Annotated in this window: 48 protein-coding genes, 1 tRNA gene and 1 rRNA gene (1 of these 50 running past the window's edge); 19 read left to right on the top strand and 31 right to left on the bottom strand. The window is 70.7% G+C overall.

The annotated features are described in order from the left end of the window. From Q8A52_RS33725 to miaA, 4 genes are all read right to left on the bottom strand, one after another. Positions 1–1,186 carry the 5' portion of a RelA/SpoT family protein gene (locus Q8A52_RS33725; protein WP_316758395.1) on the bottom strand. The gene continues 1,097 nt to the left of window position 1, outside the view, so only the first 1,186 of its 2,283 coding nucleotides appear in the window; it begins with the start codon at positions 1,184–1,186; the stop codon falls past the left edge of the window. Positions 1,187–1,469: 283 nt separating this feature from the next. Continuing rightward, complete coding sequence (gene dapF, locus Q8A52_RS33720; RefSeq protein ID WP_316758394.1) at positions 1,470–2,339, bottom strand: diaminopimelate epimerase; 870 nt, start codon at positions 2,337–2,339, stop codon at positions 1,470–1,472. Between the two features lie 323 nt (positions 2,340–2,662). Continuing rightward, positions 2,663–3,175 carry a hypothetical protein gene (locus Q8A52_RS33715; RefSeq protein ID WP_316758602.1) on the bottom strand — a complete coding sequence of 171 codons (513 nt, stop codon included), beginning with the start codon at positions 3,173–3,175 and terminating at the stop codon, positions 2,663–2,665. A gap of 108 nt (positions 3,176–3,283) precedes the next feature. Continuing rightward, positions 3,284–4,222 carry a tRNA (adenosine(37)-N6)-dimethylallyltransferase MiaA gene (gene miaA, locus Q8A52_RS33710; protein ID WP_316758391.1) on the bottom strand — a complete coding sequence of 313 codons (939 nt, stop codon included), beginning with the start codon at positions 4,220–4,222 and terminating at the stop codon, positions 3,284–3,286. A gap of 182 nt (positions 4,223–4,404) precedes the next feature. Between miaA and Q8A52_RS33705 the strand changes: the two genes are divergently transcribed. Together Q8A52_RS33705 and Q8A52_RS33700 are read left to right on the top strand one after the other, a co-directional pair. Beyond that, complete coding sequence (locus tag Q8A52_RS33705) at positions 4,405–4,704, top strand: hypothetical protein (RefSeq protein ID WP_316758389.1); 300 nt, start codon at positions 4,405–4,407, stop codon at positions 4,702–4,704. Between the two features lie 23 nt (positions 4,705–4,727). Further along, positions 4,728–5,006, top strand: coding sequence for an antitoxin (locus tag Q8A52_RS33700; RefSeq protein ID WP_316758387.1), 279 nt, complete (start codon positions 4,728–4,730; stop codon positions 5,004–5,006). A gap of 74 nt (positions 5,007–5,080) precedes the next feature. Here the strand turns inward: Q8A52_RS33700 and Q8A52_RS33695 are convergent, their stop codons facing one another. From Q8A52_RS33695 to miaB, 3 genes are read right to left on the bottom strand one after another with little or no spacing between them, the layout of a single operon-like run. Beyond that, entirely contained in the window at positions 5,081–5,794 is a 714-nt protein-coding gene (locus Q8A52_RS33695) for a class III extradiol dioxygenase subunit B-like domain-containing protein (RefSeq protein WP_316758386.1), read from the bottom strand. Between the two features lie 58 nt (positions 5,795–5,852). After that, complete coding sequence (locus Q8A52_RS33690; RefSeq protein WP_316758383.1) at positions 5,853–6,017, bottom strand: hypothetical protein; 165 nt, start codon at positions 6,015–6,017, stop codon at positions 5,853–5,855. Further along, on the bottom strand, positions 6,002–7,516 hold the full coding sequence (miaB, locus tag Q8A52_RS33685; protein ID WP_316758381.1) for a tRNA (N6-isopentenyl adenosine(37)-C2)-methylthiotransferase MiaB: 1,515 nt from the start codon (positions 7,514–7,516) through the stop codon (positions 6,002–6,004). Before miaB ends, Q8A52_RS33690 begins: the two co-directional genes overlap by 16 nt. Positions 7,517–7,793: 277 nt before the next feature. Between miaB and Q8A52_RS33680 the strand changes: the two genes are divergently transcribed. Both Q8A52_RS33680 and Q8A52_RS33675 read left to right on the top strand, forming a co-directional pair. Next, positions 7,794–8,144 carry an ArsR/SmtB family transcription factor gene (locus tag Q8A52_RS33680; protein WP_316758379.1) on the top strand — a complete coding sequence of 117 codons (351 nt, stop codon included), beginning with the start codon at positions 7,794–7,796 and terminating at the stop codon, positions 8,142–8,144. Positions 8,145–8,393: 249 nt separating this feature from the next. After that, positions 8,394–9,785: a hypothetical protein gene (locus tag Q8A52_RS33675; RefSeq protein WP_316758377.1), complete on the top strand. Its 1,392-nt coding sequence runs from the start codon at positions 8,394–8,396 to the stop codon at positions 9,783–9,785. A 6-nt stretch (positions 9,786–9,791) separates the two neighbouring features. Here Q8A52_RS33675 and Q8A52_RS33670 read toward each other — a convergent pair whose 3' ends face one another. After that, positions 9,792–10,199, bottom strand: coding sequence for a pyrophosphohydrolase domain-containing protein (locus Q8A52_RS33670; RefSeq protein WP_316758375.1), 408 nt, complete (start codon positions 10,197–10,199; stop codon positions 9,792–9,794). Between the two features lie 87 nt (positions 10,200–10,286). On the opposite strand from Q8A52_RS33670, the gene Q8A52_RS33665 reads away from it, so the two are divergent. Further along, positions 10,287–11,285: a TAXI family TRAP transporter solute-binding subunit gene (locus Q8A52_RS33665; RefSeq protein WP_316758373.1), complete on the top strand. Its 999-nt coding sequence runs from the start codon at positions 10,287–10,289 to the stop codon at positions 11,283–11,285. Here Q8A52_RS33665 and Q8A52_RS33660 read toward each other — a convergent pair. Together Q8A52_RS33660 and Q8A52_RS33655 are read right to left on the bottom strand one after the other, a co-directional pair. After that, positions 11,264–12,715: a sensor histidine kinase gene (locus Q8A52_RS33660; RefSeq protein ID WP_316758371.1), complete on the bottom strand. Its 1,452-nt coding sequence runs from the start codon at positions 12,713–12,715 to the stop codon at positions 11,264–11,266. The two genes, Q8A52_RS33665 and Q8A52_RS33660, sit on opposite strands and share 22 nt — an antisense overlap. A 9-nt stretch (positions 12,716–12,724) precedes the next feature. Then, positions 12,725–13,411, bottom strand: a complete 687-nt coding sequence (locus Q8A52_RS33655; RefSeq protein ID WP_316758369.1) for a response regulator transcription factor — start codon at positions 13,409–13,411, stop codon at positions 12,725–12,727. A 297-nt stretch (positions 13,412–13,708) separates the two neighbouring features. Between Q8A52_RS33655 and Q8A52_RS33650 the strand changes: the two genes are divergently transcribed. From Q8A52_RS33650 to Q8A52_RS33620, 8 genes are all read left to right on the top strand, one after another. Next, positions 13,709–14,485 (top strand): amino acid ABC transporter ATP-binding protein, encoded by a 777-nt coding sequence (locus tag Q8A52_RS33650; protein WP_316758367.1) that lies wholly within the window; start codon positions 13,709–13,711, stop codon positions 14,483–14,485. An 84-nt stretch (positions 14,486–14,569) separates the two neighbouring features. After that, positions 14,570–15,409, top strand: coding sequence for a glutamate ABC transporter substrate-binding protein (locus Q8A52_RS33645; RefSeq protein ID WP_316758365.1), 840 nt, complete (start codon positions 14,570–14,572; stop codon positions 15,407–15,409). A gap of 111 nt (positions 15,410–15,520) precedes the next feature. Next, a complete protein-coding gene (locus Q8A52_RS33640; RefSeq protein WP_316758363.1) occupies positions 15,521–16,186 on the top strand; it encodes an amino acid ABC transporter permease in 666 nt (221 codons plus the stop codon). After that, positions 16,183–17,091: an amino acid ABC transporter permease gene (locus Q8A52_RS33635; RefSeq protein WP_316758361.1), complete on the top strand. Its 909-nt coding sequence runs from the start codon at positions 16,183–16,185 to the stop codon at positions 17,089–17,091. Before Q8A52_RS33640 ends, Q8A52_RS33635 begins: the two co-directional genes overlap by 4 nt. 174 nt (positions 17,092–17,265) lie before the next feature. Next, the gene (locus Q8A52_RS33630) at positions 17,266–18,903 is read left to right on the top strand and encodes an FAD-dependent monooxygenase (RefSeq protein WP_316758359.1); all 1,638 of its coding nucleotides are present in this window, start codon (positions 17,266–17,268) and stop codon (positions 18,901–18,903) included. A gap of 51 nt (positions 18,904–18,954) precedes the next feature. Then, on the top strand, positions 18,955–19,068 hold the full coding sequence (locus Q8A52_RS49220) for a putative leader peptide (RefSeq protein WP_361618595.1): 114 nt from the start codon (positions 18,955–18,957) through the stop codon (positions 19,066–19,068). A 100-nt stretch (positions 19,069–19,168) separates the two neighbouring features. Then, positions 19,169–19,714, top strand: coding sequence for a cupin domain-containing protein (locus tag Q8A52_RS33625; protein WP_316758358.1), 546 nt, complete (start codon positions 19,169–19,171; stop codon positions 19,712–19,714). Beyond that, positions 19,711–20,112 (top strand): rhodanese-like domain-containing protein, encoded by a 402-nt coding sequence (locus tag Q8A52_RS33620; RefSeq protein WP_316758356.1) that lies wholly within the window; start codon positions 19,711–19,713, stop codon positions 20,110–20,112. Before Q8A52_RS33625 ends, Q8A52_RS33620 begins: the two co-directional genes overlap by 4 nt. A gap of 157 nt (positions 20,113–20,269) precedes the next feature. Here the strand turns inward: Q8A52_RS33620 and Q8A52_RS33615 are convergent, their stop codons facing one another. The 4 genes from Q8A52_RS33615 to recA form a co-directional block, all read right to left on the bottom strand. Beyond that, on the bottom strand, positions 20,270–22,798 hold the full coding sequence (locus tag Q8A52_RS33615; RefSeq protein WP_316758355.1) for an ABC transporter permease: 2,529 nt from the start codon (positions 22,796–22,798) through the stop codon (positions 20,270–20,272). After that, complete coding sequence (locus tag Q8A52_RS33610; protein WP_316758353.1) at positions 22,795–23,409, bottom strand: ArsR/SmtB family transcription factor; 615 nt, start codon at positions 23,407–23,409, stop codon at positions 22,795–22,797. The genes Q8A52_RS33615 and Q8A52_RS33610 overlap by 4 nt, the downstream gene beginning before the upstream one ends. Before the next feature lie 299 nt (positions 23,410–23,708). After that, positions 23,709–24,569, bottom strand: coding sequence for a recombination regulator RecX (recX, locus tag Q8A52_RS33605; protein ID WP_316758351.1), 861 nt, complete (start codon positions 24,567–24,569; stop codon positions 23,709–23,711). A gap of 3 nt (positions 24,570–24,572) precedes the next feature. Next, complete coding sequence (gene recA / locus Q8A52_RS33600) at positions 24,573–25,697, bottom strand: recombinase RecA (RefSeq protein ID WP_316758349.1); 1,125 nt, start codon at positions 25,695–25,697, stop codon at positions 24,573–24,575. A gap of 345 nt (positions 25,698–26,042) precedes the next feature. On the opposite strand from recA, the gene Q8A52_RS33595 reads away from it, so the two are divergent. After that, positions 26,043–26,804 (top strand): hypothetical protein, encoded by a 762-nt coding sequence (locus Q8A52_RS33595; protein ID WP_408649299.1) that lies wholly within the window; start codon positions 26,043–26,045, stop codon positions 26,802–26,804. Between the two features lie 9 nt (positions 26,805–26,813). On the opposite strand, the gene Q8A52_RS33590 is transcribed toward Q8A52_RS33595, so the two are convergent. After that, positions 26,814–28,082, bottom strand: coding sequence for an AI-2E family transporter (locus Q8A52_RS33590; protein ID WP_316758347.1), 1,269 nt, complete (start codon positions 28,080–28,082; stop codon positions 26,814–26,816). A gap of 60 nt (positions 28,083–28,142) precedes the next feature. Beyond that, a complete protein-coding gene (locus Q8A52_RS33585; protein WP_316758345.1) occupies positions 28,143–28,337 on the bottom strand; it encodes a DUF3046 domain-containing protein in 195 nt (64 codons plus the stop codon). A gap of 80 nt (positions 28,338–28,417) precedes the next feature. Between Q8A52_RS33585 and Q8A52_RS33580 the strand changes: the two genes are divergently transcribed. Next, entirely contained in the window at positions 28,418–29,362 is a 945-nt protein-coding gene (locus Q8A52_RS33580; RefSeq protein WP_316758343.1) for a hypothetical protein, read from the top strand. A gap of 12 nt (positions 29,363–29,374) precedes the next feature. Here Q8A52_RS33580 and Q8A52_RS33575 read toward each other — a convergent pair whose 3' ends face one another. The 3 genes from Q8A52_RS33575 to Q8A52_RS33565 are packed head-to-tail and all read right to left on the bottom strand — an operon-like array spanning position 29,375 to position 31,355. Beyond that, positions 29,375–29,683 (bottom strand): AzlD domain-containing protein, encoded by a 309-nt coding sequence (locus Q8A52_RS33575; RefSeq protein ID WP_316758341.1) that lies wholly within the window; start codon positions 29,681–29,683, stop codon positions 29,375–29,377. Further along, positions 29,680–30,492, bottom strand: coding sequence for an AzlC family ABC transporter permease (locus Q8A52_RS33570; protein ID WP_316758339.1), 813 nt, complete (start codon positions 30,490–30,492; stop codon positions 29,680–29,682). The genes Q8A52_RS33575 and Q8A52_RS33570 overlap by 4 nt, the downstream gene beginning before the upstream one ends. Beyond that, positions 30,393–31,355 carry an AraC family transcriptional regulator gene (locus Q8A52_RS33565; protein ID WP_316758337.1) on the bottom strand — a complete coding sequence of 321 codons (963 nt, stop codon included), beginning with the start codon at positions 31,353–31,355 and terminating at the stop codon, positions 30,393–30,395. The genes Q8A52_RS33570 and Q8A52_RS33565 overlap by 100 nt, the downstream gene beginning before the upstream one ends. 120 nt (positions 31,356–31,475) lie before the next feature. Between Q8A52_RS33565 and Q8A52_RS33560 the strand changes: the two genes are divergently transcribed. From Q8A52_RS33560 to Q8A52_RS33550, 3 genes are read left to right on the top strand one after another with little or no spacing between them, the layout of a single operon-like run. Continuing rightward, on the top strand, positions 31,476–36,404 hold the full coding sequence (locus Q8A52_RS33560; protein WP_316758335.1) for an ATP-dependent helicase: 4,929 nt from the start codon (positions 31,476–31,478) through the stop codon (positions 36,402–36,404). 44 nt (positions 36,405–36,448) lie between these two features. Next, positions 36,449–37,291 carry an Fpg/Nei family DNA glycosylase gene (locus Q8A52_RS33555; protein ID WP_316758333.1) on the top strand — a complete coding sequence of 281 codons (843 nt, stop codon included), beginning with the start codon at positions 36,449–36,451 and terminating at the stop codon, positions 37,289–37,291. A gap of 32 nt (positions 37,292–37,323) precedes the next feature. Beyond that, positions 37,324–38,088 (top strand): SDR family NAD(P)-dependent oxidoreductase, encoded by a 765-nt coding sequence (locus Q8A52_RS33550; protein ID WP_316758331.1) that lies wholly within the window; start codon positions 37,324–37,326, stop codon positions 38,086–38,088. Between the two features lie 362 nt (positions 38,089–38,450). Here Q8A52_RS33550 and Q8A52_RS33540 read toward each other — a convergent pair whose 3' ends face one another. The 9 genes from Q8A52_RS33540 to Q8A52_RS33500 all read right to left on the bottom strand — a co-directional run bounded on the left by Q8A52_RS33540 (position 38,451) and on the right by Q8A52_RS33500 (position 52,859). Then, a complete protein-coding gene (locus Q8A52_RS33540; protein WP_316758327.1) occupies positions 38,451–38,921 on the bottom strand; it encodes a Dps family protein in 471 nt (156 codons plus the stop codon). A 200-nt stretch (positions 38,922–39,121) separates the two neighbouring features. After that, positions 39,122–39,496: a helix-turn-helix domain-containing protein gene (locus Q8A52_RS33535; protein ID WP_053666341.1), complete on the bottom strand. Its 375-nt coding sequence runs from the start codon at positions 39,494–39,496 to the stop codon at positions 39,122–39,124. Between the two features lie 109 nt (positions 39,497–39,605). Further along, on the bottom strand, positions 39,606–40,151 hold the full coding sequence (locus tag Q8A52_RS33530; RefSeq protein ID WP_316758321.1) for a CinA family protein: 546 nt from the start codon (positions 40,149–40,151) through the stop codon (positions 39,606–39,608). Further along, positions 40,148–40,921, bottom strand: coding sequence for a CDP-diacylglycerol--glycerol-3-phosphate 3-phosphatidyltransferase (gene pgsA, locus Q8A52_RS33525; RefSeq protein ID WP_316758319.1), 774 nt, complete (start codon positions 40,919–40,921; stop codon positions 40,148–40,150). Before pgsA ends, Q8A52_RS33530 begins: the two co-directional genes overlap by 4 nt. After that, positions 40,918–42,393 (bottom strand): 30S ribosomal protein S12 methylthiotransferase RimO, encoded by a 1,476-nt coding sequence (rimO, locus tag Q8A52_RS33520; RefSeq protein ID WP_316758317.1) that lies wholly within the window; start codon positions 42,391–42,393, stop codon positions 40,918–40,920. The genes pgsA and rimO overlap by 4 nt, the downstream gene beginning before the upstream one ends. A 92-nt stretch (positions 42,394–42,485) precedes the next feature. Then, positions 42,486–43,325, bottom strand: a complete 840-nt coding sequence (locus Q8A52_RS33515; RefSeq protein WP_316758315.1) for a helix-turn-helix domain-containing protein — start codon at positions 43,323–43,325, stop codon at positions 42,486–42,488. Positions 43,326–43,602: 277 nt separating this feature from the next. Continuing rightward, on the bottom strand, positions 43,603–46,320 hold the full coding sequence (locus tag Q8A52_RS33510; RefSeq protein ID WP_316758313.1) for a DNA translocase FtsK: 2,718 nt from the start codon (positions 46,318–46,320) through the stop codon (positions 43,603–43,605). Positions 46,321–46,444: 124 nt separating this feature from the next. Further along, positions 46,445–47,128, bottom strand: a complete 684-nt coding sequence (locus tag Q8A52_RS33505; RefSeq protein ID WP_316758311.1) for a response regulator — start codon at positions 47,126–47,128, stop codon at positions 46,445–46,447. Between the two features lie 274 nt (positions 47,129–47,402). After that, entirely contained in the window at positions 47,403–52,859 is a 5,457-nt protein-coding gene (locus Q8A52_RS33500; RefSeq protein ID WP_316758309.1) for a HAMP domain-containing protein, read from the bottom strand. Between the two features lie 394 nt (positions 52,860–53,253). Here Q8A52_RS33500 and Q8A52_RS33495 point away from each other — a divergent pair, with 394 nt between their 5' ends. Then, positions 53,254–56,010 carry a SpoIIE family protein phosphatase gene (locus Q8A52_RS33495; protein WP_316758307.1) on the top strand — a complete coding sequence of 919 codons (2,757 nt, stop codon included), beginning with the start codon at positions 53,254–53,256 and terminating at the stop codon, positions 56,008–56,010. Positions 56,011–56,073: 63 nt separating this feature from the next. On the opposite strand, the gene Q8A52_RS33490 is transcribed toward Q8A52_RS33495, so the two are convergent. The 3 genes from Q8A52_RS33490 to rrf form a co-directional block, all read right to left on the bottom strand. Continuing rightward, positions 56,074–56,146 (bottom strand) — tRNA-Thr (locus tag Q8A52_RS33490). A gap of 85 nt (positions 56,147–56,231) precedes the next feature. Then, positions 56,232–56,894, bottom strand: coding sequence for a DegT/DnrJ/EryC1/StrS family aminotransferase (locus Q8A52_RS33485; RefSeq protein WP_316758598.1), 663 nt, complete (start codon positions 56,892–56,894; stop codon positions 56,232–56,234). Between the two features lie 114 nt (positions 56,895–57,008). Then, positions 57,009–57,125: ribosomal RNA gene (rrf, locus tag Q8A52_RS33480) — 5S ribosomal RNA — on the bottom strand. Positions 57,126–57,131: the final 6 nt, after the last annotated feature.

The following is a 57,131-nucleotide window of genomic DNA, read 5'->3' as shown; positions in this document are numbered from 1 at the left end:
CGTCGCTCGCGGACTGCTCCTCCGAAGGAGGAGCGTAGGGATTGCCGAGCGCGACGACCCCGGCCTCGGCAGCCTTGTGCATCTGGTGGGTGCGGATGAGGACTTCGGCGACCTGGCCGTCCGGGTGGGCCACCGCGGTGTGCAGCGACTGGTACAGGTTGAACTTCGGTACCGCGATGAAGTCCTTGAACTCCGAGACGACGGGCGTCATACAGGTGTGCAGCTCGCCCAGGACGCCGTAGCAGTCCGCGTCCTCGCCCACCAGGACCAGCAGTCGGCCGAAGTCGGCTCCGCGCAGTTGTCCGCGTTTGCGGGCCACCCGGTGGACGGAGACGAAGTGGCGCGGGCGGATGAGGACTTCGGCCTGGATGTCGGAGTCGCGCAGGACCGTGCGCACCTCGTCGGCGATCACCGCGAGCGGGTCGTCGCGGCGTGCCGCGTTGTCGGCGATCAGGCGGCGGGTGTGTTCGTACTCCTCGGGGTGGAGGATCGCGAAGACGAGGTCCTCCAGTTCGGTCTTCAGGGCCTGGACGCCGAGGCGTTCGGCGAGCGGGATGAGGACGTCGCGGGTCACCTTGGCGATGCGGGCCTGTTTCTCGGGGCGCATGACGCCGAGGGTGCGCATGTTGTGCAGCCGGTCGGCGAGTTTGATCGACATCACACGGACGTCGCTCCCGGTGGCGACGAGCATCTTGCGGAAGGTCTCGGGCTCCGCCGCGGCTCCGTAGTCGACCTTTTCCAGCTTGGTGACGCCGTCGACGAGATAACGCACTTCCTCGCCGAACTGCTCCCGCACCTGATCCAGCGTCACGTCGGTGTCCTCGACCGTGTCGTGGAGCAGAGAGGCCGTCAAGGTGGTGGTCTCGGCACCGAGTTCGGCCAGGATCAGGGTCACCGCGAGCGGGTGGGTGATGTACGGCTCGCCGCTCTTGCGCATCTGGCCACGGTGCGAGGACTCGGCCAGGACGTAGGCCCGGCGCAGCGGTTCGAGGTCGGCATCGGGGTAGTGGGCGCGGTGGGCCTCGGCGACATGGCCGATGGCGTCCGGCAACCGGTCGCGGCCGGCCGGGCCGAGCAGCGCGACGCGGCCGAGTCGACGCAGGTCGATCCGGGGGCGGGCCTTCCTGCGGGCCGCTGTAGGGGCTACAGGGCCTGGGGTCGCAGGGTTCGTGGCCTCCGCACTCATGGGCACCTCCGGCTTGTGGACCGGCGGACGGGGCCCCAGGGCATACGCGGCTCAGGGATGGCGACGTTCCCCCGTCCGTGCCGGTGCTTGATGCTACCGAGCCCATCACGCCCGACTGACCGGCTCTCGCCGAGCGTGAAACGGATCACCCATTCGAGCGACGATTCGGAGGTTTACGGTTTTGCGCCACCTGCCTCACGCACTGACGTTGTTTCGCGCCGCCCCGGGCGCCGGTATCCACGGATCCGTGCGCCCAGGGCTGTGGGAGCTGCGTTTCTCGCGGTCAGCGGACCACGTTTTCCAGCCACTCGGCGTCGATCTCGCCCTCGGCGACGATCACCGCCGGGCCGGTCATCTCGATCTCGCCGTCGGGTCGCTCGGTGATGACCAGTCGTCCGCCGGGCACGTCCACGGTGTACGTCGCCGGGCTTCCGGTGGTGGTCGGGTCGGCGCCGTCCCGGCGTGCGGCGGCCACGGCGACGGCGCACGCGCCCGTGCCGCAGGAGCGGGTCTCGCCGGAGCCGCGCTCGTGCACGCGCATCGCGACATGGCGAGGGCCGCGGTCCACCACGAACTCGATGTTGACCCCGTCGGGGTAGGCGGCGGCCGGGCTGAAGGGCGGCGGGTCGAACAGCCGGCCGGCGTGCGCGAGGTCGTCGACGAAGGCGACCGCGTGCGGGTTGCCCATGTTCACGTTGCGCGCGGGCCAGCTGCGCTCGCCGACGCTCACCATGACATCCCCTTCGGGGAGGCGCGCTCTGCCCATGCCGACGGTGACGTCACCGTCCTTGGCGACGTGGACGGTCTTCACTCCCCCGCGCGTGGCGATCGCGAGGTCCCCTTCGGCCACATGTCCGGCGTGCTGGAGGTAGCGCGCGAACACACGGACACCGTTGCCGCACATCTCCGCGATCGAGCCGTCGCTGTTGCGGTAGTCCATGAACCACTCGGCCTCGGCCGCCATGTCCCCGGCCTCCGGGTGCGCCGCGGAGCGCACGACGTGCAGCACGCCGTCACCGCCGAGGCCGGCGCGGCGGTCACACAGGGCGGCCACGGCGGCCGGGGTCAGGTCGATGACATTCTCGGGGTCCGGAACGATCACGAAGTCGTTCTCGGTGCCGTGCCCCTTGAGGAAGGCGATCCGCGTGCTCATTCCTCGATCGTACGGGGTCGGTACGACAGCCGTACGGGATGTACGGGGCGGGTACGACGATCCGCCCGCGGGCGGCGACGGGCTAGGTCCTGTCGTCAAATCCCCTCGTCCGGCCGAAGGGCGGACCTTGCGGCGTCATGGGGGTCCGCCTGCTCGAGCGAAGCCGAGAGCTTGGGGGAGCGTGCTCTCGGCGGGTCGGGCCTCGGCCCTCGTACTGGATGTACTTGGGTCGGGGCCCGGCGCGGCGAGTGGGGGCTCCTGCTCGAAGGGCTTGAGGGAGCGTGCATGGCGTCGCCGGGCAGACGGGGATTTGACGACAGGGCCTAGCGCAGCCGGGCCACGCGCCACACGGCGAGGACCGCGATCAGGGCCACCAGCAGTACGTAGCCGATGACGACCCGCCAGTCCGGGCGGCGGCCCGAGCCCCGCGGGGGAAGGCCGGGGAAGGTGTAGCCCACGCGGCGGGCGGCCATCATGCCCCAGCCCGCGGCGCAGCAGCAGATCAGCAGGCCCAGCATGGCGATCACCGCGCCGCTGTCGCCGAAGTCGAAGGCGAGCGGGAAGGCGAACATCAGGGAGCCGACCGCGGCCAGGCCCACGATGGGCGCGAGCTGCCAGATGCGCAGCCGGCGCTGGGGGCGCAGCTCGACCTCGACCTCCGGCCCGCCGACGAACATCTCCTCGGGCTCGGGACCGTCGTCGGTCACACCGCCCGCGGTCTCGTCGGGCCCGTCGGAACTCAGACGGCCCTCGCCGGGTTCCGGTTCTACGCTGCCGACGCCGACGTGCTCGGTGTCTTGTGCCGCCTGTGCGGTGTCGCGAGGGCCGGCCTCCATCGCCACGCGCCCTCCCAACTAGGACTCCACTTGGTCGATCGAAGCTCGATGATGGCACGGCACCGGAGGCCTCGATGACCGGCGGCGCATCCCGATGCCATCACGTGATCAGGCTGTGACCGGTCGTTCGACCAACGCCAGTGCGAGGTGCGGAAGTTCCGTGAGATCCGTCTCGGCCCCACTCAACCACTGCACGCGGGGATCGCGCCTGAACCACGAATCCTGACGGCGCGCGAAGCGCTTGGTGGCGCGCACGGTCTCGGCCCGCGCCTCCTCCTCGCCGCACTCCCCGGAGAGTGCGGCGAGCACTTGCTGGTAGCCGAGGGCGCGCGACGCCGTACGCCCCTCGCGCAAGCCCTGCGCCTCCAGTGCGCGCACCTCCTCCACGAGACCCGCGTCCCACATCCGGTCGACCCGGCGCGTGATGCGCTCGTCGAGCTCGGGACGGGCCACGTCGACCCCGATCTGGACGGTGTCGTAGACGGAGTCGTGACCAGGAAGATTGGCGGTGAAGGGCTGACCGGTGATCTCGATCACCTCGAGGGCCCGGACGATACGGCGGCCGTTACTGGGCAGGATCGCCCGCCCGGCCTCGGGGTCGGCGGCGGCGAGGCGCGCGTGCAGTGCCCCGGAGCCGCGCAGCGCGAGCTCCGCCTCCAGTCGTGCCCTGACCTCGGGGTCGGTGCCGGGGAACTCCAGGTTGTCGACGGCTCCGCGGACGTACAGGCCGGAGCCGCCGACGAGGATCGGCCAGCGTCCCCGGGCGAGCAGATCGTCGATCCTGGCGCGGGCCAGCTTCTGGTACTCGGCGACGGAGGCAGTGACGGTCACGTCCCAGATGTCCAGCAGGTGGTGCGGGACACCCCCGCGTTCCTCGGGCGTCAGCTTGGCGGTGCCGATGTCCATCCCGCGGTAGAGCTGCATGGAGTCGGCGTTGACGACCTCCCCGCCGAGCTCCTGGGCCAGGAAGACGCCCAGATCGGACTTTCCGGCCGCGGTGGGACCGACGACGGCGATGACGCGGGGGGCGGAGGGTGCGCTGCTCACCGCACCAGTCTCGCAAACCTCGCGACCACGTCTCGAACGGGTTACGTGACGCACCGGGTTCGGCCTCGTTGCCCGTTGCGAGGTTCCCGCCGCCGGTTTCGAGGGGCGGTGACCCGGGCGACGCAAACGGACGCTCCGGGTGACGCGGGATTTCGCCCGCACGAGTAACGTATGGAGTGGATATGGGCGTTTTTGCACGACTTCTTGGGAAGTCGAAGGCGACGCAGGAGACCTCGGCCGCCGAGGCGCGAACCGGCGCGGAGCCGGCCGGGGCCGAGGCGGAAGAAGTGGCGCAGGAGACGACGGAGGACGCGGCGAAGGGATCGTCGGAGGCGAAGGGGGCGGCAGGAGACCGCGACGAGGGGACGGCGGCCGAGGCCGACGCCGCCAAGGGTGCCGCCGCCGAGAGCGCCGAGATTCCCAAGCAGCAGTCGGCCGAGAAGGCCGCCGACAACGACGCCGGTGAGGGCGCCCGTACATAGCCGACCCGCGAGGAAGGTGGACCATGCATCTCTTGGACACCCTGAAGGCCAAGCTCGCCCCGGCCAAGGAGAAGGTGTCGGACCTCGCACACCATCACGAGGACAAGATCGACAAACTCGAGCACGGTCTCGACAAGGTCGCGAAGGCCGTCGACGAGAAGACCAAGGGCAAGTACAGCGACAAGATCCATACGGGCACCGACAAGGCCAAGGGCGCGATGGACCGCTTCGTGCACAAGAGTGGCGCCGAGCCGGGCGAGGGCGCGGCGACACCGCCCGAGGCGCCGCCTCCGGCTTCTTGAACGGCGGGTGGATCGGCGGACGGCCGAGGAGCACAGGGGCTCCCGGCCGTCCGCCGTTTCCAGGACGGACGTACTCAGGACCAGGCGGCGACCAGGTACCCCACCCCGTAGGGCGCGTCCTCGTAGAGCAGCGCGCCGGTGAGGTACGCGCCCTCGGCCGCGCCCGCGAGGATCTGCCAGGGGGCTCTGCCGGAGACCTTCAGCTCATACGCCAGCTCGACGTCCAGGGCCTTCAGTGCCGCCACGTCCGCCGCGCCCAGTGCGCGTGCGACCTGCGCGTCGAAGGGAGCCGCCCGCTCGTCGAGGTAGCCCGGCGCCTTGGGTGTGCGGCAGGCGCTGGCGTCGCCCATCACCAGCAGTGCCACCCGGTCGGCCTGGGATCCGATAGCCCTTCCGACTTCGGTGCACCGCTCGGGCGTGAGCGACTCCTCCACGCCGAGCCCCTCGATCGGAGCGTCCGCCCAGCCGGTCCGCTCCAACAGCCATGCGGCGACGGCGAGCGACGGCGGCAGTTCCCTCTCGGACTCCGCGGCCCGCCCCGGGCCGAGCCGTACGTCGAGGTCGACGCCGAAGCCGCGGAAGGAGCCCCGGGCGCCCTGCGGATGAGGACCGCTTCCGCTCTCCGCTGCGGGCCCGACCACCACCAGCCGGTCGGGACGCGCGGCGGCGAGCACCCCGAGCGCGTCCGTGCACGCAACGCGTGCGGCGTCCAGCTCGGATGCGGCGCCGGAGGCGACCCGGGGCACGAGGAGCGGCGGACAGGGGCAGACTGCGGCGGCGACAAGCATGATCGGCAGCGTAACGCCGTACGGCGGTCGTGACGTCCGGACCGCCGTACGGCGGACGTCATTCCCCGTCGAGCACGTCCGCCGGATCGATCACCGTGGCGTCGAGCACGTCCGCCGGATCGATCACCGTCGCGTCGGGCATGCCCACCGGATTGATCACCAGCGCGCCGAGCGCGCCGGCAGCCGCCTGTCGGTCACCGCCGTGCGTCAGTCGCAGCCGCAACCGCTCGTCGCCACCGGCAGCGGCGCCGGGGCGCCGATCTGCGGCAGGCCGAGCATCACGCCGGCCGGCTTCGCCGCCTCCGCCGCGGTGCGCTTCGCCCAGGCGTCACCCGCGCGCGTGGGGCGCACATCGAGGACGGCGCCCTCGGCGAGGAGGTGGTGCGGGGCGGCGTAGGTGATCTCGACGGTGACCACGTCGCCGGGGCGTACGTCCTGCTCCGGCTTGGTGAAGTGGACCAGGCGGTTGTCGGGGGCGCGGCCGGAGAGGCGGTGGGTGGCGCCGTCCTTGCGGCCCTCGCCCTCGGCGACCATCAGTTCCAGGGTGCGGCCGACCTGCTTCTTGTTCTCCTCCCAGGAGATCTCCTCCTGGAGGGCGACGAGACGCTCGTAGCGCGCCTGCACGACCTCCTTGGGGATCTGGTTCTCCATGGTGGCGGCCGGAGTGCCGGGCCGCTTGGAGTACTGGAAGGTGAAGGCCTGCGCGAACCGCGCCTCGCGGACGACGTGGAGGGTCTGCTCGAAGTCCTCCTCGGTCTCGCCCGGGAAGCCCACGATGATGTCGGTGGTGATCGCGGCGTGCGGGATGGCGGCGCGGACCTTCTCGATGATCCCGAGGTAACGGTCCTGCCGGTACGACCGGCGCATCGCCTTCAGGACGGTGTCCGAGCCGGACTGGAGCGGCATATGGAGCTGCGGCATCACGTTCGGCGTCTCGGCCATGGCCGCGATCACGTCGTCGGTGAAGTCGCGGGGGTGCGGGGAGGTGAAGCGGACGCGCTCCAGGCCCTCGACGGTGCCGCAGGCGCGCAGCAGCTTGCTGAAGGCCTCGCGGTCACCGATGTCGGAGCCGTACGCGTTGACGTTCTGCCCGAGCAGCGTGATCTCGGAGACGCCCTCGCCGACCAGTGCCTCGACCTCGGCCAGGATGTCGCCGGGGCGGCGGTCCTTCTCCTTGCCGCGCAGGGCCGGGACGATGCAGAAGGTGCAGGTGTTGTTGCAGCCGACGGAGATCGAGACCCAGGCCGCGTACGCGCTCTCGCGCCGCGTCGGCAGCGTGGAGGGGAACGCCTCCAGGGACTCGGCGATCTCGACCTGCGCCTCCTCCTGGACGCGGGCGCGCTCCAGCAGGACCGGCAGTTTGCCGATGTTGTGCGTCCCGAAGACGACGTCCACCCAGGGCGCCCTCTTCACGATCGTGTCGCGGTCCTTCTGCGCCAGACAGCCACCGACCGCGATCTGCATGCCGGGCCGGGACGCCTTCTTCGGCGCGAGGCGACCGAGGTTGCCGTACAGCCGGTTGTCGGCGTTCTCCCGTACGGCGCAGGTGTTGAAGACGACGACGTCGGCGTCCCCGTCCGACCCCTCGGGGGCGCGCACATAACCGGCCTCTTCGAGCAGCCCGGACAATCGCTCGGAATCGTGGACGTTCATCTGGCACCCATAGGTGCGTACTTCGTAGGTCTTCGCGCCCACGGGCCGGCTCCGGTCGATGCTGCTCATGTGACAAGGGTAGGGGGTTCCCGGAGCGCCCCCTCGCGATGGAGCTGCTTAATTGCGAAATTTAGCAATTACCCAGGGTGTGGCATCCCGTGATGGATCCGGCCCTGCTGATCCTGAGCGCCGTCGGCAGCGGCACCGGTTCGGACTCCCGCCGCGGGTTCGGATCCGACCTGGCCCCACGAGAAGATGGCTGCATGTTCCTGACGAGTGGGTGGACACGATGCGCCGAGGTCCGGCCGGCGGTGCCGTGCCGCCATGCCGGGGAGGGGGCGGCACCGTGAGTACGCCGCTGTACCAACTGAAGGCCGAGTTCTTCAAGACGCTCGGCCACCCGGCGCGCATCCGCGTCCTGGAGCTGCTGAGCGAGCGCGAGCACGCGGTCGCCGAAATGCTGCCCGAGGTGGGCATCGAGCCCGCGCATCTGTCCCAGCAGCTGGCGGTGCTGCGGCGCGCCAACCTGGTCAAGACCCGCAAGGAGGGCGCGAACGTGTACTACTCGCTGACGAGTCCGTACGTCGCCGAGCTCCTGCGCGTGGCCCGCACCATCCTGTCCGGCGTCCTGGCCGGACAGGCCGAGCTCCTCGCCGACCTGCAGGCCGCGCAGGGTGAGGAGAAGCCGTCGTCGTAGCGGCGGGACCGTCCGGGAATACGGGTGGGTGATCCGGCCTCCAACGCGGCCTGAAATCGCCGTGGTTCAGGTCACGTTCGGATGTGACCGGATTGTGGACGCCGAGTGTGCGCGGCCATGGCATGCTCATGGCTCGTCACCGAGTTACCGGCCAGTACGACGCATTGCCGCCGTCCGCCGGTACCTCCTTGCCACCCCCCACCTTCAGGAATCACCTTGCGCAGACGCACGAGGCACACGCATGCCCTCATGCCCGCCTTCGCCGTGACCGCCCTCCTGTTCGCCGTCGGGTGCTCCTCGTCCTCGCCGCAGGCCGAGCAGCACGCCGCCGGCCGGAGCCGGCAGACCCAGGGCCCGGACGGCACCGCCACAACCGCCGCGGACCACTCGCTCAGCGTCGCCGCCGCTCCCGCCGCCACCCCGGCCGCGGCCGCGGGCCCGGCCGGCTCGGGCAGGGCGGCACACAAGACCACACTCACCGTCAGCTCGTACGACAGCAAGACCCGACGGGCCGTCATCTCCCAGGGGAAGAAGCCGAGTTCTCCCTCCCCTTCGGCCTCCTCCCCCTCCCCGAGCGCCTCCGCCGGCCGGCACGAGGCCGCCGTCGGTGACGTCATCGCCAGCGCCCCGGCACCCGGTGCGCCGCACGGTCTGCTCGCCAAGGTCACCGAGGTGATCGGCGAGACCGACAAGGGCACGGAGGTGCAGACCGAGCCCGCCGCGCTCAACGCCCTGCTCGGCGACGACACGGCCAAGGGCACCGTGCCCGTAGACCCGGCCTCCTTCGACATCGACAAGCTGCTGCCCGACGTCAAGGTCTCCTGGTCCAAGACCGGTGATGTGCACGTCGGTCCCAAGGGCGCCACGGTCCCGCTGGGCAGCCTGCGGCTCGACGTCTCCGCCGAGGTGCCCACGTCCGAAGGCTCCCCGGTGTCGGCAGCCGCGTCGGTGTCCGGCTTCGTGCAGGTCGCTCCGCAGGTCGACTTCAAGTACGGCGGCCAGGGCACCGACACCGCACCCGGCTCCGCCTACCTGGGCGTGTCCGGCGACTGGACCTCGGGCTGGGCCGTCAAGGGCCGCGCCGCCGCCTCCGCCACGCCGCTGCGCATCCCGTTCGCGAAGCTGCACGCCGACCCGGTGCTGCAGGTCGGCCCCGTCCCGGTCGTCGTCAACCTCGACCTGACCTGCTACTTCCAGATCAGCGCCGACGGCAAGGTCACCGTCGATGTGCAGCAGAGCCTCAAGGGCGACTTCAAGGCCGGCGGCACCTTCGGCGCGGGCAAGGGCTGGTCCCCGGTGAGCGCCTCCGACATGACGAGCACACCGGTGCGGACCTCGGTGACCGCCGCCGGGAACGTGAAGACCACGCTCGGCGCGGAGGCCTCGGTCGGTCTCTACGGCACCGTGGGCGTCACCGCCGACCTGGCGCCGTACCTGCGCGGCGAGGCCTCAGGGACGGTGGAGGCCTCGTCGGACACCGCCGGCGCGAAGACCACCGGCAAGTGGGGCCTGTACGGCGGCGTGGACCTGTCCGGCACCCTGCGCCTCCAGCTGTCGATCTTCGGCACGCCCATCCTCCAGCGGAGCATCCCGCTGGGCGCGCTGCACCGTGAGTGGCAGCTCGCGGGCGACTCGATCTGAGCGACCTCAGGCGCCGCCGGGTATCCATCCCTGGCGGCGCAGGACGGCCGTCACGTCCGGCGCCGCGTAGTGCTCGCCCTTGAGGACCTTGCCGTCGGCCCGGCGGGCGACCTGGCCGTCGGGGCCCAGCTTGCTCATGTTGGAGCGGTGCACCTCGGCGATCACCGCGTCCAGGTCGATGCCGTGGACGAGGGCCGTGCCATAGGCGACGTACACGACGTCGGCCAGTTCGTGTGCGAGCCGGTCGAGCGGGCCGGCCACCGCGACCTCGGCGACCTCCGCGGCCTCCTCGGCGAGCAGCTCCCCGCGGTGCGCGGCCAGCTCGGCGGACACCTCCGTCGGCCTGCTGCGGGCGTCCAGGCCGAAGGCGAGGTGAAACTCACGGACGAGGTCGGCGGGCGAGGAGTTGCTCATACGGCGACTCTAGCGGCCGCCACCGACAAGCCCCCGCGGCAAGCCCGGCGCTGGTCAGGACCGCGGGGGGCTGGCAGGATCGCGCGCATGTCCAAGGTGTTCCCCGGTATCGGCAGGCGTCGCGCGCTCCAGGGCGCGGCCGCCGGCTTCGTCGCGTTCGGGCTGCTGCTGTGGTGGCTGCTGCCGCTCGGCGAGGAGCCGCCGAGCGGGACGATCGTCTTCAGCACCGGCACGCCCCGGGGGGTCTACCAGGAATACGGCGAGCGGCTGCGCACCGAGCTCGACAGGGACATGCCGGGGCTGACGGTGAAGCTGCTGAACAGCGCCGGTTCGCAGGAGAACGTGCGGCGGGTGGCGACCGGGAAGGCCGACTTCACCATCGCGGCGGCCGACGCGGTGGAGTCGTACGAGCTCCAGCACCTCAGCGGTGCCGGGCGGCTGCGCGGTGTGGCCCGGCTGTACGACGACTACGTCCAGCTCATCGTGCCGCGCGACTCGCGTGTCAGGTCCATCGCCGACCTGAAGCACAAGCGGGTGGCCATAGGGCTGCCCAACTCGGGGGTGCGGCTGATCGCCGTCCGGCTGCTCAAGGCCGCGGGGATCGATCCCAAGAAGGACATCACGCCGGTGTCCGACGGCATCGACACCGGGCCCGACAGGCTGGAGAAGGGGAAGATCGACGCGTTCTTCTGGTCCGGCGGGCTGCCCACCAACGGGCTGGCCCAGCTCACCAGGACCTTCGACTTCAGGTTCGTCCCGATCGACGGCGACGTGGTGAGCAAGCTCCACTCCGAGGGGGACACCGCCCGCTACTACCGGGCCACCAACATGCCCGAATCGGCGTACCCGTCCGTCCAGCAGGGGTCGACGGTGGCGACGATCGCGGTGTCCAACCTGCTGATGACCCGCAAGGACATGGACCCCCGGCTGACCGAGTGGGTCACCCGAACCGTCATCAAGAGCCGCGACGACATCGGCGCCCACGTCCACTCCGCCCAGCTGGTCGACCTCCGCACGGCCATCTATACCGACCCGCTCACGCTGCATGAGGGGGCACGGCGTTACTACCGGTCGGTAAAGCCGTAACGGGCAGGGTGGACCACCCCCGCCGCCTGAGCCACCGACTCGCTCCTCGGCACCCTCACCGTCACGCTCAGGCCCCGCGGGGCATGGTGCTCGTACTCGATGGAGCCGCCGCCCGCCGCGAGGAGGGCGCGGGTGATGGAGAGGCCGAGGCCGGAGCCCTTCACGTTCTGGTGGCGGCCGCTGCGCCAGAAGCGGTCGCCGACGCGGGCGAGTTCCTCCTCGGTGAGGCCGGGGCCGGTGTCGGTGACCACGACCGTCGAGGACTCGCCGTTGGAGGCGACGGTCACCGTGACGGTGCCGTCCTCCGGGGTGAACTTCACGGCGTTGTCGATCACCGCGTCCAGCGCGCTGGACAGCGTGATCGGGTCGGCCCAGCCGGTGGTCGGCGGACAGTCGCCGGTCAGCCGGACTCCCTTCGCCTCGGCCGTCGGCGACCACGCGGCCAGCCGCTCGGCGGCCAGCTGTCCGACGTCCGTCAGCCGCAGGTCCGCCTCGGCGTGCTCGGCCAGCGCGAGGTCGAGGAGGTCGTCCAGGACCTGCGCGAGCCGCTTGCCCTCGGTGCGGACCGAGGCGATCTCCTCGTTGCCCTCGGGCAGTTCGAGGGCGAGCAGTTCGATGCGCAGCAGCAGCGCCGAGAGCGGGTTGCGCAGCTGGTGCGAGGCGTCGGCGACGAAGGCACGCTGCTGCTCCAGCACGTCCTCGACGTTGTCCGCCATCTCGTTGAACGACCGGGCGAGCCTGCGGAGTTCCGGCGGCCCGCCGGCCACCGCGACCCGGGACTTCAGCCGCCCGGTGGCGATGTCATGGGTGGTGGCGTCGAGGACGCGTACCGGCCTGAGCACCCAGCCGGTCAGCCGGAGCGCGGCCCCAACGGCCAGCAGCATCGCGGCGATCTCACCGGCCCCGATCAGCAGCCAGCCGCGCAGCGTCCGCGACCGCATCTGCCCGGTGGGCGAGTCGGTGAGCACGACCGCCACGACGTCTCCGTCCCGGATCACCGGCGAGGCGACGATGAGGTGGCTGCGCTGCCAGGGCCACACCTGCTCGGGGTCATGGCTGCGCCGGCTGAGCAGCGCCTCGTCGAAGGCGTCCCGCGCCTCCCCGCTCTGGGGCAGGAACCAGTCGTCGGGTGCGTTGGCCATCGCCGCACCGTTGCGGTAGAAGACGCCCGCGCGAATGCCGTAGACCCCGCAGTAGCTGGTGAGTTCGCGGCGCAGCGTCTCCTTGCGGTCGTCCTCGGCCGGGTGCGGGGACCCGGTGCCGTCGGTGACGAACTGGGCGAGCGCCGCGAAGCGCGCCGTGTCGTCGATCCGGTCGACGACCACCTTCTGCTGCTGGGCCGCGGCCACGCTGACGGCGAGCGGAAGGCCCAGTGCGAGCAGCACGGCCGCCATCAGGACGATGAGCAGCGGCAGGAGACGTGTGCGCACCCGTCCCCGCTACGCGGCCGGGGCGACGAGTCGGTAGCCGACGCCGCGTACGGTCTCGATCAGCGCGGGCATGCGCAGCTTGGCCCGCAGGGAGGCGACATGCACCTCCAGCGTGCGTCCCGTGCCCTCCCAGCTGGTGCGCCACACCTCGCTGATGATCTGCTCCCGCCGGAAGACGACTCCGGGGCGCTGGGCGAGCAGCGCGAGAAGGTCGAACTCCTTGCGGGTCAGTTGGACGACCGAACCGTCGACGCTGACCTGACGCGTGGGCAGTTCGATGCACACGGACCCCAGGCGCAGCGCGCTCTCGGTGCCCGGCACGGCGTCCTCATGGGTGGTACGCCGGCTGACGGCGTGGATCCGGGCGAGCAGTTCCCCGGTGTCGTACGGCTTCACCACGTAGTCGTCGGCGCCGAGGTTGAGGCCGTGGATGCGGGAGCGCACGTCGGAGCGGGCGGTAACCATGATCACCGGGGTGCTGGTGCGCTTGCGGATCTTGCCGCAGACCTCGTATCCGTCCTGGTCGGGCAGGCCGAGGTCGAGCAGGACCACGCCGAAGCCGGGGCCCTCGGGGACGAGCGCCTGGAGTGCCTCCTCGCCACTGCGGGCGTGGGTGACATGGAATCCGTGCCGCGCGAGGACCGCAGAAAGCGCCGCGGCTACATGGTTGTCGTCCTCGACGAGCAGCAGTCTCATCCCGGCCCCCTCCGGTTCAGTGGTCGTACGGGTCTGGTTCGTTCTCGGCTTGTAAAAATCGCGTGCCCGCGCGCGGGCACCAAGGAAGTCACGCCGATGGATGATGATGACGTCAAGAGGGTTCCGGTTGCCTGCGGGTTCCGTTACCCGGCCGATACGTGGCCAGACCACAGCTGCTACGACACGTGTCCGATTGCTATCGGATCGTGATGCTCAGATTCCCCTCAGATGTAATGACGCTGGTCATTCGGGGTTACTACATTCCTCCGAAACCGAGGAGGACGGAGCCCGAAAGCGATGACCGAAGTATCGGTGGCCAAGCAAGACACGGCCGCGACCGGCGACCTGGTCGTCCTGCAGAGCGTCAACAAGCACTTCGGCGCGTTGCACGTACTCCAGGACATCGATCTGACGATCGCCCGCGGCGAGGTCGTGGTGGTCATCGGGCCCTCCGGGTCCGGGAAGTCCACCCTGTGCCGCACCATCAACCGCCTGGAGACCATTGACTCGGGCACCATCACGATCGACGGAAAGCCGCTGCCCCAAGAGGGCAAGGAGCTGGCCCGGCTGCGGGCGGACGTCGGGATGGTCTTCCAGTCGTTCAACCTCTTCGCGCACAAGACCGTGCTCGAGAACGTGATGCTGGGCCAGATCAAGGTCCGCAAGACAGACAAGAAGCAGGCCGGGGAGAAGGCCCGGGCCCTGCTCGACCGGGTCGGTGTGGGCACCCAGGCCGACAAGTACCCGGCACAGCTCTCCGGCGGCCAGCAGCAGCGCGTCGCCATCGCGCGCGCCCTGGCCATGGGTCCGAAGGTCATGCTCTTCGACGAGCCGACCTCGGCACTGGACCCCGAAATGATCAACGAGGTCCTCGAGGTCATGCAGCAACTCGCCCGCGACGGGATGACGATGATCGTCGTCACCCATGAGATGGGCTTCGCACGATCGGCTGCAAACCGGGTGGTCTTCATGGCCGACGGCCGGATCGTCGAACAAGCTGCGCCCGACCAGTTCTTCAGCAATCCGCGCAGCGACCGGGCCAAGGACTTCCTCTCGAAGATCCTGCACCACTGACGGCGCGCGTCCGCGCCGCGGACGACCGACCTGTGTCACCTGCCTGACGGCTCCCTTCTCTTCACCAGACAAAGGATGTTCACGATGAAGCTCCGCAAGGTCACCGCCGCCTCGGCCGTCGTACTCGCCCTCACCGTGTCCGCCACCGCGTGCGGCGGCGGCAAGAAGGACGACGGTGGCTCCTCCAGCGGCGGCGGCAAGATCAAGATCGGCATCAAGTACGACCAGCCCGGCCTCGGCCTGAAGGAGCCGGACGGTTCGTTCTCCGGCTTCGACGTCGACGTGGCGACCTACGTGGCCGGCAAGCTCGGCTACAAGCCCAACCAGATCCAGTTCGTCGAGACCAAGAGCGCCGACCGGGAGAACGCCCTCTCCCGTGGCGACGTCAAGTTCATCACGGCCACCTACTCGATCAACGACGAGCGCAAGCAGAAGGTCGACTTCGCCGGCCCCTACCTGCTGGCCCACCAGGACCTGCTGGTCAAGAAGGACTCGGACATCAGCAAGGCCACGGACCTCAACGGCAAGAAGCTGTGCTCCGTGGTCGGCTCCACCTCGGCTCAGAACGTGCACGACACGATCGCCCCGAAGGCCAACCTGAAGGAGTACAGCGGCTACTCGGAGTGCATCGCCGCCCTGCAGAGCGGCGCCGTGGACGCGGTGACCACCGACGACTCGATCCTCGCGGGCTTCGCCGCGCAGGACAAGTACAAGGGCCAGTTCAAGCTCGCCGGGCTCAAGCTCAGCAACGAGAACTACGGCGTCGGCGTGAAGAAGGGCGACACCGCAACCCTCGACAAGATCAACAAGGCGCTGGAGTCGATGGTCAGCGACGGCTCCTGGCAGAAGGCGGTCGAGAAGAACTTCGGCCCGGCCGACTACAAGAACGAGCCCGCGCCGAAGATCGGTCAGATCGTCAAGTAAGGCCGACCCCAGCTCCGCAGGGTTCCCCGGGCGCGCCGTCGCCCGCCGCGATCACGGCGGCGGCGCGCCTTGCCCTCCTCGTACGCCACACACCCGGAAGCGCGGGAGATCGTGTTCGACTTTCTTGAAGGTTACGACGTCCTCGGGGCGTTCTGGATGACGGTGAAACTCGCCGCCCTCTCCGCCCTGGGCTCCCTGGTCTGGGGCACCCTGCTGGCCGGGATGCGGGTCAGCCCGGTCCCGCTGATGCGCGGGTTCGGCACCGCCTATGTCAACATCGTCCGGAACATCCCCCTGACGGTCATCATCCTCTTCACGTCGCTCGGCCTCGCCGACATCTTCGGCGTGACGATGGGCGCCTCCGACTTCAAGGTCCAGGGCTTCAGGCTGGCGGTGCTCGGTCTGATCGCCTACCACGCGGCCTTCGTCTGTGAGGCGCTGCGATCCGGCATCAACACCGTGCCCCTGGGACAGGCCGAGGCGGCCCGCGCGATCGGGCTGACCTTCAGCCAGACGCTCCGGCTGATCGTGCTGCCCCAGGCGTTCCGTGCGGTCATCGGCCCGCTGGCCAACGTCCTGATCGCACTGACCAAGAACACCACCGTGGCGGCCGCGATCGGCGTGGCCGAGGCCGCCTACCTGATGAAGTCGATGATCGAGAACGAGGCCCAGACCCTGGCCATCGGCGCCGTCTTCGCCTTCGGGTTCGTGGTTCTGACCCTTCCCACCGGCCTGATTCTCGGCTGGCTGGGCAAGCGACTGGCGGTGAAGCGATGAGCTCCGTTCTCTACGACACCCCCGGCCCCCGGGCCAAGCGGCGCAACCTCGTCTTCACGGTGCTCTTCGTCGTCCTGCTCGCCCTGCTGCTGTGGTGGGTCTGGCGGACCCTGGACGACAAGGGCCAGCTGAAGTGGACCATGTGGCAGCCGTTCACCACGTCCGAGGCGTGGACGACCTATCTGCTGCCCGGCCTCGGCGACACCCTGAAGGCCGCCGCGCTCTCCATGGTCATCGCGCTGCCCCTGGGTGCGTTCTTCGGCATCGCGCGCATGTCCGACCACCAGTGGGTCCGCATACCGGCCGGCGTCGTGGTCGAGTTCTTCCGCTCGATCCCGGTCCTGCTGCTGATGCTGTTCGCCAACGAGTACTACGCCCGCTTCACGGACGTGACCAGCGACGACCGGCCGCTCTACGCGGTCGTCACCGGCCTGGTCCTCTACAACGCCTCGGTCCTCGCGGAGATCGTCCGGGCCGGCATCAACGCCCTCCCCAAGGGACAGACGGAAGCCGCGAAGGCGATCGGTCTGCGCAAGGGCCAGACCATGACCAGCATCCTGCTCCCGCAGGCGGTCACGGCCATGCTCCCGGCCATCGTCAGCCAGCTCGTGGTCATCGTGAAGGACACCGCGCTGGGCGGTGTGATGATCGGCTACACCGAGCTGCTCAACACCCGCAGCACACTGGCGGCCAACTACGCCAACGTCATCCCCAGCTTCATCGTGGTGGCCGTCATCTTCATCGCGGTGAACTTCGCCCTCACCACCTTCGCAAGCTGGCTGGAGGGCAGGCTGCGCCGCAGCAAGCGGAGCACGGGCGCGGTCCTCCACGCGGAGGACGCGGTGGAACTCAACCCTGCCGAGGTCAGGGGGAGCTTCGGGACCGGTGAGGGCGGCAGTATCTGATGATCTGTCAGGCCTGTTGAGGGACACGGGGCAGTGGCGTGATCGCCACTGCCCCCGTCACTTGACGCAAACCCCGCCAATGGGTTGCATACGTTCTGTGATCGTGCACCCTGCCCCGACTTCTTGTTCACACATGTCCGTCAGAGCACAGCTGCGGGCAGGGGGCGGCCTGCCGTGGACCCGGTGATCATCGTCGGTGCGGGGCCCGTCGGGCTCACGACGGCCCTGGCGCTGGCCCGTCACGAGGTGCCGTCCGTCGTCCTCGACGAGGGGCCCGGCAAGGACGAACCACGCGCCGCCCGCACGGCCGTACTGCGCGAGGAGACCGCCGCGCTGATGGAGCGGCTGACCGGCGTTCCGCTCTCCGAGCGGGGCGTGCGCTGGGCCGGATGGCGGTCTCTGCGGCGCAAGCAGGTGATGCGCGAGCTCGTCTTCGACGACACCGAACTCGCCCCGCTGCACGTGGCACAGCACGTGCTGACCAACACGCTGCGCACCGCCCTCGCCGACGAGCCGCTGGTCAGGATCGCCGTGGACAGCCGGCTCGACACGATCGAACAGGAGCGCTCGGGAGTCACCGCGCACACCCGCGGCCCCAAGGGCACCTGGTGGCGAGGCAGCTATCTGGTCGGCTGCGACGGCCCGCGCTCGACCGTACGCAAGCTGCAGGACATCCGCTTCCCCGGCCGTACGGCGGTGGAGCGACACGCCGTCGCCGCACTGCGTGTGGAACTTCCCTGGCCCGGTCAGGCGTTGCTCCACCGGATGCCGCCGTGGCGGACGTCCGGACCCTCGGCCGGGGAGGTGACCGCCCGCCCCCTCCCGGACGGCGTGTGGCGCCTGGACTGGCTGCTGCCGCCGGGCAGGGACCTGGTCACGCCCGACCTCCTGGTGACCCGTGTCCGCGAGACCCTCGCGGGCTGGACGGACGGCCCCACACCGACGTACGAACTCCTCGACACCGGAGTCCACACGGTGCACCACCGCCTCGCCCGCCGGTGGCGTGCCGGCCGGGTCTTCCTCGCCGGGGACGCGGCGCACCTGCTCGGCGCGCTGGGCACCCAGGGGCTGGACGAGGGGCTCAGGGACGCCGACAACCTCGCCTGGAAGCTGGCCCTGGCCTGGCACCACGGACCGCACGAGGCGCTGCTCGACAGCTATCAGGCGGAGCGGCGCGCGGTGGTCGCCGCCCGGTTGCGCGCCGCCGACCAAGTGCTGCCGGTACTGCGCGGCAATGGCGGGCTGCGCTCGTACGTCCCCGGCTCGGGCCGGGGGCATGATGCGCTGCTCACGGACGGTCACCTGGGGCGCGGGGCGCTGGGCGCGCCGGGCTCGTACGCCGGCTCACCTCTCGCACCCCGGCACTTGGAGGGGGAGGTTTCCGTCGACACCCCTTCAGGCGCGCAGGTGGCCGATGTGCGGGTCACGGCGGAGGACGGCTCCTTCGTACGGCTGCGGGACCGGCTCGGGCGTGGCGTGCTGCTGGTCGTGCTGATCGCGCCGGGCACCGGCGTGTGGGACCGCAAGCACTGGGTGTCCGCGGGCCTCATGCCCCGGCTGGCCGCCGCGGTGACCGCGCTGCCGCATCCCGCGGAGTTGCTGGTCGCCGAGGAGTACCCGGGAGCGCCGGCGCACACCGTGCTGCTCGTGCGCCCCGATGGTCATCTGGTCACCGCGCTGACCGGGGTCCGGCCGGCCGACCTGTACGCGGCGGCGGAGGCGACCCTCGGCGGGGCGGTGAAGGCGGAGAAGGAAACAGAGACGGAAGCGCAGGCAGAGGCCGGAGCCGGGGCGAGCTCCAGCGCGCGTTGACCGTGAGTGCGGTCACCCTCCGGTCCACATAGTGACCGTCGGTTGACCGTTATGCACCGGCATGGTGTACTCCGGATCGTGACAGACACCGATGTGCGCCTGTGGCGGAGGGTCCATATGGACCTGGTCCGCTATGCGGGCTGCGTGTGTCCCACGTCCTGCTGAATTCGCATCGCTGAATTCGCAATCCCTCTCTCTTCCCGTCGCGCGCCGTTCCCCGCATCGCCGCGCGTCACCTCAGCGAACGCACCTCAGGACGGTGTACGTGTCTGTCTCTCCCTCTCTCTCCACCACTCCCCTCGCCCCGGGCTCCGCTTCCGCGCCCACACAGGCGGACCTCCTCGACTTCGTACGGCGGGTGGCCGCCGACGCCGAGCTGATCGCCTCGCTCCCGCTCGACCCGGAGGGCCGCACCTGGGTGCGTCTCGAGGGCCCCGGCGGCAGCGAGGCCTGGCTGATCGGCTGGCCGCCCGGCACCGGCACCGGCTGGCACGATCACGCCGAGTCCGTCGGCGCCTTCTTCACCGCGACCGGAGAACTCAAGGAGAACTCCCTCGCCGTCCGGCTGCCCGCCGACGGATGGAAGACCCTGGAACTGGCCGACGACGTGGACCGCGAGCGGCGGCTGCCGACCGGACAGGGCCGCTCCTTCGGCCGGCACCACGTCCACGAGGTGCTCAACGAGTCCGCCGACCGGCACGCGATCTCCGTGCACGCCTACTACCCGCCCCTGCCGCGGATCCGCCGCTACAGCCGCACGGGACCGGTGCTGCGCCTGGAGCAGGTCGAGCGTCCGGAGGACTGGCAGTGAGCGGGACGGAAGAACAGCCGGTGGGGATCGACGAGCTGCTGGAGCGGGTGCGCGACGGTTACCGGCGGATCGATCCGCTGGAGGCGTACGACTCGGTGCGGGCCGGTGAGGCCCTGCTGGTCGACATCCGTTATGCCGCCCTGCGTGAGCGGGACGGGCTGATCCCCGGCGCGCTCGTCATAGAGCGAAACGAGCTGGAGTGGCGCCTGGATCCGCGCGGCAGCCATCGCGCCCCCGAGGCGACCAGCCACGACCTGCGCGTGGTGGTGGTCTGCAACGAGGGCTACGCGTCCAGCCTGGCCGCGGCCTCCCTGCACCGGCTCGGCCTGCACCGGGCGACGGACCTGGTCGGCGGCTTCCAGGCGTGGAAGGCGGCAGGGCTGCCGGTCACGTCCTGACGCGCGGCCACTTCTCGGACGGGCAGTGCCGCGGGGCCATGTCGGTGGTGGGCACGGCGCTCGGGCGCCGGATCCACACCGAACCCAGAAGGCCCTCACCCCTTCAAGCACCACGAAGGCGTATGTCGCCCGTCACCAACCTCCCCGGACAGCACATCTAGTCCTTCGCGGTCGCCACCGTCACCGCGCGCACCCTGAGCGCCACGCGTCCCGGGAGCGCGGTGGCCACGAGGGCGAGGACGGCGGCGACCGCGACGACGGTGACATAGAGCAACGGCGTGACCGTGGGCGCGGCCCGGCCCGTCATACCGATACCGAACGCGGTCAGCACGGCGAGGGCGATGCCGCTGCCGAGCGCCGTGGCAAGGAGCAGGACCGACAGCGCCTCGGTGCGCAGCATCCGGAGCACCTGACGTCGGGTCGCCCCAGCCAGGCGGAGCAGCGCGAACTCCCGGACGCGTTCGGAGACCGACATGGCGAGCGTGTTGACCACGGCGATGGCCGTGAAGGCCAGTACGAGCCCCATGGCCAGATAGTTGACCTCGGCGTTCGCCTGCTGCCGGTCGGCCTGGAGCGAGTCGGCGGCGGCCGGGGAAAGAATTTGGAGTCCCGGGAACTTACGGAGAGTAGTCGCGAGTTGTGTCTGTGTACGGGTCGTGCTGACGAGGACGGAGGAGGCGAGCGGGTTGTCGACGTGGTGGGCTACGAGGTCGTGCGCGAAGGTGAGGTCGCCGAAGCCGAGACCTCGGGCGTAGACGGCGGCGACGGTGAGCGTGGCGGGCGTACCGTCGCCGAGCGTGAGTTTCAGGGTGCTGCCGGGCTTCAAGTGGTGCTGATCCGCGAGCAGTTCACTGACCGCGACGGTGTTCCCGGTCAGCCGGTCGAGGGAGCCGGCGGTGATCTTCGGGTCCCAGGTACGGGTGAGGCCCGCGGGGGTGACGCCCTGGGCAGCGTACTTGTCCAGGCCGACGCGGACGGTCGTGCGGACCACTTCGGTGGCGGTGTCGTGGTGGGTACGCAGCTGCCGTGCGGCCTCGGCCGGGACGCCGGGCCCCTGGGCGGCGACGACCCAGTCCGCGATGACGCCCTCGCGCGCCTGGGCCCGGGCGGCGCCACCGAGGGTCGACTGGACGAACAGCACGGTGCAGGTCATGCCGATGAGAAGCGTGAGGGGGGTGACCGCGGACGCCATCCGGGCGGCGTTCCCGCGCAGGTTGGCGGTGGCGAGCCGACCGCTGTGACCGGTGAGCCGCAGCGGGCCTGCAAGCAGCAGTGCGGCCGCCCTGACCAGCAGGGGACCGAGCAGAGCGACAGAGGTCGACAGGACCACGACGGCGAGGAAGGTCACGGGAGTCGAGGCAGGCTCGGTGCGCAAGGAGGTGAGGACGACGACGAGGACGATTCCGCCGGCGAGCAGCAGCAGACCGGCGACGATCCGCCCCCAGGCGGTGCGGGCACGCTCGGTCCTGGCCTCGGCCAGTGCCTCGGCCGGGCGGATCCGGGCAATCCGGCGCGAGGCGATACGGGCCGCTGCCCACGCCCCGAACAGGGTCGCCACCAGTGCCGCAAAGGGCGGGAAGACGCTGACGGTGTGCTGCAGTGTGTCGGGTACGGCGCCCAGGGCGACGAACCGATCGTGCAGCAGACCGCCCAGGGGAAGCCCAACGAGTGCGCCGACCGCGCCCGCGGCCGCACCGACGACCAGGGCCTCGCGGCCGAGCAGCTTGCGGATCTGTCCGGATGTGGCGGCGATGGCGCGGAGCAGGGCGAGTTCGCGGTGGCGCTGCTGGACGGAGAGCGCGAAGGTGCCGACGACCACGAGGACCGCCACGAGCAGCGAGGTTCCGCCCATCGCGCCGCCCATGCTGACGAGCCGGGTCCGGGCCGCTGCCGCATCCAGAAACTCGACGGGTCCACGGGCGTCTCCGCTGCTGACCTGAGCGGTGGTGCCGTGCAGCGCCCGCGCCACGGCCTCTCGCAGCCGGTCCGGGGCCGTGCCCTTGGCGGGGAGCACGCCATAGGCGGTCACCTGCCCGGGGTGCGCGGCCAGTCGGCGGGCCTCGGCGGCGGAGAAGAACAGCGACGTCTGATGGCGTACGTCCGTGGCAGGAGCGGCGATTCCGGAGATCCGGTAGCTGCGCGGGGACTGCGCCGACTGCACGGTGAGGTGGTCACCGGGCCGAAGGTGGGCGCGTGCGGCCAGGTACCGGTCGACGACGAGGTCGGTGGTGGCCCTGGGGGCGATGCCGGCGGTCAGCCGGTACGGCGTGAGCGCGGCGGAGTCCCAGGCGTGTCCGTAGGCGGTACGGCCGCCGGTTCCGGCCGGGGTCAACGGCTCGGCCAGGAGGGTCAGTTCGGGGACCACCCGGGCGACGCCCGGGGTGCGGGCGAGGGTGCGCTCCAGGCCGGCCGGGAGCCAGGCACGTTCGGCGATGGGTTTCGCCTTGTGCTTGATCTTGGTCTTGCCCTTCTTGTGCTTCACGGTGGTCTGGTGGACGTTCTGGTCGGCGGATACCACGACGGGGGCCGCCGCGTAGCGCTCGGTGCGGATCGTGCCGCGCAGGCCGGTGTCGAGAAGGGTGCCGCAGGCGGTGATGAGTGCGGCCGCGCACATCAGGGCGAGGAAGGCGCCGAGGAATCCGGCCTTGCGGGCGCGGACGGTCTGGAGGGCGTAGCGCAGCATCATGAGGGCCGTGTCTCTTTTCTGTTGTCGGTCCGGGTGGTGTCGTCGGCCGGGGCGGGGAAGGCGAGCAGGCGTGTGAGCACGGTGCGGGCGTCGGGCGGGGTGTCGGCCTCGGGGCGCTTGTAGCGGTTGAGGAGGGCGATGTACTCCTCGAAGAACTCACGGAGTTCGGGCAGGGTCAGCCGGATGGTGCCGCGTGAGTAGGGGAAGGCGTCCGCCCATGGGTCACCCTCGTCCGTGTCCAGCTGGACCTGCTCGAACAGCTCCAGATCGGCGGCGTAGGCGTGATGGTTCAGCTCGTCCATGACGTGGCGGAGTTCCGCGCTCTGCCGGCTGCGCGGCGGGAATCGCAGGTCTCCGGGGACGGCTCGCCACCAGCGTTGACGACCGTGGCCGGTGGCAGCGGTGGTCTCCTCGACGAAGCCGTACCGGGCGAGTTCACGCAGGTGGTAGCTGGTCGAGCCGGTGTTCAGCCCCAGCGCGCGGGCGAGGGTGGCGGAGGTCGCCGGACCGTGCACGGTGAGGTGCTGGAGCATGCGCTGCCGACGCGGGTGGCCGAGCGCCTTGAGCGCGGCGAGGTCGGACAGCTCGACGGGAGCGGGCGGTACGGGCATGCGTACACGGTCGTTTGTGCACAGGTGTCTGTGCACTGCGGTGCTCCGGCCTCTTCGGACGGGGGTTAGCCCCACCCCGCCCATGGAAGAACGGCCCGGCAGGCGTCGCCGGGGGCGCGCGATCGGTGGCTGCCGGGAAGCGGTACACCCGGTCGGCGAGCATGCGCCGGACCGGGAGCGGTACCGGCGGCCGGCGGTGCCGTCGGAGCGGCGGTGGTGCGGGTGCGCGACGATCAGAGGCCCTCACGAAGGCCCTCAACCGGTCGGAGTCGGTCGGCCGCTCGGGGGCCGACGGTGGCTCAGAGCTCCTCGCCCTCGAGGAACTCCGTGTCCTCGCCCTCTTCTTCCAGCGCCTGCCGGACCACCCGTAGGGCCATGCCCTCGGAGTACCCCTTGCGGGCGAGCATGCCCGCGAGGCGCCGTATCCGCTTGTCGCGGTCGAGGCCGCGGGTGGCGCGCAGCTTGCGGGCGACGAGTTCGCGGGCGGTCGCCTCCTCCTGCTCGGAGTCGAGTTGGGCGACGGCCTCGTCGATGAGCGTCGAGTCGACGCCCTTGGTCCGCAGCTCACGTGCGAGCGCGCGCCGGGCCAGCCCCCGGCCATGGTGTCGGGACTCCACCCAGGCGTCGGCGAACGCGCTGTCGTCGATCAGACCGACTTCCTCGAACCGCGACAGGACTTCGTCGGCGACGTCGTCCGGGATCTCCCTCTTGCGCAGGGCATCCGCGAGCTGCTTCCGCGTGCGCGGGGTCCCGGTGAGCAGGCGCAGACAGATCGCCCGCGCCCGCTCAGCCGGGTCCCCCGGGTGCTCCTCCTTCTCGGCCCTCGACGAGGAGAAGGAGCCCCCGTCCTCATCAGGCGCCGCACCGGACGCCTCACCGAAGCCACCGCGCCCGCGACGTCCGCGCGAGCCGCCCCGGGCACGCGTCCCACGGCCACCGCGCCGCGAACCGCCGCGCGGCTCGTCGCCGTACGGATCGTCCGGGTCATGGCTCGGATCGCCCCCGTAGGACCCGTCGCCCCCGTACGGCCCGGTGTCCGCGAACGCGCTGTCGCCCCCCGTACCGTCGCCCGTCCAGGCAGGACCCGCGCCGCCTCTCCCCCGACGCTCACGCGGAACGTCGGGGTGCGCGTACTCGGCCCAGTCGGTTCGTCGTGTCACGGGTCAGCTCTTGGCTGCGCCGGCCTTGGGCTTGGCGGCCTTGCCGGCTGCCGGGGCGGGCACCGTCTTCTCGGCGTCCGTGCCGGCCGCGCCCGCGGCGTCGGCGCCCGGCTCGGCGGTGGGCTCCTCCGGGCGCACTCCGACGCCCAGCTTCTCCTTGATCTTCTTCTCGATCTCGTTGGCCAGGTCGGGGTTGTCCTTGAGGAAGTTGCGCGCGTTCTCCTTGCCCTGGCCGAGCTGGTCGCCCTCGTACGTGTACCAGGCGCCGGCCTTGCGGACGAAGCCGTGCTCCACACCCATGTCGATCAGGCCGCCCTCACGGCTGATGCCCTGGCCGTAGAGGATGTCGAACTCCGCCTGCTTGAAGGGCGGCGCGACCTTGTTCTTCACGACCTTGCAGCGGGTGCGGTTGCCGACCGCCTCCGTGCCGTCCTTCAGGGTCTCGATGCGGCGGATGTCGATGCGCACCGAGGCGTAGAACTTCAGCGCCCGGCCACCGGTCGTGGTCTCCGGGGAGCCGAACATCACGCCGATCTTCTCGCGGAGCTGGTTGATGAAGATCGCGGTGGTCTTCGACTGGTTGAGCGCGCTGGTGATCTTCCGCAGGGCCTGGCTCATCAGACGGGCCTGCAGACCGACGTGGCTGTCGCCCATCTCGCCCTCGATCTCCGCACGCGGGACGAGCGCGGCGACGGAGTCGATGACGATGAGGTCGAGGGCGCCGGAGCGGACCAGCATGTCCACGATCTCCAGGGCCTGCTCGCCGTTGTCGGGCTGGGAGAGGATGAGGTTGTCGATGTCGACGCCGAGCTTGCGCGCGTACTCGGGGTCGAGGGCGTGCTCCGCGTCCACGAACGCGACCTGACCGCCGGCCTTCTGTGCGTTCGCCACGGCGTGCAGGGTCAGGGTCGTCTTACCGGAGGACTCCGGGCCGTAGATCTCCACGACGCGGCCGCGCGGCAGACCACCAACGCCAAGGGCCACGTCGAGCGCGGTCGACCCGGTCGGGATGACCTCGATGGGCTCCTTCGACCGCTCGCCCATGCGCATGACCGCGCCCTTGCCGAATTGCCGTTCAATCTGTGCGAGCGCGGCGTCGAGCGCCTTCTCGCGGTCGGTTCCTGCCATGGGTTCCACCCGGTTTGCTTGAGTCGATCGCTTCACGTCAAAGACGCTAACGCCTGCCACTGACAATGCGCCCCGACGCCGGCCCGGCCTGTGGACAACTCGGCTACTTCTCCACCCAAACCGTGTCGAAATCCCCGTCGAGAGCCTCGCCCGAGCCTCCATGAGAATGGATGTTCGATTTTCGTGTCAAGCGCACCAGGTGACGCCCCACGGCGGCCCGGCGCACGGCTACTCCGGGCGGCGTACAACGGATGTCTTCGACCGGACGACGACGGTGCGGGACGCCCCCGGGAGCCTTGAGCCATGCTTCGGTCCCCGTCCTGGTCCCTGCGAAACCCGCGGTCCGTGAAGGACCCACCGCCCATCAACGCCCACCGCGCCGCCGAGCGTCTCTGTCACGCGACCGGCCTGCTCCTCGTCGCCTCCGGTCTCGCGCACCTGGTGGTGTTCGCGGCCGCCGGCGGCCCCTGGGACGGTCCCGTCTCCTGGCGCAAGCCCGTCACGTTCGGGCTCTCGTTCGGGGTGACGCTGATCGCGGTCACCTGGGTCACGTCGTATCTGCGCGTCGGACAGCGGCTGCGCACCGTGCTGCTCGTCGTGTTCGCCGCCGACTGCGTGGTGGAGGTCGGCGGCATCACCCTCCAGGCGTGGCGCCGGGTGCCGTCGCACCTCGACATGGAGACCCCCTTCGACACGGCTGTGTCCATGACGCTCGCGGTGGGCGGCGGTGTCCTCGTGGTACTGCTCACCGTCTTCGCGGTGGCGTCCTTCCGGCACCGGCCGACGGGCCCGGCGGGCATGCCGATGGCGGTGCGCTCCGGGTTCGCCATCCTGCTCGTGGCGCTGGCCTCAGGCGCCGCGATGATCGCCCGCGGGGTGGTGCTCACCCGGACCGGCCACCAGGAGGCGGCGTACCACTCGACGGCGCCGCTGAAGCCCCTGCACGGAGTGAGCCTGCACGCCGTCCTCGTCCTGCCGGCGCTGGCGTGGCTGCTGTCGCGCACGTCCTGGAGCGAGCGGACGCGGCGGCGCATCGTGGCGGTCGCGGTCGGCTGCTACGCGACCGCCGTGGCCGGTGCCGGGGTGTGGGCGGTCCTCACGTACTGAACCCGTGCCTCAGGAAGACTCCTCCGGGAGTCCTGCCCCGGACTCCGCCGCACCCGGCTGCCCCGCCCAGAGCCGACGCGCACGCGCGATCAGGCCGGGGCCGCCCGCCCCGCGTGTGCGGTGCCCCTGCACCCGGGGGTCGTCCGTGACCTCGTACCTCTTCACGTACGCGCCCAGGAAGGCCTGCAGCGTGGCGACCGCGGGGATGGCGATCAGAGCACCGACGGCACCGAGCAGTGCCGTGCCCGCGATGACGGACCCGAAGGCGACCGCCGGGTGGATGTCGACGGTCTTCGAGGTCAGCTTGGGCTGCAGCACATAGTTCTCGAACTGCTGGTAGACCACGACGAAGGCCAGCACCCACACCGCGTACCAGGGGTTGACCGTGAACGCGATCAGCATGGGCAACGCGCCCGCGAGATAGGTGCCGATGGTGGGGATGAACTGCGAGACCAGGCCCACCCAGACGCCCAGCACAGGTGCGTACGGCACGCCCAGGGCCTGGAGCAGGATGTAGTGCGCGATCCCGGAGATGAGCGCCATGAGGCCGCGCGAGTAGAGGTAGCCGCCGGTCTTGTCCACGGCGATCTCCCAGGCGCGCAGCACCTCGGCCTGCCGGGCGGGCGGCAGGACGGAGCACAGCGTGCGGCGCAGCCGCGGCCCGTCGGCGGCGAAGTAGAACGAGAAGAGGGTGACCGTCAGCAGCCGGAACAGCCCGCCGAGCACCTGGGCGGAGACGTCGAGGACACCGGCGGCGCTGGTCTGCGCGTACTTGCGCAGCCAGTCGGAGTGGAGCAGCCCCTCCTGGACGTCCACGCGTCTGAGGTCGGTGTGGAACGTCTGGTTGACCCAATTGATCAGCGCGTCGAGATAGCCGGGGAAGCCCTCGACCATCTTGACGATCTGGCCCGCGAGCATCGAGCCGAGCAGCGTGATGAAGCCGGCGGTCACGATCATCAGGCCGAGGAAGACCAGGAAGGTGGCGAGCCCCCTGCGCATTCCGTGAGCGGACATCCAGCTCACCGCGGGTTCTATCGCGAGGGCCAGGAAGACCGCGATGAGTATGTTGATCAGCAGGCCGGTCAGCTGGTGGAAGGCCCAGCTGCCGAGCTGGAACACGGCGACGAGGGCGAGCGCGAGCACCAGGGCGCGCGGCAGCCAGCGCGGCATGCGGGAGGCCGGCCCGGCGGCGCCCTCGGCCGGGGGCCGGGCGGGCGGCGTCGTACCGAACGGGGATGCGTGCTGGGCGAGCTGCCCGGTGTCGTCAGTGGGTGCCACGGTGCAAGTGTCGCCCACGCTGCTGACAGCCCATTGCCGGCCTGCGATCTTCGCTACCGATCAGCGCCTCTCCCCCGGCACGTTCATGACGGTGCAGACCACCCGCCACACGTCCTTGGCCTCCCAGCCGGCGTTCAGCGCCTCGTGCACCGTGCGTCCGCCCAGCTCCGCCATCACATGATCGCGCGCGAAGGTGTCGGCGTACCCCGCACCGAAGTGTTCCGCCATCCGCTGCCAGAAGACCGTCAACCGCATGACACCAGTATCCCGCCCCTTGGGGTGGGCCCTGCCGGGGACCGCCTTGCGAGACCGCTTTCCGTCCTACGGTCTGACGCATGCCCGAAACAGGAGCTTCTCCACTCCCCCCTGTGTCCCCGGCGCGCACACCGCTCTTCCGCGCCGAACAGTTCGTCTGGCTCACCGCGCGCGTGCTGGAGCAGCGCCTGTTCGCCTTCCACTTTCTGAACGGCGGCGCCGATCCGGTGGAGACGGCGCTGGACGCCTACCGCAACGAGGACGACGGGTACGGCCATGCGCTCGAGCCCGATCTGCGCGGCCCGGTGAGTCAGCCGCTGCACACGGGCCACGCGCTGCGCGTCCTGGACGCGGTGGGACGGTGCGGTGGGCAGCGGGCGGAGCGCGTGTGCCGCTATCTGACGTCCGTCTCCACCTCGGACGGTGCGCTGCCGGCGATCCACCCCAGCCAGCGCGGCTATCCGGCGGCCCCGTTCATCCCGATCGTGGACGACCCGCCCAGCGAGCTCCTGGCCACCGGACCGGTGGTGGGCCTGCTGCACCGCAACGAGGTGTGGCACGCCTGGCTGTTCCGGGCCACGGACTTCTGCTGGCAGGCCGTGGCCGGTCTGGAGAAGTCCCACCCCTACGAGGTCGAGGCCGCGGTGGCCTTCCTGGACTCGGTGCCCGACCGCCCGCGCGCGGAGGCGGCCGCCGACCGCCTGGGCCGCCTGGTGCGCGAGCAACGGCTTGCGGCACTGGACCCGGAGCGGCTCGAAAAGTACCCCGTCGCGCCGGGCTACGCCCCTGGCGAGCACCACTTCCCGCACGACTTCGCGAGGACACCGCAGTCGCTCGCGCGCGCGTGGTTCACGGACGAGGAGATGACACGCTCCCTGGACTTCCTCGCGGCCGAGCAGCAGGAGGACGGCGGCTGGCCGGTGCGCCGGCGTCAGTGGGCGCCCGGCACGGCCCTGGAGGCCCGCCCCATGGTGACGATCGAAGCCCTGCGCACCCTCAGGGCGTTCGGCCGGTTCGTGGGCTGAGCCACGGCGCCGTCATCCTCCGACGGCCCGCACCCCCGCCGTCACCACCACGGCCGCCGCGACGACGAGCAGGAACGGGGCGCGCAGCACCAGCGCCACGGCGGCGGCCGCGAGCCCCGCGGCCCGGGCGTCCAGCACCAGCGCGTGCCCGTGGGCGAAGGTCTGCTGGGCCGTGAGGGCGGCGAGGAGGGCGACGGGCAGCAGGGCGGCGAGCCGTTTGACCAGCGGGCGCTCCAGGGCGCCCGCGGGCACGAGCAGTCCGGCGAATTTGACGGCGTAGCAGCCGAGGGCGGTCGCGCCGATCGCGATCCAGGTGTTCAACGGTCTTCCCTCGGTGCGTCGTCGGGTACTGGTGCGTCTGGTGCGTCTGGTGCGTCGACGGGTACTGGTGCGTCGACGGGTACGTCGTGTCGGGTGCGGCTCCTGCGGCGGCCCGCTGCCCACAGGGCAACCGGCGCCGCGAGTGCGGCCACCAGGACGGGCACGCCGGCGGGCAGAACGGGCAGCAGGCCGAGTCCGAGCAGCACGGCCAGGCCCGCGGCGGCGCGCTCGGTGGTGGTCTTCACCATGGGGGCGAGCAGCGCCAGGAACACGGCTGGTCCGGCCGCGTCGAGGCCCCACGCCTCGGTGTCGCCGATGGCCTTGGCGCCCAGGGCGCCGAGCAGCGTGGTGAGGTTCCACAGCAGGTACAGGCTGAGCCCTGTGACGGTAAAGCCGATCCGCACGGCGCGCCGGGTCGGCTGGGCCAGCGCCACCGCCGTCGTCTCGTCGATCACCCACTGGGCGGCCAACGGCCGCACCGCGCGCGGGAGGGCCAACAGCTGCGACAGACGGAGCCCGTAGAACGCGTTGCGCACCCCGAGGAAAAAGGCCCCCGCGGCCGCCGTGAGCGGGTTACCCCCGGCCGCCAGCGCCCCCACCAGGGCGAACTGCGAGGCGCCGGTGAACACCAGGAGGCTGAGCGCGCAGGTCTGCAGCAGGCTCAGCCCGCTGCCGGCCGAGGTCACCCCGAAGGCGAACCCGGACAGTCCTACGGCGACCCCGACTCCGAGGGCGTCCCGCACGACGGCGGCGTCCGGTTTGCCTCCGTCGTCGGCGTGTATGTCTGCGAGAGCTGCCTGTTGTGCCACGCGTCGGACGTTACGAGCTGTCCGCGCCCCGGGTCTTGTACGTTCTTGCGCTCTCGCTGGTACGCCCCCGGGGGCACGCCGACGATCCGGGCGAAGTGCCGGTTGAGGTGCGGCTGGTCGGTGAAGCCGACGGCGACGGCCGCCTCCGCGGGTGCGGTCCCGGCGTCCAGCAGGTGCCGTGCCCGGCGCACCCGGGCGTCGGTCAGCCAGGCGTGGGGCGGCATGCCGTAGGTGTCGCGGAACGCCCGTAGCAGCGCGAAGGGGCTGGTCCCCAGGTCGGCGGCCAGCCGCTCCAGAGTGGGCGGCTCGGTCATCCGATCCTCCAGCACGGCACGTGCGCGTGCCGCGGTGCGGGCCCCGGCAGTGCGCACCTCGCGCCGCGGCAGCGGCCCGCCGTTGAGCCGCAGCAGCCGGGTCACGGCCACCCGCAGCAGGGTGTCGGCGGCCAGCGCGTTGCCCTCGTCGGCGGCGCGCAGCACCTGGTGCACCAAGCCGACGGTGTAGGGATCGTCGAGCACGGGACCGACGAAGCCGGGGGTGCCGCGGATCGTGGTGGTCTCCGCCGCGATGGCGCCCACCACTTCGGGCGACGGGTAGAGCGCCCCGTACCGCCAGCCCTCCGGAACGCCCGCCCGCCCCGTGTGCGGGGTGTCCGGATTGACCAGTGCGAGCGCTCCCGCGCCGGCGTGGACATCGGCCCCGCGGTGGTGGAAGACCTCGACGCCGTCGGCGATGGCGGCGATCACGAAGTTCTCGTGGGTGTGCCGGACGAAGGTCTTGCGTATGTATCGCGCCCGCAGCAGGTCGACGCCGGGCAGTTCCTCGTACTGCCAGTGCCTCGCCCGCTCGCCCGTACCCGCCATGAGGTCATTCTCCTGCACATCGGCGGTCCCACCCGCGCCGGCGGCCGGGCCGGGCCATCGGGTTGGGTCGAATTTTCCCAGGTCAGCGGGATTGTCAGTGCGCGGGTGCAGGATGGACGCATGGTCAGCTCCGCACACCGAGCCCTCGACGGCTTCTCCCCCGCGACCCGCGGCTGGTTCACGGGGGCCTTTTCCGCGCCCACCGCGGCCCAGGCGGGCGCGTGGCAGGCCATCGCCGAGGGCTCGGACGTGCTGGTGGTGGCCCCGACCGGCTCCGGCAAGACGCTGGCCGCCTTCCTCGCCGCGCTGGACCAGCTCGCCTCGACGCCCCCGCCGGCCGACCCGAAGAAGCGCTGCCGCGTTCTGTACGTGTCACCGCTGAAGGCCCTCGCGGTCGACGTCGAGCGCAACCTCCGCAGCCCGCTGACCGGCATCCGCCACGAGTCCGTGCGCCTGGGCCTGCCCGAGCCCGAGGTCAAGGTGGGCATCCGCTCCGGCGACACCCCGGCCGCCGAGCGCCGCGCCCTGTCCACGCGCCCGCCGGACATCCTGATCACCACCCCGGAGTCCCTGTTCCTGATGCTGACGTCGGCCACGCGCGATGCGCTGACCGGTGTGGAGACGGTGATCCTGGACGAGGTGCACGCGGTCGCGGGCACCAAGCGCGGCGCGCATCTGGCGCTCTCCCTGGAGCGGCTGGACGAGCTGCTGCCGCGGCCCGCCCGCCGCATCGGGCTGTCCGCGACGGTCCGCCCGGTGGACGAGGTCGCCCGCTATCTCTCCCCGCGCCGAAGGGTGGAGATCGTCCAGCCGAAGTCCGGCAAGGAGTTCGACCTCTCCGTCGTCGTCCCGGTCGAGGACCTGGGCGAGCTGGGCGGCTCCCCGGTGGCCGACGGCACCGAAGGGGGCGAGCGGCCCTCGATCTGGCCGCATGTCGAGGAGCGGATCACCGACCTGGTCCAGGCCCACCGCTCGACGATCGTGTTCGCGAACTCCCGCCGCCTCGCGGAGCGGCTGTGCAACCGGCTCAACGAGATCGCCTACGAGCGCGCGACCGGCGAGCCCCTGGAGGAGCACCACTCCCCCGCCGAGCTCATGGGCGGTTCGGGCGCGGCCCAGGGCGCGCCGCCGGTGATCGCCCGGGCGCACCACGGCTCCGTCTCCAAGGAGCAGCGGGCCCTGGTCGAGGAGGACCTGAAGGCGGGCCGCCTGCCCGCCGTGGTGGCCACCTCCAGCCTCGAGTTGGGCATCGACATGGGTGCGGTGGACCTGGTCGTCCAGGTCGAGTCCCCGCCGTCGGTGGCCTCCGGCCTGCAGCGCGTCGGCCGTGCGGGACACCAGGTGGGCGCGGTCTCCACCGGTGTGGTCTTCCCGAAGTACCGGGGGGACCTCGTGCAGGCCGCCGTGGTCACCGAGCGGATGCGCTCCGGCTCCATCGAGTCCCTGAGGGTGCCCGCCAACCCTCTGGACGTGCTCGCGCAGCAGCTCGTCGCGATGACGGCCCTGGACAGCTGGCAGTTCGACGACCTGCTCGCCGCGGTCCGCCGCGCCGCGCCCTTCGCCTCGCTCCCCGAATCGGCGTTCACGGCGGTCCTCGACATGCTCGCGGGCCGCTACCCGTCCGACGCCTTCGCCGAGCTGCGCCCGCGCGTGGTGTGGGACCGCGTGACCGGCACGATCACCGGCCGCCCGGGCGCCCAGCGCCTCGCCGTCACCTCCGGCGGCACGATTCCCGACCGCGGTCTGTTCGGGGTCTTCCTCGCCGGGGCGGATCCCAAGAAGGGCGGCGGGCGGGTCGGCGAGCTCGACGAGGAGATGGTCTACGAGTCCCGGGTCGGTGACGTGTTCACGCTCGGCACCAGCTCGTGGCGCATCGAGGACATCACACGCGACCGCGTCCTGGTCTCCCCTGCCCCCGGAGTACCCGGCCGCCTCCCCTTCTGGAAGGGCGACCAGCTGGGCCGCCCACTCGAACTGGGCCGCGCGGTGGGCGCGTTCCTGCGCGAGGTCGGGTCGCTGTCCAAGGACGACGCCCGCCTGCGTCTCCTCGCCGCGGGCCTCGACGCCTGGGCCGCGGACAACGTCCTGTCCTACCTCGACGAGCAGCGCGAGGCATGTGGCCATGTCCCGGACGACCGGACGATCGTCGTGGAGCGCTTCCGCGACGAACTGGGCGACTGGCGGGTCGTCGTGCACTCCCCGTTCGGCGCCCAGGTGCACGCCCCGTGGGCGCTCGCCCTCGGCGCCCGCCTCTCCGAGCGGTACGGCATGGACGCGCAGGTCATGCACGCCGACGACGGCATCGTGCTGCGGCTGCCCGACGCCGATCTGATGGGCCTGGACCTGCTCGACCAGGAGCCGCGGAAGGCCGGCAGGGAGTACGACGCCGACCAGGCTCCGGTCGGCGCGGCGGACGTCGCCTTCGACAAGGGCGAGGTCGACCAGATCGTCACCGACCAGGTCGGCGGCTCGGCTCTCTTCGCGTCCCGGTTCCGCGAGTGCGCCGCCCGCGCGCTGCTGCTGCCGCGCCGCAACCCCGGAAAGCGCACCCCGCTGTGGCAGCAGCGCCAGCGCGCGGCCCAGCTGCTCCAGGTGGCCAGCGAGTTCGGCTCGTTCCCGATCGTCCTGGAGGCGGTCCGCGAGTGCCTCCAGGACGTCTTCGACGTCCCCGGCCTCGTCGAGCTGATGGGCGACCTCGAGTCCCGCAAGGTGCGCCTGGTCGAGGTCACCACCCCGGAACCGTCCCCCTTCGCGCGCTCCCTCCTCTTCGGGTATGTGGCCCAGTTCCTGTACGAGGGCGACTCCCCGCTCGCCGAGCGCCGTGCCGCGGCGCTCTCCCTGGACTCACGGCTGCTGGCCGAGCTGCTGGGCCAGGCGGAGCTGCGCGAGCTGCTCGACGCGGAGGTGCTGACCGAGCTGGAGCGGGAGCTCCAGTGGCTCACCGAGGACCGGCGCGTAAAAGACGTCGAAGGCGTCGCCGATCTGCTGCGGATGCTGGGTCCGCTCACGGACGCCGAGCTGGCCGAGCGGGGTGCCGAGCCGCAGTGGGCCCAGGAGCTGGCCGGAGCCCGCCGGGCCATCCGGGTGCGGATCGCCGGCGCCGAGCACTGGGCGGCCGTCGAGGACGCGGGGCGACTGCGCGACGCCCTGGGCACGGCGCTGCCGGTCGGCGTCCCCGAGGCCTTCACCGAGCCGGTCAAGGACCCGCTGGGCGACCTCCTGGCCCGGTACGCCCGCACACACGGCCCATTCACGTCGGCCACGGCGGCGGCCCGCTTCGGCCTGGGCGTGGCGGTCACGGAAGGCGCCCTGCAGCGGCTCGCCGCGGGCGGCCGTGTCGTGCAGGGCGAGTTCCACCCTGCGGGGATCGGCCAGGAGTGGTGCGACGCGGCCGTGCTGCGCCGACTGCGCCGCCGCTCGCTGGCCGCCCTGCGGCACGAGCTGGAGCCGGTACCGCCCGCCGCGCTGGCCCAGTTCCTGCCGCAGTGGCAGCACATCGGCAAGGGCCACGGCCTGCGCGGCATCGACGGACTGGTGCGTGCCATCGAGCAGTTGCAGGGCGCGTCCGTGCCCGCGTCCGCCCTGGAGAAGCTGGTCCTGCCGTCCCGGGTCGCGAACTACACCCCGGCCATGCTCGACGAACTCACCGCCGCGGGTGAGGTGGTGTGGGCCGGAGCGGGCGCGCTGCCCGGCAAGGACGGCTGGGTCTCCCTCCACCTGGCGGACGCTGCCCCGCTGCTCCTGCCGCCGCCCCACCCCCTGGAGCTGACCGCACTTCACCAGTCCGTCCTGGGCAGCCTGTCCGGCGGCTACGGCCTGTTCTTCCGTCAGATCGCCGACCAGATAAGGGCCACCACGCACCCCGACGCCACCGACCCGCAACTGGCCGACGCCGTCTGGGATTTGGCCTGGTCCGGGTGGCTCACGAACGACACCCTCGCCCCGATGCGCTCCCTCCTGGGCTCCGGCCGCACCGCGGGCTCCACGGCCCATCGCGCCAAGCGCACGGTCCCGCGCGGGCGTTACGGCTCCCTGACCGCGGCCGCCCGCACCGCCTCGCGCACCGGCCCGCCGACCGTGGCCGGCCGCTGGTCGCTGCTGCCCCAGCGTGAGCCGGACGCGACCGTGCGCGCCCACGCCCTGGCCCGCACGCTCCTCGACCGGCACGGCGTGGTCACCCGGGGGGCGGTCTCGGCGGAGGGCGTCGAGGGCGGCTTCTCCGCCGTGTACCGGATCCTGTCCGCCTTCGAGGAGAGCGGCCAGGCACGCCGGGGCTATGTCGTGGAGGGGCTCGGTGCGGCCCAGTTCGCGATGGACGGGGCGGTGGACCGCCTGCGCGCGGTGGCCAATGCCCGCGAGCGGGGCGAGGGCCTGCCCGGTACGGGCCTCGGGAACGGCGGCTCGCCGGGCTTCGGGCAACCGGACAGCACCGCCTTCCCCGCCCCCTTCGACCAGACCGGCACCGGATTCGACCTGGCTGCCCTCGACGCCGACCTCGATCCCGACTTCGACCGGTTGACGGACCACCGCACCGCAGCGGGCGACTACGTCTCCCCGCGGGACTTCGCCGCGCCCGGTTACGGCGGCCCCCGGGGCGGTCCGGCCGCCCCCTACGGCTCCGGCTACGGAGACCGCCGTACCCGTACGCCCTCCGCCGACACACGGGCCGTCGTCCTCGCCGCGGCCGACCCCGCCAACGCCTACGGCGCCGCCCTCGGCTGGCCCGAGCCGCCGACCGGGGCCGGGCACAAGCCGGGGCGCAAGGCGGGCTCGCTGGTGGTGCTGGTGGACGGCGAGCTGACGCTCTACATGGAGCGCGGCGGCAAGACTCTGCTGGCCTGGCCCTCCGCCCCTGACACGGAAGCGGGCGACGACCCCCGCCTCCAGGCGGCCGCGGACGCCCTGGCGGCGGCCGCGCGCGCGGGCACTCTCGGCACGGTCACGGTGGAGCGGGTCAACGGCGCCTCCGCCCTGACCTCCCCCATAGGCGCCCTCCTGGAAGGAGCGGGCTTCATCGCGACCCCGCGCGGACTGCGGCTCAGGGCGTGATCCGCGGGGGCACCGCGGGACGACCGGCGTGTCACCCTTGAGCCATGCCCGAGGGTGACACGGTCTGGCAGACCGCGAGGCGGTTGCACGACGCGCTCGCGGGCCGGATGCTGACCCGCAGCGACCTTCGGGTGCCCAAGTACGCCACGGTCGATCTCACCGGCCGTACGGTCCTGGAGGTCACCCCGCGCGGCAAGCACCTGCTCACCCGCGTCGAGGGCGGCCTGACGCTGCACTCGCACCTGAGGATGGACGGCTCCTGGAAGGTCTACGGCAACGCCCAGCGCTGGAGCGGCGGCCCGGCCCACCAGATCCGCGCGATCCTCGGCAACGCGGAGCGCACCGCGGTGGGGTACCGCCTCCCGGTCCTCGACCTCCTGCGCACCGCCGACGAGTCCCGTGCCGTGGGACACCTCGGCCCCGACCTGCTGGGCCCGGGCTGGGACCCCGACCTGGCCCTGGCCAATCTCCTCGCGGACCCCACCCGCCCCCTCGGGGAGGCTCTGCTCGACCAGCGCAATCTGGCCGGCATCGGCAACATCTACAAGAGCGAGCTCTGTTTCCTGCTCGGCGCCACCCCCTGGCTCCCGGTGGGCGCGCTGCCCGCCGACCGGGCCGCGAAGCTGCCCGCGCTCGCCAAGAAGCTCCTGGAGGCCAACCGCGATCGTCCGGTGCGCAGCACCACGGGCCGACGGGGCCAGGACCTGTTCGTGTACGGCCGCGCACCCCGCCCCTGCCTGCGCTGCCACACCTCGGTCCGCGCGGCCGACCAGGGCGACGGCTCCCGGGAGCGCCCCACCTACTGGTGCCCTGGCTGCCAGCAGGGCCCCGCCCCGGCACCGGGCTCCCCGCAGGCCCGCCGAATCCACCCCCGTACAAGTAATTGACGATCCGTCAGAAACGCTCGTACGGTCGCTTCATGCCCGTCAAGGCGTACGACCTCACCGGACGCACCGCTTTCGTCACCGGCGCCGCCGGGGGCATCGGCCGGGCCTCCGCCGTCCTGCTGGCCGGGGCGGGTGCCACCGTGCACCTGGCCGACCGCGAGGCGGACGGACTGCACGACACGGCCACCCTGATCAAGGACCGGGGCGGCAGCGCCCGCACCCATCTCCTCGACGTCACCGACCGGGCACAGCTGGCGCAGGCCGTGCGGTCCTGCGAGCGCCTGGACGTGATGGCGGCGATCGCCGGGATCATGCACAGCAGCCCTGTCCTGGAGACCCGGGACGAGGATCTCGACCGCGTGCTGAACGTCAACTTCAAGGGCGTGCTGTACGCCTGCCAGGAGGCGGCCCGGCTGATGCTCGCCCATGGCACCGCGGGCAGCATCATCACCATGACCTCGGGCGCCATCGACACCGGTGGACCGGGGCTGCTCTGCTACGGCGCGGCGAAGGCGGCCGTGGTCCAGCTGACGAAGACCCTCGCGAACGAGGTCGGACGGCACGGCATACGCGTCAACGCCGTCGCCCCGGGCTGGGTCCGCACACCCATGACCGAGCGCCACGACCGAGAGACCCAGGCGCATGTCGAGTCGCGGATGGCCCGGATGTCACCGCTCGGCAGGGTCGGTGAACCCGACGACATCGCGCACGCCGTGCTCTACCTGGCGGCCGACGCGTCGTCGTTCACGACGGGCCAGATCCTGCGCCCGAACGGGGGTGTGGCGATGCCGTGGTAGCGGTCGTGCTCCCCGTCCGCCAGGCCGCCACCCAACGCCCCGGGCCCACGGCCCTTGCGGCCCGCAACTTCGGCACGCAGTGGACCGGCAGCAGGCTCAGCCCCCACCCGCCTGCCACCACGGTTCCCTCCAGCACCCCCGTGTCCGCCCCCGAAGCGAGCCGCAGCACGGCCCACCACCACACCACCCCGAGCCCCAGAGCAGCCCCCCACCGCACTATCTGCCCCACCATGGCCGCCACCTCCAGCCGGACGCTAGAACGCCGCCTCACGCTCCGGGGAGGCGCACCAAGGGCTCATCGATGCAACACAGGGCAAGACCACAGCTGGGCATGCGGGCGGCAGCCGTCGTCAGGGGCACGGTCACGCGTTCTCCGCCTGGAACATCCAGTGGTGCTTCTCGAGATCCGCCGTGATCGAGATGAAGAGGTCCTGCGACACCGGGTCCGCGTCCCCGGTCGCCTCCACCCGCTCCCGCATCCGTGTGATCACCCGTCCGAGTGCATCCACGAGCGTCCCCACCGCGTCCGTGTCCTTGACCCAGCCCGCGGGCGTCGCCCCGATGCCGCTGCCGGCCGCCACCGTGGAGGCGCGTCCGTCGGGCGGGACTCCCAGCGTGGACGCCCGCTCCGCCACCGCGTCGGAGTGGGTCCGGGCGGAGTCGACCACCTCGTCCAACTGGAGGTGGATCGACCGGAAGCGGGGACCGACGATGTTCCAGTGGATCTGCTTCGCGGCCAGCGAGAGGTCCACCAGGTCGACGAGCGCACCCTGCAGCGCCTCGGACACGGTCTTCCGGTCCGCGTCGGACAGCGTGCTCTTCACGACGTACATGCGCATCCTCCGTCGGCTCCGCCCCGCCACGTCCCTCCACCATGACGGCCCCGCCTCATACCGGCAAATGGACGCAAACCGGACCACCGGAAGGTGTGGCGCACAACACGAAGGCCCCGGCGGTACTCCCCCGGGTCTCCCCGGAGAAGCCCCGGCCGGGGCCTCACACGTGTTGCGTCACAGAGCCACGCGCGTGAACGTCACGCGGCGACCACGTCCACCGCTTCGGCGGGGGCCTTGATGGTCACCCGCTCCGGTGGGACACCGGTCACCGAGACGGAACCCAGCATCGGGCGAACCGGCGTGGGTACGGGCTCGGTGGCCGCGGCAGACTGGGCCAGCTCGGCGAGGGCGAGCTCATCGCTCACTTCCCGCATGAGCTCGGACATCCGTACGTCCAGCGCGTCGCAGATGGCGGCGAGCAGTTCGGAGGAAGCCTCCTTCTGCCCCCGCTCCACCTCGGAGAGATAGCCGAGTGAGACTCGGGCGGACGAGGAGACTTCGCGCAGAGTACGGCCCTGGCGTTGGCGCTGCCGACGCAGCACGTCACCAAGCAGGCGACGGAGCAGAATCATCGGTGGCTCCCTCCTCGGACCGCGTAGCCGCATCCTTCACGCCCCACCGTACCGCCTCGCGCCGCGGCCGTGCGGGGAGCGATGTCGTGTTCACTCAGGGCTGCAAACATCAAAACCCCCCGTTCTGTTCCGTATCCTGTGCCCGCTCATTCCCGGTCTGTTCGCCCGCAAGCTCCTTCAGAAGCAGTGCGAGTACGCTCCGTACACTCTCCATACGAATTTCCGCGCGGTCGCCGTTCAACCGCAGGGCCTCGACTTTTCCGCCACCGGCGGAACCGGAGCGCGTCCCGAAGGGGCCGTCAACGGCGACGAAGACCGTCCCGACGGGCTTGCCGTCCTGTGGTTCGGGCCCGGCCACGCCGGTCGTCGCAAGGCCCCAGTCGGCCCCCAGCGCCTTCCGTACTCCGGCCGCCATCTGGGCCGCGACCTGCGGATCCACCGCACCGGACTGGGCCAGCAGGGTGGCGTCGACGCCCAGCAGCTCATGCTTCAGTTCGGTGGCGTAGGCGGTGACCGACCCGCGGAAGACCTTGGAGGCCCCGGGGACTGTTGTGATCTCCGCCGCAACCAGACCGCCGGTGAGCGACTCGGCGACGGCGAGCGTCTCGTCCTTCACCGTGAGTAGTCGCACCAGCTCGGCGGCCGCAGAATTCACGCTTCCGACTCCTCCAACGCCGCTTCGCGCTCCGCGATTCCCTGCCTCCGCAGCACAATGGCCTGTCTCACATAGTCGAGGCCGGTCACCACGGTCAGGACGACCGCCGCTGCCATCACCCACCACCTCAGCGTCGCCAGCCACCCCGTCAGGGCCAGCACGTACATCCCCACGGCCACGCCCTGGGTGAGGGTCTTGAGCTTGCCGCCGCGGCTCGCGGGAATGACGCCGTACCGGATGACCAGGAAGCGCAGCAGCGTGATCCCCAGTTCCCGGCCGAGGATGACGGCCGTAACCCACCACGGTAGATCGCCCAGCGCGGAGAGACAGATCAGCGCCGCCCCCATGATCGCCTTGTCGGCGATGGGGTCGGCGATCTTCCCGAAGTCGGTGACGAGGTTGTACGTGCGCGCGATATGGCCGTCGAACAAGTCGGTGATCATGGCGATGGCGAAGGCGGCCCAGGCGAGCGAGCGCCACGCCGGGTCATAGCCACCGCCCGCCAGCATGAGCGCCACGAAGCCGGGGACGAGAAGCAGCCGGAGCATGGTCAGCAGATTGGCCACGTTCCAGAGGCTGGCCTCGTTGACGGCCGCGGCCGCCAGCTTCCCGCCGCGCGCGGGCCTCGCCCCGCCCTGCGGGTCGGAGCCCTTGCCGGAAGCGGAAGAGGCCGAAGCAGAGCCGGGGGCAGCACCGGAAGCGGCGGCGGGGCCCTTGGCGCCCTGCGCGCCCGGGGCACCACCCGCGGCGGATGCCGGTACTCCGGTCATCTGCCCGCCTCCTCAGTACATGCGAACGAACCCTGCAGGGGCTCGGCCACCAGGTCGACACCCTCCGTACCGACCACCTTCGCCTCGACCATACGACCGACGGACAGACCTTCGCCGCTCGTGAGCAGGACCTGGCCGTCCGTCTCCGGGGCCTGGTGCGCCCCGCGGCCGTAGACGCCCTCCTCCTCGTCGACGGACTCGACGAGCACGTGCACGGTCTCGCCGACGCGCTCCTCGGCCCGCTGCGAGACGAGCTCCTCGGCCAGCCGCGAGATATGGGCCAGCCGCTCGGCGACGACGTCCTCGTCGAGCTTGTTGTCGTACGTCGCCGCTTCCGTGCCCTCCTCGTCGGAGTAGCCGAAAACGCCGATGGCGTCCAGGCGCGCATGGTTCAGGAAGCGCTCCAGCTCGGCCAGGTCGGCCTCGCTCTCGCCGGGGAAGCCGACGATGAAGTTCGAGCGCACACCGGCCTGCGGGGCCTTGCCGCGGATGGTGTCGAGGAGCTCCAGGAAGCGGTCGGTGTCGCCGAAGCGGCGCATCGAGCGCAGCACGTCGGGCGCGGAGTGCTGGAAGGACAGGTCGAAGTAGGCGGCGATCTTCGGGGTGGAGGTGAGCACGTCGATCAGCCCCGGGCGCATCTCGGCCGGCTGGAGGTAGCTCACACGCACCCGGTCGAGGCCGTCGACCTCGGCGAGCTCGGGCAGCAGGGACTCGAGGAGACGGATGTCGCCCAGGTCCTTGCCGTACGAGGTGTTGTTCTCGGAGACCAGCATGATCTCCTTGACGCCCTGCTCGGCCAGCCAGCGCGTCTCGTTCAGCACATCGCTCGGGCGGCGGGAGATGAAGGAGCCGCGGAAGGACGGGATGGCGCAGAAGGAGCAGCGCCGGTCGCAGCCGGAGGCGAGCTTCACCGAGGCGACCGGGGCGCCGTCCAGCCGGCGGCGCAGGGGCGCACGGGGGCCGGACTGCGGGGCCAGGCCCTCGGGGAGGTCCGTGGGGGCGCCGTGACCGGGCAGGGCCACCTCGATGGCCGAGTCCTGGCGCTCGGCCGGGCTGATCGGCAGCAGCTTGCGCCGGTCGCGCGGGGTGTGGGCGGCGTGGATGCCGCCGTTCAGGATGGTCTGCAGACGGTCGGAAATGTTCGTGTAGTCGTCGAAGCCGAGCACGCCGTCGGCCTCGGGGAGGGCCTCGGCGAGTTCCTTGCCGTACCGCTCGGCCATGCAGCCCACCGCCACGACGGCCTGGGTTCTGCCGTGCCCCTTGAGGTCGTTGGCCTCGAGGAGGGCGTCGACGGAGTCCTTCTTGGCGGCTTCGACGAAACCACAGGTGTTGACCACGGCGACATCGGCGTCCGAGGCGTCCTCGACGAGCTGCCAGCCGTCCGCCTCCAAACGGCCTGCGAGCTCCTCCGAGTCCACCTCGTTACGGGCGCAGCCGAGAGTGACGAGTGCGACGGTACGGCGTTCAGGCATGGGCTCAAGACTACTTCGTCCCACTGACAGCCCACGTCGACGGGGTTGGCCGATCTTGGCCAACCCCGTGCGTTCTCGACCGATCGGACCTCTTATCCGACCTCGGGGTCGCCCTTCGTGTACGTCAGGCGCTCCACTGCGCCCGGCTGGAAGGCGTCCTCGATCTTCTTGCCGTTGACGTAGAGCTGGATCGCGCCGGCGTCGCCGAGGATGAGGTTGATCTTCGAGCTGTCCTGGAAGGTCTTCGAGTCGCCCTTGTTCAGGAGCCCGTCGAAGAGCATCCGGCCGTTGTGGTCCTTGGCCGAGATCCAGCTGCGCCCGTTGACGGCGCTCACCTGGACCGTGACCTTGTCCTGCGGCGCGGCCGCGATGGCGCTGTCCGACGGTTCGGGCTTGTCGGCGGGCTTGCTCTTCTTCGGCGTGGGCGATGCGGATTTGTCGGTCGTCGGCGAGGCGCCCTGGGCCACCTGGTCCTTGGCGTTGCTGCCGTCGTCGCCGCCCTTGAACACGGTGAAGCCGACAAAGCCGATCACGACGACGATCGCGGCGACCATGGCCGCGGTCCAGTTGGGTCCGCGGCGCTCGGGGCGGATACGTTCCGCCTCGAACAGCGGGGCGGCCGGCGTCGGGGCGGGTCGCCCGCCGTGCTCGGCGTCGTACTGCTCGATCAATGGGGCCGGGTCGATGTGCACGGCCCTGGCCAGGGTCCGGATGTGCCCGCGGGCGTAGACGTCTCCGCCACAGGGAGCGAAGTTGTCGGCCTCGATGGCATGCACGATGGCGATACGGACGCGAGTGGCACTGCTGACGTCGTCGACGGTGAGCCCGGCCGCGATGCGCGCCTGCTGCAGGGCGCGCCCGACCGAGGTGCGGGCTTCCTCGGAAACGTCAGGGAACGGACGCTCGTCTTCAGGGGAGTTGCCGATGGACACGGGGGCGCCTTTCGAGCGTTTTAGCCACCTGTGCTGGAGGTTCAGTCTAGGGGGGGTACGAAAGGGTGAGGCAACCGGGCGGTATGACTTTGTACGCCATCGGAATGGCCGGTCATCCCGATGACGGGCCAGGCACGAACCCAGTGTGGAACCCGCACCTGTCCTTTCGCTCAACTTGACGTACGTTGCAGGGAAACGGTTGCCCGCGGATCACTAACGGGTGGATCACGACCGTGTCTCCACCCGGCTCCAACCGGTCCGCCGGGCGGACATATCCCTACCCTTCAGACTCGCCACGTATCACAGCAAGGACGCCGTCCAGCTCATCGGGCTTCACCAGAACGTCGCGCGCCTTGGAGCCCTCGCTGGGTCCGACGATGTTCCGGGACTCCATGAGGTCCATCAGCCGCCCGGCCTTGGCGAAGCCGACGCGCAGCTTGCGCTGGAGCATGGACGTCGAGCCGAACTGCGTGGAGACCACCAGCTCGGCGGCCTGGCACAGCAGGTCGAGGTCGTCGCCGATGTCCTCGTCGATCTCCTTCTTCTGCTTGGTGCCCACGGTGACGTCGTCCCGGAAGACCGGTGCCATCTGGTCCTTGCAGTGCTGGACGACGACGGCGACCTCTTCCTCAGTCACGAACGCGCCCTGCATACGGGTCGGTTTGTTGGCGCCCATCGGCAGGAAGAGACCGTCGCCCTTGCCGATGAGCTTCTCGGCGCCGGGCTGGTCGAGGATGACGCGGGAGTCGGCCAGGGACGAGGTCGCGAAGGCGAGCCGCGAGGGCACGTTGGCCTTGATCAGACCGGTGACGACGTCGACCGAGGGGCGCTGGGTGGCCAGCACCAGGTGGATGCCGGCCGCGCGCGCGAGCTGGGTGATGCGGACGATCGCGTCCTCGACGTCGCGCGGCGCGACCATCATCAGGTCGGCGAGCTCGTCGACAATCACCAGGAGGTACGGATACGGCTGGAGTTCCCGCTCGCTGCCCTCGGGCAGCTTCACCTTGCCGTTGCGGATCGCCTCGTTGAAGTCGTCGATGTGCCGGAATCCGAACGCTGCCAGGTCGTCATACCTGAGGTCCATCTCCCGTACGACCCACTGAAGGGCCTCGGCGGCCCGCTTCGGGTTGGTGATGATCGGCGTGATCAGGTGCGGAATGCCCTCGTAGGCGGTCAGTTCGACGCGCTTGGGGTCGACGAGGACCATCCGGACGTCCTCGGGGGTCGCGCGGACCATGATGGACGTGATCAGACAGTTGATGCACGAGGACTTACCGGAACCGGTGGCTCCGGCCACCAGGATGTGCGGCATCTTCGCCAGGTTGGCGGTGACATAGCCGCCCTCGACGTCCTTGCCGAGTGCGACCAGCATCGGGTGGTCGTCCTCGGACGCGTCCGCCAGGCGCAGCACGTCGCCGAGGTTGACCATCTCCCGGTCGGTGTTCGGGATCTCGATGCCGACCGCCGACTTGCCGGGAATCGGGCTGATGATCCGCACGTCCGGACTGGCGACGGCGTACGCGATGTTCTTGGTGAGCGCGGTGATCCGCTCGACCTTCACGGCGGGGCCGAGCGTGACCTCGTAACGGGTGACCGTCGGTCCACGGGTGAAGCCCGTGACGTCGGCGTCCACCTTGAACTCGGTGAAGACCTGGCGCAGTGAGTCGACGACCGCGTCGTTGGCGGCACTGCGCGCCTTGCCGGGTCCGCCGCGGGCGAGGAGGTCGAGCGAGGGCAGGGAGTAGGTGATGTCGCCGGAGAGCTGGAGCTGCTCGGCGCGCGGCGGAAGGTCCCGCAATTCCTCGGGGGCCGACTTGGTCAGGTCGGGTACGGCCTGTTCGACCGCGAGCTTCTCCTGCCGGGGCCGCCCGGCAGGAGCCGGGACGGCGGTGGGTGTGGGGGTCGGTGTCGTGTCCTCGCGGGCGCCGACGCCCACGCCCTGGGTGAGGTCGGCCACCAGCGGTGAGGGCGGCATACCGTGCAGCACTGCGCCGTCGAGGTCGGCGGCGGCCGCCGCGGCGATGTCCACGGCGTCCAGTTGCCGGTCCATGGCGGGCTGCGGCACCGCGGAGCGCCTGGGGCGGCCGCGGCGCTTGGCGAGGGCCTCCTGCTCGGCGCCGTCGGGGTCGAAGTCCTGGGGGGCGCTCTGGCGCCTGCGGGGGCGCGCGGGCAGCGACTCGCGCCACTGGTCTTCGTAGCGCTCGTCGTCCTCGGTGAGGTCGTCCTCCGCGGGATCGTGCACGACGCCCAGCCGCACGCCGAGGGCCCGCAGCCGCTGCGGGATGGCGTTGACCGGGGTGGCCGTGACGACGAGCAGCCCGAAGATCGTGAGCAGGACCAGCAGCGGTACGGCGAGGACCTCGCTCATCGTGTACGTCAGCGGGGTCGCCGCGCCCCAGCCGATGAGGCCGCCGGCGTCCCTTATCGCCTGCATGCCGTCACTGCGCGCGGGCGAACCGCAGGCGATGTGGACCTGGCCGAGCACGCCGATGACGAGCGCGGACAGGCCGATCACGATGCGGCCGTTGGCCTCGGGCTTCTCGGGGTGGCGGATGAAGCGCACCGCGATGACCGCGAGCAGTATCGGCACGAGCAGGTCGAGACGCCCGAAGGCGCCGGTCACCAGGATCTCGACGAGGTCACCGACGGGACCGCGCAGATCGGCCCAGGTGCCGGCGGCGACGATCAGCGCGATGCCGAACAGCAGCAGTGACACGCCGTCCTTGCGGTGCGCTGGGTCGAGGTTCTTCGCGCCCCGCCCTATGCCGCGGAAGACCGCGCCCACGGCATGCGCGAGCCCGAGCCAGAGGGCACGCACGAGCCGGTAGACGCCCCCGGTGGGGCTCGGCGCCGGCTTCGGCGGCGGCGTCGACTTCTTCGCCGCGGCCTTCTTGGCGGGAGCCTTCTTCGCGGCGGCCTTCTTCGCCGGCGCCTTCGCGGGAGCAGCCGCCTTCTTGGCTGGCTGCTTCTTGGCGGCGGAGGGACGTGAGGCCATAGAAGTGAGATTACCGGTGGAGACGACAGTGGACACGCGTGCCCGCTGCTTCACCCGTTCGTGTCGCCCTTGCCGGGGCACGAAACTGACGCGCTCTCATGCGCAACTGCGGCCGAGGCGGGCGTCAGTTCTGCGTGGGGACCGAGGGAGCACCGCTGCCCGTGCCCGGTTCCAGGGCGTCGAGTGCGCGACGCAACCCGGTGAGTTTGCGTTCGAGATGGGCCGCAGTGGCCACCGCGGCCGCGTCCGCTGAGTCGTCGTCCAGCTGCTTGGACAACGCCTCGGCCTGCTCCTCGACGGCCGCGAGCCGCGCGGACAGTTCGGCGAGCAGCCCCGCCGACTCCTTGCCGGCGCCGACCGCGTCCTTGCCGCCGCCCTCCAACTGGAGCCGCAGCAGCGCCGCCTGCTCCCGCAGCTGGCAGTTCTTCATGTACAGCTCGACGAACACGGACACCTTCGCGCGCAGCACCCATGGGTCGAACGGCTTGGAGATGTAGTCGACCGCGCCCGCCGCGTATCCGCGGAAGGTGTGGTGCGGGCCATGGTTGATCGCGGTGAGGAAGATGATCGGGATGTCCCGGGTCCGCTCCCGCCGCTTGATGTGCGCGGCGGTCTCGAAACCGTCCATGCCCGGCATCTGGACGTCCAGCAGAATGACCGCGAAGTCGTCCGTGAGCAGTGCCTTGAGCGCTTCCTCCCCGGACGATGCCCGCACCAGCGTCTGATCGAGCGCAGAGAGGATGGCCTCCAGCGCCAGCAGATTCTCCGGCCGGTCATCGACCAGGAGGATCTTGGCCTTCTGCACCATGGCCCGCCCTCCTCGCCCCGGCGGTACACCGGGCGCCGCCCCAGGGGACGACTCCCTATCGCCGCCCGTCCTTGTGCCGGTCATGGTAGCCGCACCCCGACCTTCGCCACACCCTGTCACCGCGATGTCACTGTGCACGTAGCAGAAACGCAGCGGGAGACCAGAACGTTCCCCGAATCCCGCACTTCTACACGGGTTCGGCCACCCTGAGTCAACAACTCCGCTCGTACACCGAAGGTTCCCGCACCGTTCGCCCCGAGCCTGCGCGCGCCCGTCACTCCGCGCGCATCCACTGCCGCATCACCGCCAGCAGGTGGTCGGGGTCGACCGGCTTCGTCACATAATCAGATGCACCCGACTCGATCGCCTTCTCCCGGTCGCCCTTCATGGCCTTCGCGGTCAGCGCGATGATCGGCAGCCCGGCGAACTGCGGCATCCTACGGATCGCCGTGGTCGTCGCGTACCCGTCCATCTCGGGCATCATGATGTCCATCAGGACGACCGCCACATCGTCGTGCTGCTCCAGGACCTCGATGCCCTCGCGGCCGTTCTCGGCGTACAGCACCGACAGGCCGTGCTGCTCCAGGACGCTGGTGAGCGCGAACACGTTGCGGATGTCGTCGTCGACGATCAGCACCTTCTCGCCGCCGAACCGCACCCCGCTGTGCGACCGGGGTGCCGCGTGCTGCTCGCCGACCGTCCACGCCTCCGTCCGCTCCTCGGCCCCCGGAGCGCCCCGGCGGCGGCGCCGGAAGAGGGCGGCGGCGCCGTTCTGCGTCTCCTGGTACGACTTCACCTCGGCCGGCATCTCCACGTCCGCGCCGGCCAGCTCGGACAGCTGCGCCGCGGAGGCCACGAGGTCGCCCGCCTCCAGCGCGGGCACCGGCTGCTGGTAGCCCTGCGGCGGCAGTTCGCTCGGGTGCAGCGGCAAATACAGCGTGAACGTCGAACCCCGTCCCGGCTCGCTCTGCGCATGGATCTCACCACCGAGCAGCTGCGCGATCTCCCGCGAGATCGACAGCCCGAGGCCCGTACCGCCGTACTTGCGGCTGGTCGTGCCGTCCGCCTGCTTGAAGGCCTCGAAAATCACCCGCATCTTGCTCGCCGCGATACCGATACCGGTGTCGGTCACGGAGAACGCGATCAGCTCCGCGTCCGGGTCGCTGACCGCCCCCGCCTCCAGCAGCTGCTCCCGGATCGTCATCGGCACGCCCGCGCCGGCCGGCCGGATCACCAGCTCCACCGACCCGGAGTCGGTGAACTTCACCGCATTGGACAGCAGGTTGCGCAGCACCTGCAGCAGGCGCTGTTCATCGGTGTGCAGCGTGGCCGGCAGCTCCGGCGACACCCGTACGGACAGATCCAGGCCCTTCTCGGCGGTCAGCGGCCGGAAGGTGGCCTCCACGTAGTCGACGAGCTGGACCAGCGCGATGCGAGTCGGGGAGACGTCCATCTTGCCCGCCTCGACCTTGGACAGATCGAGGATGTCGTTGATCAGCTGGAGCAGGTCGGAGCCGGCGCCGTGGATCGTCTCGGCAAACTCGACCTGCTTCGGGGAGAGATTCCCCTCGGCGTTGTCCGCGAGCAACTTGGCCAGAATCAGCAGCGAGTTGAGCGGCGTACGCAGCTCGTGCGACATGTTGGCGAGAAACTCGCTCTTGTAACGCATCGACACGGCGAGCTGCTCGGCGCGCTCCTCCAGGACCTGCCGCGCCTCCTCGATCTCGGTGTTCTTCACCTCGATGTCGCGGTTCTGCTGGGCCAGCAGCTCGGCCTTCTCTTCCAGTTCCGCGTTGGACGACTGGAGTGCCTTCTGCCGGTTCTCCAACTCGGCCGACCGCTCCCTCAGTTGCTCGGTCAGCTCCTGGGACTGCTTCAGCAGCACCTCCGTCTTGGTGTTGACGGAGATGGTGTTGACGCTGGTCGCGATCATCTCGGCGATCTGGTTGAGGAAGTCCTTCTGGATCTGCGTGAACGGCGTGAAGGAGGCCAGTTCGATGACACCGAGCACCTTGCCCTCGAACAGCACCGGCAGCACGATCACCTGTGCGGGCGGGGCCTCGCCGAGCCCGGAGGAGATCTTCAGATAGCCGCTGGGCGCGTTCTCCACCAGGATCGTGCGCTTCTCCTTCGCGGCCGTCCCGATCAGCGCCTCACCCGGCCGGAACGACGTCGGCATGGAGCCCATCGAGTAGCCGTACGAACCGAGCATGCGCAGCTCGTACGCGTCCTCGCCCTCCGCGCTCAGGTCCTTGCCGTCGACCAGCGGCATGGCGAGGAAGAACGCGCCGTGCTGCGCGGATACCACGGGGGTCAGCTCGCTCATGATCAGGGAGGCCACGTCCTCCAGGTCGCGGCGGCCCTGCATCAGTGCCGAGATGCGGGCGAGGTTGCCCTTGAGCCAGTCCTGCTCCTTGTTGGCGATGGTGGTGTCGCGCAGGTTGGCGATCATCTTGTTGATGTAGTCCTGCAACTCCTGGATCTCGCCGGACGCGTCCACGTCGATCTTCAGGTTCAGATCGCCGCGGGTCACGGCGGTCGCCACGCGCGCGATGGCGCGCACCTGACGGGTCAGGTTTCCGGCCATCTCGTTCACGGACTCGGTGAGGTCCCGCCAGGTGCCGTCCACGTCACGCACGCGTGCCTGGCCGCCGAGCTGTCCCTCCGTGCCCACCTCGCGGGCGACCCGGGTGACCTCCTCGGCGAAGCTGGACAGCTGATCAACCATCGTGTTGATCGTCGTCTTGAGTTCGAGGATCTCACCACGGGCGTCAATGTCGATCTTCTTCGTGAGGTCGCCCTTGGCGATGGCCGTCGTGACCATGGCGATGTTCCGCACCTGACCGGTCAGGTTGGACGCCATCTGGTTCACCGACTCGGTGAGGTCCTTCCAGGTACCCGCCACACCCGGCACATGCGCCTGACCACCGAGGATGCCGTCCGTGCCCACCTCGCGGGCCACCTTGGTGACCTGGTCCGCGAACGAACTCAGCGTCTTGACCATGGTGTTGATGGTGTCGGCGAGCTGGGCCACCTCGCCCCGCGCCTCGATCGTCACCTGCCGCGTCAGATCGCCGTTGGCGACGGCCGCCGAGACCTGGGAGATGTTGCGCACCTGCATGGTCAGGTTGTTGGCCATCAGGTTCACGTTGTTGCTGAGGTCCTTCCAGATGCCCGTGACACCCGGAACGTGCGCCTGACCGCCCAGGATGCCCTCCGTGCCCACCTCACGGGCCACCCGGGTCACCTGCTCGGCGAAACTGGACAGCTGATCAACCATCGTGTTGACCGTCGTGACGAGCTCAAGGATCTCGCCCTTCGCGTCAACAGTGATCTTCTTGGACAGGTCGCCCTTGGCGACCGCGGTCGTGACCTCGGCGATGTTGCGGACCTGGATCGTCAGGTTGTTCGCCATGAAGTTCACGGACTGCGTGAGGTCCTTCCAGGTGCCCGCGACCCCCTGCACCTCGGCCTGACCGCCCAGGATGCCCTCGGTGCCCACCTCGCGGGCCACCCGCGTGACCTCCTGGGCGAACGACGACAGCTGGTCGACCATCGTGTTCAGGGTGTTCTTGAGCTCCAGGATCTCCCCGCGCGCGTCCACGGTGATCTTCTGGGACAGGTCGCCCCGGGCCACCGCCGTGGCGACCTGGGCGATGTTGCGCACCTGGGCGGTGAGGTTGCCCGCCATGCCGTTCACGGAGTCCGTCAGATCGCGCCACACGCCGGCCACACCGGGCACCTGCGCCTGACCGCCGAGCCGGCCGTCCGTGCCCACCTCGCGGGCCACCTTGGTCACCTGGTCGGCGAACGCGGAGAGCTGGTCGACCATCGTGTTGATCGTGTTCTTCAGCTCCAGGATCTCCCCGCGCGCGTCGACGTCGATCTTCTGGGACAGGTCGCCCCGGGCCACCGCCGTCGTCACCTGGGCGATCTGGCGCACCTGCGAGGTCAGATTCCCCGCCATGAAGTTGACGGAGTCCGTCAGCTCCTTCCACGTGCCCGAGACACCGTCCACTTGGGCCTGACCACCCAGCCGACCCTCCGTGCCCACGTCCCGGGCCATTCGCGTCACCTGGTCGGCGAAGCTCGACAGCTGGTCCACCATCGTGTTCACGGTGTTCTTCAGCTGGAGCATCTCGCCGGAGACGTCGACCGTGACCTTCTGCGACAGATCACCGTTGGCCACCGCCGTGGTCACCTGGGCGATGTTGCGCACCTGTCCGGTGAGGTTGCGGAATGCAGTGTTGACCGAGTCCGTCAAGTCCTTCCATGTACCGGCCGCGCCCGGCACCTGCGCCTGACCGCCCAGCTCACCCTCGACACCGACCTCCCGCGCCACGCGCGTGACCTCGGCACCGAACGACGACAGCTGGTCGACCATCCCGTTGACGGTGTTCTTCAGCTCCAGCATCTCGCCGGCCACGTCGACCGTGACCTTCTGCGACAGATCGCCACTGGCCACTGCCGTCGTCACGGCGGCGATGTCCCGCACCTGTGTGGTCAGGTTCCGGAACACCGTGTTGACGGAGTCCGTCAGGTCCTTCCAGGTGCCCGCGGCACCCGGCACATTGGCCTGACCGCCGAGCCGTCCCTCGGCGCCCACCTCGTTGGCCACGCGCGTGACCTCGTCCGCGAAGATCCGCAGCGTCTCGGTCATCTGGTTGATCGTCTCGGCGAGCTGAGCAACCTCGCCGCGTGCCGGCACGGTCACCTTCTGCGACAGGTCACCGCTGGCGACGGCCGTGGTGACCTGGGAGATCCCGCGCACCTGCGCGGTGAGGTTGCCCGCCATCGTGTTGACGGAGTCGGTGAGCTCCTTCCACACACCGGCCACCCCGGGCACCTGGGCCTGGCCGCCCAGGATGCCCTCCGTGCCCACCTCACGGGCCACACGGGTCACCTCGGAGGAGAAGGAGGACAGCTGCTCCACCATCGTGTTGACGGTGTTCTTGAGCTCCAGCATCTCGCCGGCCACATGGACGGTCACCTTGCGTGACAGATCACCCCGGGCGACCGCGGTGGTCACCAGGGCGATGTCCCGCACCTGCGCGGTCAGCCGGTTCGCCATCGTGTTGACGGACTCCGTCAGGTCCTTCCACGAACCGGACATACCGCGCACCCGGGCCTGACCGCCCAGCTTGCCCTCGGTGCCGACCTCACTGGCCACACGCGTGACCTCGTCGGTGAACGTCGACAGCTGGTCGACCAGATTGTTGACGGTCCGCCCGACCCTCAGGAACTCGCCACGCAGCGGATGCCCGGTCCCGTCCGGCGCCTGCGTCCGCAGCTCCATGCGCGGCGACAGATCGCCCTCGGCCACCGCCGTCAGCACCCGGCCGACCTCGGAGACGGGCCGTACGAGATCGTCGACGAGCGCGTTGGAAGCGTCGATGGCGGCCGCCCAGGAGCCCTCACAGGCCCCCGTCTCCAGCCGCTCCGTGAGTTTCCCCTCACGTCCGACCATGCGCCGCACGCGCGACAACTCACCCGTCAAATGAAGGTTGCGGTCGGCCACCTCATTGAAAACCGCGGCGATCTCCGACATCACGCCGTCACCGGACACCGTGAGCCGCTTGCGGAAATTGCCGTCCCGCATCGCGACGAGAGCCACCAGCAGTCGGTTCAGGGCAGCCGTGTCCACCACCGTCGTCCCGTTGCGCTGCTTACTCAGGGACTGTCCGCCTTTCGCGCGCGTCTTCGTTCCACGCGTCGCTTCGCCAGACTCCACTGTGTCCCTCCCGCAGGGGTCGACCGTTACTGCTGTGCTGGGCACTTCTGCTCGGTGTACCGGTTACCTCGGCGTACCCGTTACTACTGCGTATTTCTGCCAGATGTGTTCCGGCCACACCAGGGGCTGCTGCCCTCCGTACACGGAACACACTCAGTCTGGCCGGACCTTCACCAGAAGCTTGCCCAGTGTTTCACCCCTGCTGAACCCGGCCATAACAGTTCGGCAGCTTCGCACATCGTCCGCACACTCTGAGGGCGTAAACACCGGCGACCGGCATCCGATCGGACGGCGAAGGTAAGTAACCTTGCATGCGGCTGTCCAGCCGCACCGGTCCGTCCGGCCTGGGCGGTGGCACGAGAACGAGCGCGCATCGGAGGGGCGGCCGCAGACCATGACCACCGGAGTGATCCCCGGGGGACAGTCCCCGGAGCCGCGGCCGACCGGCACGCAGATGCCGCACCAGCGGCACGAGCAGGTCGGACACGGCGCCCACCACATCGACAACCGGTCGAGGAGTTCTGTGATCACCGCGCGCGCGGCCGCCAACTTCGAGCCCGTCGGACGGTCGGTCGCGACCGCCCGGTCCTTCGTCCGCGACACTCTCCAGGGCTGGGGATTCGCGGACATCGTCGACGACGCCGTGGTCCTCACCAGCGAACTGGTGACCAATGCCGTGGTGCACGCGGGCACCCACGCCGACGTCCTGTGCCTGCGCAGCGAGGACGGCGTACGGATCGAAGTGGCCGACCGCTACCCGGAACGCGAAGTCCCGCTCCAGGGCTCGGCCGTCAACATGGGCAGCCCCGACCGCGAGGGCGGCCGGGGCCTCCAGCTCTGCGCCGCCCTGGCGGGCCGCTGGGGCGTGGAGTACACGCCCACCCACAAGAACGTCTGGTTCCAACTCGACCTCCCGGAGCGCCCGGTGGGCACCCGGGCCGCGGGCCCGTCCCTCCCCCCCGACCTCCTCCCGCTCGCCGACGGCCGGGTCCGCGTCGCGGTCGTCCAGATCGACCGCAAGGGCTCCGTCACCGCCTGGAACGAGGACGCCGAGGAACTTTTCGGCCATCCTGCCGCCCAGGTCACCGGCCGGCCGCTCACCGACCTCGCGGCCTGGCCGCACACCCCGGGCACCGGCACCGGCATCGCGGAGGCGCTCCAACTCTCGCGCTGGGAGGGCAGCTACGGAATCCGGGGCGCGGACGGCCGGGTGACGTCGGTGTACGCCTCCCACCTCCGCGTCCGCGACACCGGCGGCGAGCCCTCCACGGTCTGCCTCCTGGTACGGGACCACGAACGCGCGGTCCTTCAGACGCCGTTGCGCGTCCCCGCCTCCGACGCGCCCGCCGCCTCCGACGGGCAGAGCACCGACCCCTTCGAGGTGTTCATCGGCTCCCCGGCCCCGGACGACCTCGACGGCCTCCTCCAGCGCACGGTGGAGCGCGCCCGGGACATGCTCGACGGCGACTCCGCGTTCCTCCTGCTGGCCACGGACGACGAAACGGAGTTGGAGGTCCGCGCCTCCGCCGGCCTGCCCTCCGCCCGCCAGCGCTTCGCCCGCGTCCCCGTGGAGGCCGGCCCCGGCCGCTATGGCTCCGCCCGGATGCCGGCCGTACACGACGACCTCGCGGCCGTACCGGGCGCCGTCCCGCTGCTGAACGGCACGGGCATGCGCTCGGTCGTCACGGTTCCACTGAAGGTCGAGGGCCGTCTGACCGGCTCCCTCGGCGTCGCGGCCGAGGCTCCGAGCAGATACTCCAACGAGGAGGCGCTGCGCCTCCAGTTCGCCGCCGACCGCATCGCCCTGGCCGTCGAATCGGCCCGCCTGGGCGAGCTGGAGCGCCTGCGCCGCGGCTCGCTCAGCTTCCTCGTCGAGGCCTCCGACCTGCTCGCGGGAACCCTGGACCGCGACCAGACCCTGGCTCTGATGGCCCAGATGACGGTCCCCACCCTCGCCACCTGGTGCGCCGTCTACACCATCGCAGACCAGGCCTCCGAGCCGTACCTGTCGTACGTCCTGCACGAGGACGAGGAACTCATCGACGGAATCAAGTCGTTGCTCTCCAAGATTTCCCCGCCCGACCCGGTACCCACGCCCGGCGCCCGCGTCTGGACGGCCCCCGGCGAGGCCGCCCACGAAGCCGCCCTGCGCAGCTCGATGCGCAGCCTCGGCCTGACCGGCGGCCCGACCCGCCAGGTCGCCTCCGGCATCGGCCCGACCCTCGCGACGGCCTCCGCGGTCGGCGGCGAGACGGTCGTCCTGCCGCTCGTCGCCCGCAACCGCGTCATCGGCATGCTGACACTCGGCAAGCCGACCGACGAACACTTCCGGCAGGAAATCCTGGAACTGGCCGAGGACTTGTCCCGCCGGGCCGCCCTGGCCCTGGACAACGCCCGCCTCTACTCGGAGCGCACGGCCATCAGCCAGTCCCTCCAGCGCAGCCTCCTGCCGCCGGGACTCCCCACCATCGAGGGCGTCGAGGTCGAGGTCATCTACCGCGCGGCCGGCGAGGGCAACGAGGTCGGCGGTGACTTCTACGACGTCTTCCCGATCCGCGACGGCGCCTACGGCTTCGCCATCGGTGACGTCTGCGGTACGGGCCCCAACGCGGCGGCGGTGACAGGTCTGGCCCGCCACGCCCTGCGCCTGCTGGCACGCGAGGGCCTGAGCGGCCCGGCGGTCCTGGAGCGCCTGAACTCCGCGATCCTCGACGAGGGCGCCCGCAGCCGCTTCCTGACGCTCCTGTACGGCGAGATGCGCCCCCAGGAGGACGGCAGCGCGGAACTGAAGGTGGTCTGCGCCGGCCACCCGCTCCCGCTGCGCCTGCGCCAGGACGGCACGGTGGAGGCCGCGGCCGAACCGCAACCGCTGCTCGGTGTCATCGAGGACCTGGAACTGTACGAGCAGACGGTCACCCTCGACCCGGGCGACGTCCTGCTGTGCGTCACGGACGGCGTCACCGAACGCCGCGAGGGCAGCCGCATGCTGGGCGACGACGGCCTCGCCGACGTCCTCACCACCTGTACCGGCCTCACGGCGGGGGCGGTCGCGGCGCGCATCATGCGTGCGGTGGAGCGCTTCGCCTCCGACGCCCCGTCCGACGACATGGCGATCCTGGCGATGCGGGTGCCCGGCCTCCACGTGGACTAGGCCCAGGGCCACACCGGGGCACGAAAAAAGCCCCGCCCATCTGGGCGGGGCTTTTCTTGGCCGAGCCCCCAAACGGAATCGAACCGTTGACCTTCTCCTTACCATGGAGACGCTCTGCCGACTGAGCTATAGGGGCCTGTTTCCTTTCGAGGTTTCCCTCGCGGCAACGGAATAGATCATACCCCGAACAGAGCCGTGTTCCCAAACCCGTTCAGTGATCGTCAGAAGGCGGGCTGAAGAAGTCCCCCGAGGGCATTGCACGCGGACACGACCCGCTGCATCTCCCGCTTCGTCAACGACGCGTCCACGGGCAGCGCCAGCGTCTCGTCCGCGGCCCGCTCGGTCTCCGGCAGCGACACGCAGCGCCGGTATTCCGGCAGCCGGTGTATGGGCGTCTTCACCGGCACCCGGCACTCAACTCCCCTGGCCCGCACAGCGCGCGCAAAGGCATCACGGTCCGGCCGCCCGTTCCCGGGCACCCGCACGACGTACTGCTGGTACGTGTGTCCGTCACCGCCGTCGGGGGTCCATACGCCCCGCAGCTTGCTGTCCAGGAACGCCGCACGCTCCCTGCGCTGCGCGATCTCGTCGTACGGCGCCTCGGACTCCCCCTGCTCCAGCACCAGAAGTCCATGCCGCTGCCCGACACCGTGCAACCGCGCGATGTCCGCCCAACGCCCGAAGCGGTGGACGACAACAACGGCCGCGGAGCGGGGAGTTATGGCCGCCTCGACGGCCGACACGTCCAGGCAGTACGTCACCGGATCTATGTCGGCGAACACCGGAAGCGCGCCGGCCAGCGTCACGGCCTCGGCGACTTCCACGTTCCCGAAGGCCGGCACGACGACCTCGTCACCGACTCCGACACCGGCGGCCCTGAGCATTGCAGCAGTACCCATGCTGTGGATGCTCCGGTCGGAACGTGAACGTCAAGTTACGCATACCAGAAAAGGGTCGGTCCCCGAACCGAAGTTCGGGGACCGACCCTTTCAAAATTTGTTCGGCGGCGTCCTACTCTCCCACAGGGTCCCCCCTGCAGTACCATCGGCGCTGTGAGGCTTAGCTTCCGGGTTCGGAATGTAACCGGGCGTTTCCCTCACGCTATGACCACCGAAACACTA

It is taken from the genome of Streptomyces herbicida (genome assembly GCF_032656585.1).
Classification (GTDB): Bacteria; Actinomycetota; Actinomycetes; order Streptomycetales; family Streptomycetaceae; genus Streptomyces; species Streptomyces herbicida.
The sequence above is the reverse complement of the archived record's forward strand: the minus strand, read 5'-3'. Positions and strand labels throughout refer to the sequence as shown.

Coding starts and splice junctions, on each gene's coding strand:
- dapF (WP_316758394.1), bottom strand. CDS start 2,339: ATGAGCACGCGGATCGCCTTCCTCAAGGGGCACGGCACCGAGAACGAC.
- Q8A52_RS33715 (WP_316758602.1), bottom strand. CDS start 3,175: ATGGAGGCCGGCCCTCGCGACACCGCACAGGCGGCACAAGACACCGAG.
- Q8A52_RS33705 (WP_316758389.1), top strand. CDS start 4,405: ATGGGCGTTTTTGCACGACTTCTTGGGAAGTCGAAGGCGACGCAGGAG.
- Q8A52_RS33700 (WP_316758387.1), top strand. CDS start 4,728: ATGCATCTCTTGGACACCCTGAAGGCCAAGCTCGCCCCGGCCAAGGAG.
- Q8A52_RS33695 (WP_316758386.1), bottom strand. CDS start 5,794: ATGCTTGTCGCCGCCGCAGTCTGCCCCTGTCCGCCGCTCCTCGTGCCC.
- miaB (WP_316758381.1), bottom strand. CDS start 7,516: ATGAGCAGCATCGACCGGAGCCGGCCCGTGGGCGCGAAGACCTACGAA.
- Q8A52_RS33675 (WP_316758377.1), top strand. CDS start 8,394: ATGCCCGCCTTCGCCGTGACCGCCCTCCTGTTCGCCGTCGGGTGCTCC.
- Q8A52_RS33670 (WP_316758375.1), bottom strand. CDS start 10,199: ATGAGCAACTCCTCGCCCGCCGACCTCGTCCGTGAGTTTCACCTCGCC.
- Q8A52_RS33665 (WP_316758373.1), top strand. CDS start 10,287: ATGTCCAAGGTGTTCCCCGGTATCGGCAGGCGTCGCGCGCTCCAGGGC.
- Q8A52_RS33655 (WP_316758369.1), bottom strand. CDS start 13,411: ATGAGACTGCTGCTCGTCGAGGACGACAACCATGTAGCCGCGGCGCTT.
- Q8A52_RS33650 (WP_316758367.1), top strand. CDS start 13,709: ATGACCGAAGTATCGGTGGCCAAGCAAGACACGGCCGCGACCGGCGAC.
- Q8A52_RS33645 (WP_316758365.1), top strand. CDS start 14,570: ATGAAGCTCCGCAAGGTCACCGCCGCCTCGGCCGTCGTACTCGCCCTC.
- Q8A52_RS33635 (WP_316758361.1), top strand. CDS start 16,183: ATGAGCTCCGTTCTCTACGACACCCCCGGCCCCCGGGCCAAGCGGCGC.
- Q8A52_RS49220 (WP_361618595.1), top strand. CDS start 18,955: ATGCACCGGCATGGTGTACTCCGGATCGTGACAGACACCGATGTGCGC.
- Q8A52_RS33615 (WP_316758355.1), bottom strand. CDS start 22,798: ATGATGCTGCGCTACGCCCTCCAGACCGTCCGCGCCCGCAAGGCCGGA.
- Q8A52_RS33610 (WP_316758353.1), bottom strand. CDS start 23,409: ATGCCCGTACCGCCCGCTCCCGTCGAGCTGTCCGACCTCGCCGCGCTC.
- recA (WP_316758349.1), bottom strand. CDS start 25,697: ATGGCAGGAACCGACCGCGAGAAGGCGCTCGACGCCGCGCTCGCACAG.
- Q8A52_RS33585 (WP_316758345.1), bottom strand. CDS start 28,337: ATGCGGTTGACGGTCTTCTGGCAGCGGATGGCGGAACACTTCGGTGCG.
- Q8A52_RS33580 (WP_316758343.1), top strand. CDS start 28,418: ATGCCCGAAACAGGAGCTTCTCCACTCCCCCCTGTGTCCCCGGCGCGC.
- Q8A52_RS33565 (WP_316758337.1), bottom strand. CDS start 31,355: ATGGCGGGTACGGGCGAGCGGGCGAGGCACTGGCAGTACGAGGAACTG.
- Q8A52_RS33560 (WP_316758335.1), top strand. CDS start 31,476: ATGGTCAGCTCCGCACACCGAGCCCTCGACGGCTTCTCCCCCGCGACC.
- Q8A52_RS33555 (WP_316758333.1), top strand. CDS start 36,449: ATGCCCGAGGGTGACACGGTCTGGCAGACCGCGAGGCGGTTGCACGAC.
- Q8A52_RS33550 (WP_316758331.1), top strand. CDS start 37,324: ATGCCCGTCAAGGCGTACGACCTCACCGGACGCACCGCTTTCGTCACC.
- Q8A52_RS33540 (WP_316758327.1), bottom strand. CDS start 38,921: ATGTACGTCGTGAAGAGCACGCTGTCCGACGCGGACCGGAAGACCGTG.
- Q8A52_RS33535 (WP_053666341.1), bottom strand. CDS start 39,496: ATGATTCTGCTCCGTCGCCTGCTTGGTGACGTGCTGCGTCGGCAGCGC.
- pgsA (WP_316758319.1), bottom strand. CDS start 40,921: ATGACCGGAGTACCGGCATCCGCCGCGGGTGGTGCCCCGGGCGCGCAG.
- rimO (WP_316758317.1), bottom strand. CDS start 42,393: ATGCCTGAACGCCGTACCGTCGCACTCGTCACTCTCGGCTGCGCCCGT.
- Q8A52_RS33510 (WP_316758313.1), bottom strand. CDS start 46,320: ATGGCCTCACGTCCCTCCGCCGCCAAGAAGCAGCCAGCCAAGAAGGCG.
- Q8A52_RS33505 (WP_316758311.1), bottom strand. CDS start 47,128: ATGGTGCAGAAGGCCAAGATCCTCCTGGTCGATGACCGGCCGGAGAAT.
- Q8A52_RS33495 (WP_316758307.1), top strand. CDS start 53,254: ATGACCACCGGAGTGATCCCCGGGGGACAGTCCCCGGAGCCGCGGCCG.
- Q8A52_RS33485 (WP_316758598.1), bottom strand. CDS start 56,894: ATGCTCAGGGCCGCCGGTGTCGGAGTCGGTGACGAGGTCGTCGTGCCG.